This window comes from Paenibacillus ginsengarvi (assembly GCF_003626695.1).
Taxonomy (GTDB): domain Bacteria; phylum Bacillota; class Bacilli; order Paenibacillales; family NBRC-103111; genus Paenibacillus_AB; species Paenibacillus_AB ginsengarvi.
Genome location: NZ_RBAH01000008.1, coordinates 230686 through 280042, shown reverse-complemented (window position 1 = coordinate 280042; position 49357 = coordinate 230686). Strand labels below are relative to the sequence as shown.

Below are 49357 nucleotides of genomic sequence, written 5' to 3'. Positions count from 1 at the left end.
GGTGTCGGATGAGGAGTTGGCGACAGCTCTTCGTCTTATCAACCTTCGCCCTCGTAAATGTCTCGGCTGGAAATCGGCTCACGAAGCATTCATGGACGAATTGTCGCACTTAGCTTGACAATCCGTCAAATGATTACCAGCTGGCGCAAGACTGCGTTCAGGAAATTTTTCATGACGGCTTATAATAAAGTCGATCCCGATAAGGATCAGTCTGCACTGCGCAAGATGGCAAGTACGGAGGCATTATTTATTATCACAGTAACTATGGATATGAGGAGGGGCCGGGTGACCTGTTGCCTGAGCAATTTCTGTTAACGATTAAGGTAAATCGGATTGGAGACATTCAAGGAAATTGGTCCCTTGAGCTGCCAGTATCCCGTAAACTTTCGGATCAGGCGACCCGAACCTTTGAACCGGGGATCTCTCATGAGGTAAACGGGATTTCCATCAACGTAGCACGAGTTGTAATGACACCGCTCAGTGCGACGATCGACTACGAAATGACCGTGCCCGAGAATTACTCGTTTTCTGACCCGTCTGCTATCAGTAGTATTCAAGTGAAGGATGACAAGGGCTATATTATGGGAATGGGCTTTGTTGGCGGCGAAGGGGAAGCGGTTGAAGGCGATCGGAGGAAATACCGGTTTACGAGCGAACATTTACGCACGCCAAAGGAAACCCCGGAGGAACTCGTTATAATCCCACAGCGCAAAATAATTGAAAGACAGGATGAATCCGTTACCTATTTCCGTGGAGAAGCGCTTGAACCATACGTGTTTCATGTTCCTTTACTAAGCCGTGCAAAAAAACAAGAGTAACTTAACGGTTAAGATAGCTCAATAAACATATGTAGGCGGCCTGCATCTTGCGCTCAGCTGCCTTTGCTCAACTATTCTAGCTAATAGCTTGTCAATATTTAATTCTTAATGGTTAAAATCAAAGGTGCTATACTGAAAAAAAGGCATAACAAATAACCATCCCATAGGGTTTTGGGAAGGTTTTCCTCAGAAGGTGGGCATTTCTTATTTAGCTCAGTCGAAATGCTTCTTTTTTGGTAAGAATCGCATAAAGAGAATACGCTTGGATCGACACCGGCGAATGCAATCAGTTTTTTTGCATGATTAAATCGATCGATTTCTCCGACTTCAGCTAAAATTGTTGCAGCAATTTTGGTGTCAATGCCAGGTATCGATTGGATCAAATCATACTCCTGTAATTCTTCAGCCAGAGCATCAATCGACTGGTCAAGGTTGGCTAGATGCACCTTGTACTGAAGAAGTAGGTTAATAAGCAGCTCCAGTGAGAAAAGATGGCTCGGAAAAGCTGTCTCCTTGAAAGGATTGCGTTCCGCGGCAGCCATTAGTTTCTGTGCGCGTTCAAGCGCCCAAGTGGATGAGCGCCCGGCGAGACACTGGATCGTCGCCGTGACAATATTACGGAATTGCGGAATTTTGTATAACGGGTATGTTCGAGATATGGTTTATTACAGTATTATCAAGGAATTTGAAGGCTTTATTAGTGACTTGAGAAACTATAGTGTAGAATGAAAATACTTAGTATGTAAAACAAGAAATTAGTCATGTTGAATAAAGAGAAAAACTTTTTTAATTCACACGATAGATAAACCTGAAAACAAATCCGCGATAAGGCGGATTTTTTGTTTGGGCCAATAAGGCGGGAATGTTATCAGCGGGAATGTTATCAAGTTCTTGACATTTATGCAACCAACCAAAGTTCTTGACATCCGACAATTTGAACACTGGTTTCGGGGACAAGAACATTGTCCCATTAATTGCCGCATAAATCGCGGCTTTTGCTATTTATGGGATAAAGTTCTTGTCAATTCTCCGTGACAAGAACTTTATCCCATTCCCGAAATTGACAAGAACATTATCCCATTCCCGACAACACAACTGGTCCAGGCGTTCCAGAAGTTGTAGTTAAGCGATTAAGCCCAATAAAACAAGGGGCTGCCTGAGTATTCGGGCTCAGTACTGGATTCCCACTTGCAGCTCGGGCGGCATGTTTGTGCGAACCCTCGCATTCCAAAATCGTATTTCGAAAAAGCGTAGAGGCAGATGCCTGTGAGCGGACCAGGCGCGCTTCACAAAAGTCTTATCGCGCCTTCGTATTTGTATGCGATTCATTCAGATCCTGCACGGAGTATGAATCCATTCGCAAGTGCGGCGATCTGATCATAATACGTCCGGCATTCGAGCAGATCATGTGCCAGATGACACAAAACCATAAATTTCATGAGGATGCCACTGCGCGATCGGCGATCCTAGGAGATTACGTGTTACCCAATTACGCCGACATCCAGATGCACAAGCGCGATTGGTCACGTCGTTGCTGTTCGATTCAAAAGGTATACTCCGATTACCGCGAGCTACTGCGGAATCGAGGGCGGTGCCGATATTGAAGACGGTCTGCGCCTGAACGGCGAGAAGCACAGCCGGCTCTATCAGAACCGGATCGAATTTTAAAAGAAATGGCTATCCATTTTATTGGTTTGTCATACATCAATTGCCCCCCCGTGTTAGACTTGGTTTGGCTAGGCTCACAACGATTGGAGAGGAAGGAGTACAACAACCCCAACTTAGTCAGGCAACGGACATCTTGACAGATGCGCATACCCCCATTCTTAAGGAGGAAGATGTATGCTGATGAAAATGAAGTTGACTCTGCAATTAAAGATGGCTTTTATGTTTGTCCTATTATTTGGAAGTTTTGGATTCGTTACCTCTCCCGCACAAGCTGCCGACACCTTCACCAATCCGATAAAAACCGGAGCCGCCGACCCCTTTGTCACTTGGCACGATGGCTGGTACTACATGTTATACACCCAGGTGGACCGCATCGACATTTGGAAATCTCAGGATTTGACGCAAATTGCTAGTGGGACCTCGACTCGCGCCTTCACACCACCGGCTAGCGGCTGGGGCAGCAAGAACATTTGGGCTCCCGAGTTGCATCGAATCAACGGCAAATGGTACTTATACTACACCGCGGATGACGGGACAGATGCCAATCATCGAATGTTCGTGCTTGAGAACAGCGCCTCCGATCCGACCTCTGGTACCTGGGTCAGCAAGGGGCAAGTGAATACCCCTAACAGTTTTGCCATCGATGGGACCGTTTTCGAAAACAAGGGTACCCTCTATTTCGTATGGGCAAATCGCGTCGGTGTAATGTCGTTGTGGATCTCTGCTATGTCCGATCCGTGGACGCTAACCGGTACCCCCGTCAAAATCTCCAGTCCAACCTATAGCTGGGAGCCCAACGTCAACGAAGGACCTGCCGTGCTGCAGCGTAACGGCCGCATTTTCATGACATATTCCGGAAACGGCTGCGGCAGCGACGATTATTTGCTGGGATTGCTTACGGCTGATGAAAACGCCAATTTGCTGCTGGCCGATTCCTGGGTCAAGTCTACGTCCCCGGTCTTCAGCAAGGCGAATGGCGTGTATGGTCCCGGCCATAACAGCTTTACCCGTTCGCCGGACGGAACCGAGGATTGGATCGTCTACCACGGAAACTCCGTGTCTGGAGCCGGGTGCACCGGAGCCCGAAGTGCCCGAATACAAAAAGTGACGTGGCGAGAGGACGGCACTCCTTTCTTTGGCAAGCCGGTCGGTGCATCGGTTTCCCTCGTTAAGCCCTCGACCGGAAACCCCTCGGATACCGATGATGTTTTATTCAAAATAATCAATCTTCACAGCGGCAAAGCGGTCAGCGTACCGGGCATCAATCCGAACCCCGGAGGGCAGGTCGGGCAATGGACGTACGAAGGCAATCCGGACCAGCAATGGACGCTCGAGCCGAGCGGTGACGGGTACTATAAAATCCGCGCATATCACAGCAACATGGTGCTGGAGGTGGAGGGCGCCAGTCTGGTCGGCGACGCCGACGTGATTCAGAACTTCGATACCAACGCGACCCATCAGCAGTGGAAGCTGCTGTCGCAAGGTAATGGCTACTACAGTGTTCAAAACCGCAACAGCGGCCAAATGCTGGACCTGTCCGGCGGCAATCTCTCCAATGGCGCCCGGTTCGCTCAATGGCCGGACAACGGCCTTTCCCCGCAGCGCTTCCGCTTTGAACCGATCGGGGATATTACAATGATTGGGGTCGAAAGCGGAAAGGCCGTAAACGTTGTCGGCGGCAGCACGGCTAATGGCGCCAACATCGCCCTGATGGATGACAACGGCTGCAGCTGCCAGAAGTGGCGATTTGAATCGCTCGGCAACGGCTACTTCAAGGTTATCAACCGCAACAGCGGCCAAGTGATCGATATTGCAGGCATGTCTAATACGAACGGGGCCAATATCCAGCAATGGCCTTATCTGAACAATGCTGGGCAACACTGGCGTCTGCTATTTATGCCGGACGGCACCGTCTCCCTTCGTCCACAGTTGAACGGCTTGCGCGTCATGGAGGCCAGCGGCACGGCCAACAATGCCAACATTCGGCTTTACGATGCTCTCAACACACCTAACCAGCTCTGGTGGCTGATGCCGCACTAAGGCACTCGTGTTGCTTTTCGTCAAAGGTCATGACTTCTTGGAGGCGTGACCACCTAACTTAACAGAAAGTTTATTATCTCTACCTATTACGGATTCGCAGGACAGCCGGAATTCAAGAGCCTGGACCTTGCACCCCTTAGAATGGACATTGGATAAACCCCTGGTTAATCCGATGGAACTGACCCCCGTTTATGAGACAGGGATCAAAACACCTTATTTAACTAAGCAGCCAGTTGCCGATATTCAATCGGTGACTGGTTGTTTAGTTTCGCTTGAATACGAATTGAGTTATAGTAATTATTATTTGACGGATTGTAATATGGAGTGCGACAGCTAAAAACAAAGAAGCCCATGAATGGATTCGTGTAAAATGGAAGTCACCACAACACCATTTCTACAGGAGAACCCATCATGAGCTACTCCCATCTTAGCATAGTCGAACGTGGACAACTAGAGACTTTGTATCGGCTTGGCTGGTCGACGAGAGCCATTGGCCAGCATCTTGGTCTTCATCACTCCTCCATCGCCCGCGAACTCAGAAGAGGGCAAACGGACTCGTGCTATGAAGCCGAGCAGATTCTAGCGGTTTGCGTGTTTTGCCAGCAGCGGATGGGGAACGAACGATCCCGGGAGCACGGATCGAACGTTGTAAATGACACAAAAGCACTCTCAATCCGATGCATAGGATTCCGATAGCGGGCGAGCGGACAACCATTGGCGGTCGACGACGATCCTGTCAATTTGAAGGTGCTGTCCGGCATGCTGGCGGGAGATCATTGTCGCGTATAGACGGCTTTATCCGGGCGTGAGGCTGTGGCGCTGCTCGATGCGGAACCGTGGGATCTGTTGATCGTCGATGTCATGATGCCACATATGTCAGGCTATGAGCTGACGAGAATCGTACGGGAGCGTTTCTCCGTGTCGGAGCTGCCCGTTTTACTGCTGACGGCGCGCAGCGTGCCGGCCGACGTCTATGCCGGCTTTTATGCTGGTGCAGACGATTACGTCGCCAAGCCGGTCGATGCGCTCGAGCTGAAAGCGCGCATTCAACTGCTAACGTCATTGAAGCGGTCCGTCGAGCACCGTCTGCGTCTGGAGGTCGCCTATTTAAAGGCACAAATTCACACTGTGATGAAGTTGGTGCTCATTCGGTTGCTAAGCGAGAATTATACTTTCTCTCAGAGGTTACGTCTGGAAGGCAAGGTCCATTCTTATCGATTGACGGTATTCAAAAGGCGTCATATCTTCGAACTGTCTGAACATTTTAGAAAAATAGCTTTGGCTGCAAAAGCCGGTTGTTTGAGCTATTTCCCCTAGAGAGCCTTCTGTTCCGGCTAACAGCTCCTTCGCTATCCGCAGCCTATATTTGATGAGGTATTCTGTGATTGTACACCCCGTCGCTCGCTTGAATAGGCGGGAAAAGTAGCTGGGACTTAAATGCACATAACTGGCTATGTCCTCGATTTTTATGGCCTCTTGGTGACGATCTTTAATATAACGAATCGCCTGATGAACGGTTTCCGGATATTGAAGAGACGCCCCGCCATCCGGTGATTCGTTTCCCTCCATATGTGTGATAGTAGCATCCGTCAAAATCCGGGTTATATGAGACGATGCCATCACTTCGAAGCCAGGTGTACATTCTTCGAACAGCGCGAATAATTCTTCGAACAGTTGCCTCGTTAGTCGTGCGTTTCGAGCGATAAGAACCGGATTTTTGTCGCATTCGAGCAGCCGATGATAGTCGGCTGTTTGCATGCCGCCGAAGCGGACCCAATAAATTTTACACGGATCGTCGGGATCAGCGTAGAACTCGTGCTCCTCCGTCAGGTCCAGAAACAGCATCTGATTGGGACCAACCTCATATGTTTTCCCCCTCCAAACCCCATATCCTTTGCCGCGAATCACATATCGGATCGAATACGGAAAAAACGTCCGACGTATCCGGTAATCCGGTCGACACTCGAACCATCCAAGATCTTGAACGTAAAACAAAAAAGTTTTCGCCATCTCGCTCGGAGTATGCACGATCGTTTTAGTCGAATAGGAGGCATTACTCATAGGAATCACCTTTTCAAATATGGCAGGATCGTTATAAAAATGAGCGTGATCGTTGCATACAGTCCCCATGATCTTATAGTACCATAAAAAATAAGGTTAACAAGAGAGTGATGGTCTACACCAAAGTGACAGTGATGGAGTGGGATTGTGACAAAAAATGCTAATGGGGTAAAACCTAATATTGTTTTCATATTATCCGACGATCAGGGGGCCTGGGCGCTTGGTTGCGCTGGTAACAAGGAAGTGCTTACACCGAATCTGGATGCTCTGGCAAACAGAGGTATGCGTTTTGATCATTTTTTCTGCGCATCTCCTGTATGCTCGCCCGCCCGCGCGTCCATTCTTACCGGCCGCATTCCTTCGCAGCATGGCGTTCACGATTGGATCCGGTCCGGCAACGTGAACAAGGAGCCTTTACCTGAAGATATTCGGCACAGGGGAGTGTTTGCGGACGAAAACATCTCAATCGATTATTTGAAAGGGCTTCCGTCGTATACGGAGCTGCTCGCGAACCATGGGTATGTATGTGCGTTAAGCGGCAAGTGGCACCTCGGCAACAGCACCACTCCGCAGAAAGGATTCAGTCATTGGTATTCCATTGCGAGAGGAGGATGCTCGTATATGGAACCGGATGTTGTGGAAGAAGGCGAAGTGAAAATTGAAAACCGATACATTACGGATTTGATTACGGAGAACGCGATCCGTTTTCTTGACGAATTCGAAAACGGTGAGCAGCCGTTTTACCTAAGCGTCCATTATACGGCGCCGCATTCGCCATGGGAGAGCTCCGAGCACCCTGAGACCTATTTGTCGATGTATAACGACTGCCCTTTCGAGTCTGTTCCCGAACTCCCGTATCATCCGAATCAAAATAACACTGCACCGCGAGGGACCGGCGAACGCCGTAAAGAATTGTTGCGTGGCTACTACGCTTCGATCACAGCGATGGATACGGGGATCGGACAAATTATGGCCAAACTGGATCGGATGGGCATACGCGACAACACGCTTATTATTTTTATGAGCGATAATGGGATGAATATGGGACACCACGGGATATGGGGGAAAGGGAACGGGACGCTGCCTCTGAATATGTTCGATACCTCGGTAAAGGTGCCGGCTATTTTCTCGCATCCTGGATGCATACCTGAAGGGCAAACGAACGAGGAATTGGTCAGCCAATACGATGTATTCCCAACGCTGCTTGAGTATGTAGGAATCAGTAATCCATATGAAAGTAGTCTGCCTGGTCGCTCCTTTCTTCCTCTCCTGCAGGGGCAGGAACAAACTTGCCGTAACAATGTCGTCATTTTCGACGAGTATGGACCGGTTCGCATGATCCGCAGCAAGGATTGGAAATATATACACCGGTATCCGTATGGGCCACACGAGCTGTACGATCTGAAGAACGACCCGGAGGAGACAAAGAACCGGATCGATGACCCTGCAAACAAAGATATTCTTGCTAGCCTACGCATTCAGCTTGGAGATTGGTTTCGTCACTATGTGATTCCGGACAAGAACGGAGCACTCGAGCCAGTCACTGGTTTTGGTCAGCTTACGTCTGTGGGTCCAGGTCAGCCTGTGGGAGGAAGCTTTAAGGAGTTGACAAAAGAAGCATACTAGATTCATCGGAATAATAGTTTGCCGGAAGTAGAGGGGGACATGTATGAGTACGAATCCAAACCTAAATACGGAGCTTATACCCGAGTCCTATTGGAGCAGCACCCTGGATTGCAATGAATGCGTGCATAAGCTAAGCACGAATACAACAGAATTATATTTTGAAAAAAAGCACGCTTTAAAAAACTTACGTAGGCGAATTGCACGAGTCCCGTATCGTACCAAAGTCTATGAGCAATTTAACGAACATGGCAGCTACATTTCGAATTTGGGAGAAGATGGCCGCTTTGCGGATCTGGATGATTCCATCCAGAACACCTATGTTGCCGTTATGCGGTTAACGGCGATTTCGGAGCCGTTCCATTTGGCTAAGGAAAAACCGCTAGATGACGAACAATTGAAAAGCAAGATTTTTAAAGCCATCACCCATTATTGCAAATGGGAAGCAGACAGGACGGATTTGGGATGGACCCGATTTCACGATTCGGTTTTTGCCATTCCCGTTGCAGTTACCAACCTTTTCTTTTTCTTCCTTCCTGATATGGAAGCGGTTGAGAACGGAACGGCTGAAGACCCTTTGACCGCCAGTGTGCACAAACAGCTACGCCGCTGCTCACTTCAGGCGTGGACATTGCCGCAACGGGGGGATCACACCGATCGTCATCCGATTAGTCCCGAGCGGTTCCGTAAACATGCCTGGTGGATGGGAGGCAATGCGTTAACCTATCGTCCTGCATTTTATGCGGCGGTGATGCTTCAATCGGTTGAGATGGTGGATACTCTGGCTTATGTGAGCAGCCATATTCTTACGCCAACCTCGCATACCAACAAAGACGAGTCTTTTTGGAATGAAGGGATTTGCGCTGACGGCTTCGGATGGGGTCATGGTCCGCAAGCATACAACCGGCATTATCCGAGAGAAGGCGTACTGTCCGGTCTAACGATAATCAAAGCACTAAAAGGGACACCGTGGGAGCGAGAGAGCACATGCGAAAGTGTCGATTGGCTGATCAACTTTATCCGGGGGATTAGCTGGAGTCATTTTAAGGACGTTGACGCCCCCATGCAGTCTAGGCATATATTTACGCGAAAGACGAAGGACGACCTTGGCTATCTTTACGATATCGTGCAGCTGCTGGTAGAAACTTTCGGTTCCTTATTAACCGAGAAGCAGTCGCAAGAAATGAACGAGCTACTGGATCGCAAACAAATTCTAAAGATGGATGGATATCCTTCGGGATATTACAATGGCGTACGCTACTTCTGGAACAATGACGATCTGATCAAGAAAACGGATGAGCTGTACATCTACGTAAACATGGCTTCCAATCGCTGCAGTGGCGTAGAATTCGCCCATACGATGGCGGATAAGCTTAACTTTTTTACAGCGGACGGCTCTTATGTTATAGCCCGATACGGCGATGAATGGGTAAATAGCAAAGGGGCTTGGGAAATGACCCAACTACCCGGCATAACGGCGCGCCATATCAAGACGACAGAGCTTGTGCCCGAGACGAACTGGTCAGGTTACAACAGTATTCACCCCTTTGCAGGAGGCGTTGCCCGAGATCAGAATGGGGCTGCGGCATTCGTATTTGAGAAAGACGATCGAAGCGAAGCGGACGGAGCTGGTATCGAGCATAATCGGTCCAATAAAGGAATTTTTGGTGTAAAGGCTTACAAAAGTTACTTTATTATGGATGATTCGGTTGTTTGCCTTGGGGCGGGGATAACAGATAAGCAGCCCGAGCAACGCGGCGAGATCCGGACCGCGATCAACCAGACGAGTTGGGTAACGGATATTTTATACCGTAAGGCTGGGAGGCTTTCCATAGAGACTTTTAAGATGAACCAAAACTATTTACGCGAAGCTGTAAAAGAGCGCGAGTCCGGCTCTGATATCCCTTGGGTAAAGCAAAATGGGGTTTTGTACGCGATAGTTCCTGAACATACGTCGGGGGAAGTAACCGTACTTGCGGAGGAAAGACAAACGCATTGGGAATTGCTGAACTTTACAAATCACGGGGTAGAAAACGAGGCGTGCCGCATATTCCACATATGGATTAACCATGGACAAGCGCCAGTAGATGGCAAGTACGCCTATTTCATGTACGCGGGCGATCAGGAACCGCAAACGTATCTGGAGTCGAATCCCGTTAGAATCCTTTCCAACACGACCGGACTTCAGGCTGTGGCAAATCATAACAATAGCATCATTCAGGCCATTTTCTATGAAAATGAAACCGTATGCAAGGCTGATACGTTGCGAATGAAAGTTTCCAACCCTGCTGTTGTTATGTTGGAACAACAAGGAGAAGAATTGTTTGTAACTGTAAGCGATCCTTACCAGGATGTTCATTTAAAAGAGCTTGTCATTTATTTGACCATTCCGGTCAGTGGAGAGGGCATCGTCATGGAGAATGAATGGCATGCCGTACCGATACAACTGCCAGAAAGTCCTGAAATAGGCAAACCCATAACAGTCGTTTTGAAAGTACGGGAGCTTCTATAATCCAAAAATTCCGCATGGAGGGGACCTATGAACATAATTGAAAAGATGCTGCCTGCACCACGAAATGGCGGCTTTAAAATGGAGGGCTACTGGGTTTGGTGCGGATCTGTTATAAAGGGCGACGACAACAGATATCACATGTTTGCATCCAGATGGCCCAAATCTCTGCCCATGCATCCGGGATGGCTCGTCGCCTCCGAGATTGTTCGAGCTGTATCCGATATCCCCGAGGGACCCTACCAATTCGAAGAAGTCGTTTTGCCTTCCAGGGGAGCGGAATATTGGGATGGACGAAGCACGCATAACCCCCAAATTGTAAAACACGAGGATACGTACATTTTATACTACATGGGCTCCACACATCCGTTCCCGGATGTACAGCCATCCGAACCATATGATCTGAATGATCCCAGATGTATTGTGGCGCGTTCCAATAAACGGATAGGCATTGCTACTTCAAAAAGCATCTATGGTCCTTGGAGTAGGATGGATAGCCCCATCCTGCAGCCTAGACCTAGCAAGTTTGACAACTTTTTCACTTCCAATCCGGCACCGTGCATCCATGAAGACGGCACGGTACTGCTAATTTACAAGACCAGAACTTACAAAACAAAGCCATACCCGGCATTTTTGCATAGTCATTCGATGTCTTTTGGAGTGGCGCATGCCCATCATTATATGGGCCCCTATAAGGCTTTATCGGATGAGACCATTTTTCCTTCCGAAAAATTTAATTTGGAGGATCCGTTTATTTATCAGGTGCCCGGCGGATATGAAATGATTGCGAAGGATATGAAAGGCAATATTTGTGGCGAATATCATGGGGGGATCTTCGCAAGATCGGAAGATGGCGTGCATTGGGAAGCTCTTGAAGGGCAAAAAGCATATTCGCGTACAATCCGGTGGGATGATGGAACGGAACAGATGATGGGCAGCTTGGAAAGGCCGTTTGTTTTATTCGAAAACAATAAGCCGACACATCTGTTTTTTGCAACAGCAGACGGTCCAGGCGAATTTGTAAAAGCCACCCATGTGGTTAGAAGAAAAGACGGTCAAGACATTCGACTGTTGTTTGATAACGTTTACGACCCGTATCAGCTCGAGAATCGGTACGAGCAGCACCCGGACATTCTCAAGGAGCTCGAGGCGGAGATGATCAAGAGGTTCAAACGGATCGGAGATCCTCGGTATACAGAGTGAGATAGGGAAAAAGATTGCAGTTTAGGAGAATATGAAGTTAGCGAACGGACTTTCGGCGATAGATTGTCTGCGCTATTTGAGAAGCAGAGGTGTTTGTTAATGAAAGAACTGTTATTGAATTACAAAACTTCAGCCGAAGACTCTACAAATGGTTGGCAGAACGAATCGCTTCCGATTGGAAACGGCTATTTCGGCGCGAATATTTTCGGCATCGTGCAGCGAGAGAGAATCCAAATCACCGAGAATTCGCTCCAAAATCCGGGTAATCTCGGAGGGCTGAACAATTTCCTCGAGATTTATTTGGAGTTCGATCACCAAGATACGTCCGGTTATGAAAGAGGGCTTTCACTGAACAATGCCATTGCCTATTGTTGTTATGACTGTGATGGCGTTCACTATGAGAGAGAGTATTTTGCCTCATATCCCGATAAAATAATAGCCGTTAGGTTGACCGCATCAAAAGTTGGTGCACTGTCGTTTGTTCTTTGCCCTGATATTCCATACCTCAAGAATTATGCAATGGAGCCCGGTGACGACGGAGGAAAAACGGGTGAGGTCACATCTGTTGGCGACACGATTCAAATAAAGGGCAAAATGCTTTACTACCCTATACGATTTGAGGGACAAATCAAGGTGATTACGGAAACCGGCAATATCGAGGCTGAAAATGGAACGATTCGTGTGACCGGCGCGGATTCCGCCATCCTGATTTTCACCGCGGGGACGAATTATAACCTTGACAGCGGAATATTTCTCGAAACCGATCCGAAAAAAAAGCTATCCGACATCGACCCGCATCTTAAGGTTTCAAAAACTATTTCGGACGTTTCCGGCATGGATTATGCATTGCTGAAAGAACGCCATATTACGGATTATTCCAACCTGTTCGGTCGTGTATCTTTAGAAATTGACGGTGAACATCCGGGTCTGCCTACGGATGAATTGTTGCAAAAGTATCGTGATGGCGCGGCGATACCTTATCTGGAAGTGTTGTTTTTTCAATACGGAAGGTATCTCCTGATCGCTTCTTCGCGCGATGGCGGATTGCCCAGTAATCTACAGGGGATCTGGAATTGCCATGATCAGTCTCCGTGGGGCAGTGGCTATTGGCACAATATTAACGTACAGATGAATTATTGGCCAGTATTTAACACAAACCTGCAAGAGCTGTTCAAGCCCTACCAAGATTTTAATGAAGCGTTTCGTCCTTGTGCCGAACTAATGGCTTCGAAGTATATCGAAACGTACAACCCTGAGAATAGGTCGGAGGAGCAAGGAGGATGCGGCTGGACCATCGGGACCTCAAGCTATCCCTATAAGATTTCGGCGCCGGGCGGCCATTCAGGACCTGGAACCGGAGGACTCACGACTAAACTGTTCTGGGATTATTACGATTTCACGCGAGACGAAACTATATTGCGAAATGTCACGTATCCTGCACTTCACAGTATGAGTCGTTTCTTGACAAGGACCGTGAAAAATTATGAAGGGAAGTATCTGGCATCCTTCTCCGCTTCCCCCGAGCAGATTATCAACGGAAAATGGCGCTCGAATCCGCAATACTATCATACGGTTGGATGTGCGTTCGACCAACAGATGTTGTATGAGAATGGGGCGGATTTACTAAAAGCCGCGAAGCTTCTTGGTGAAAAAGATCATACGGTCGATGTGCAGTCGGAACAGATCGACAATTACACCCCTGTTGAGATTGGCTGGTCAGGGCAGATAAAGGAATATTCAGAGGAGAATCTCTATGGCGAGATCGGTGAGTACAAGCACCGTCACATCTCGCATCTGGTCGCGCTGTTCCCGGGGACGCAAATCAACTCTGATACACCGGCATGGCTTGATGCAGCAAAGTTCGCCTTGAACGAACGAGGAGATGATTCGACAGGTTGGGGAGTCGCGCACAGACTCAACGCATGGGCACGAACCGGAGAGGGTGACCGCGCATATACACTCCTGCGCATTCTACTCGAAAAGAAAACCATGATGAATATGTGGAGTTTTTTGTGGAGTAGGAAGCCTGTGTTTCAGATCGACGCTAATTTTGGCGGTGCCGCCGGCGTTGCAGAAATGCTGCTGCAAAGTCACGAGACTTACATTGCAATACTCCCCGCCATTCCCAGAGAATGGGGAAGCGGAAGTTATAGCGGGCTTGTAGCGAGAGGGAATTTTGAAGTGTCTGCTGAATGGAAAGACGGTTGTTTAGTCAGAATCGAGATTCTATCACGCAGCGGCGGTCCGTGCAAATTGAAATGTAAAAACATTAGCACTGCGGTGTTAATGGATGAAAGTGACGGTATACTGCACTTTGCTACGGAAACGTTTGACAAAATCTCATTCGAAACCGAAGTTGGCATGAACTATATCCTGACGGGAATCAAACCTTATGAAACGGCTGAAGCTCCGGACAGGCTCCAGGCGGATAAAAAAACACTTTTGCTCAGCTGGTGCGGCAGTCCAGAGTTACTTTACAACGTTTATCGCGCGGTAGACAACCAGCCTGGTTACGATATTATTGCCACAGGACTATCGGGCACATCTTATATCGATAAGGATTTTGATTTTTCGCCATATGATCATGTCACCTATAAAGTACCAGCAAGTTTTAAAGACGGCACGGGTGAAAGCGTAGGAGTGCTTGTTTCTTTGAATCATGCCTCGGAGCTTTATCTCGACCGTTATCGGTATCGTATAACTCAGATTAATCTATGACAGATGAGATGCGAGACCTGGGATGAATAAAGCTGTTTGGGGTAATGAAACAGGATGCATGAACGGCGATCCAGGTGTCATTGTTACCGTAGATGCGCTTACCGGAAAGGAATTCGCGGGTATGACGCGTTGCCGCTGCCTATGACATCTGCAAACAAACGGCACTTGGGGTTCCCGTAAACGACTCGCAAATCGGCAGAGTCTCCGGATTGGGCAACCATGGCGGACACAGGGGTGAGACGTATTCAGAAAGAAGCTGGATAATGTTCTTGTCAACAACCGACACGACAACTGGGGACGAGACATGGGTTTTATCCGGCTTACAGACATATGTATAAAATACGAATTTTGTGCATATGTCTATAAAGAAAAGCGAAAACCAATAATTGTCCGACTGTATTTCCGCTTACTGTCAGGACAGCCGCTCCTTTCTTGACGCTCCGTCAGCGAGTTGCCGTTTAACGTCATCGCAACCGGTATATCTGCATTGCCGCTGTCGTAGATGGGCAATTAGTTACAATAATACAATAGAGGTCCTGCATGAAGTAAACTCCTCCACTATGTATCGGTTATTTTATTACCTTTTGCAGACTATAAATCGTCGATAAGATTTCGCTATTTTGACATCAAAGTCTGATTGCTGTTCGACAAAACTCGCTTATAATGAAGCCATTACTAAATGGTAGGAAAGGAGATCTTGGTTTATATGAGCAAAATCCACCATGCACAGCGGCAAGCTAGCAACAAAAATTATACGGCTGCCATCGTCACCATCTCATTGGTCGCAAATATCGTTATTTTACTCTTGTTCTTTTCACCGATTGGCTACAACGGAGAGATCGATTTCGACCTTACCATCTTCCCAAGAATCAATGGGGTTTTGAACAGCTTCACCTTCATCTTCCTGCTAGCCGCATTGATCGCGATCATACGGAAGAACGTAAAGCTTCACAAAGGGTTCATTCTCACTGCCTTCTCTTCTACACTGTTTTTCCTTGTCTCTTACTTAACGTTCCATTACATGTCTTCGGAGACGGCGAGTTTCGGTGGTGAAGGCATTATCCGGCCGATTTATTTCTTCATTCTGATCTCTCACAGCATTCTGGCGGCCATCATTGTGCCGCTAGCCTTGTTTACTCTCGTGTGGGGATGGACCAACCAGTTGCATAAACATCGTAGAATCGCCCGTTGGACGATGCCGATCTGGCTTTATGTCAGCTTAACCGGGGTTGTCGTGTTCCTAATGATGGAACCGTATTATTAAGGGGGATCGAGAACTGAAATAGAAGGCAACTCCGCACCGGGGTGCTATTTACCATTCTTCTTTGGTATTGATTTGTAATCATTTTAATGGAATGCAAAACTTGAGATATGTCTAAATTTATCAGAAATGAAAAGGAGCTTATTTAGTGATCCGTTAGCCCAACTCTTTGAGTTATTCTAAATCGAGGCACACTCCGCTATCCTCCCATTAAGTGAACAAAGGCAGCCGATCATCCGGCCGGCTGCCGATGTGTTACCTTTTATTCAGTTAGTTACTTCAATAGGCCGCCGATCACCGGCAGCCTGCTGAATCACCTCTTTGTGCTCTCGACTCCGTCAATGATAACTTCTGTAAAAACAGCTGGATACCTAAATACTCCTCTACGTTTACCAAGATATTTCAGCAAAAAAACAAGGGTCGGATCTTAAATACTTTCGCTATTCAGCTTCCACCAGCTCATGGTCATACCAGAGAGCAGCTTGCTGGGTAGTGAGATTGCTGATATTATTCATTTCTTTCCCGACCATGTACAGCTGTTTATCGCTGGAGAGGTATAGCTGATTCGTGGGACCGTATCTGCTGTCTACAGTTATAGGGTCGGCTATTACTTTGTGAGTTTCAGCTCAGGATTCACTACGTAGAGACAAGGTTGGCCGGCTACCGTTCATATATTGCTATGACTCTCTTACGAGTTCTTCTAACTTTGATGAAAAAATATCCCAGTTTGTATCGATAATTCCACTCTTAAATGACCACCCTTTAGAACGCAGCTTCTCGCCTAAAGAGATATAGTCGGCACGTTGCCTATCGTCTAGAGTAATATCTAGAGCTAAAGTTCCGTCACCAACCACGAACTTTTTCATGTAATCGTGCAATTTCCAAAAAACCGTTTGCTTATCGTTATCTCTTTCCATTCCCAAGCGCATTATGATTGAATCCATAGTATCATCTATCTTCTGGACAACCAGAGTTTCATTTTTCCAATTATGATCTTGTTGATCGTGTATCGTTGCTTCAAGCTGAGCTAGATCTCGGTAAATGTATCCATTCAATAACTCATCTCTTATTTCTTGTTTTCTGTTATCACGTTTTTGATTTAAAAATAAGTAACAATTCCCTAATAACGATACTACAAGAATTACTTTGATCCAGTCTAATTTCCTCATACTCCCTCCAATCAGCGACAAGTAATACAAAAATGTCGTGCATAAAAATTATAAAAAAGTTTATCGCTGCACAATAGCTTAACGAGGCAGCCGACCTGCAAGGGTACCCCCGCGGCTTTTCTCATGCGCGCACCATTTCAAACGTCAGGTAGCAGAACCCCCCGTTTCGTTCGGCTAATCGACTGTACGGAACCCTCGAAGATGGTCTCTCGCCCCTGTGTCGGCGAATTCCAGTAGGAACAATCATTCGTCAAGCAAATAGCGACCCCTTCGTCTACGAAACTTTACTTTCATTGTAAAGTTTGTTTCCTCGTCCACCCCGGGATGCAACCACCCGTCCCCGTTCTCGGAGTATCCTTCACCACGCCCTATACTCATCTCAATCTCCCCTCTCTTGAATTCCATTTTGAACCAAGGGGGAGATTTTGACAAATGCCGAAATGAGTCATTTTTCCTATAACATTCCTATGAACTTGCTAGGGCGGTTATGATCTCCGTTGTTGTTACTCCAATAAACATCAAGAAGAGCTGTCCTTGCGGCAGCTCCACGCTATCGTACCTGTTAGCGCAACTAAGACTGCCTGTATGGTAGCCTCACATAACTTATCGCTTCTCGCTTATGATGAACTTCACTTATTCAGCCAGTTCATCCAGTAACAACAGCATCTGTTCAAGCAATACAACGCCTTGCTCCTCTTCAAATCGAGTTTCCGTCAACAGCCTGATTGCGGCCGCAGCTTCTTCCGCGTCGTTCGGATCGCCACCTTTTGGGAACGGGAACCGTTTTACAAACTCAGCAAAGTTATCAGCAACTTTGTCGTAATGGACAGCCGCTTGTCCTGCAAGCGACCCTAGCTGTTTATCCGCGCCCGATTCACCTTGCAGCTCTGCGGATACCCTTTTCATAAATTCCGCTGCAAACAAACGTTGATCATAATGCATAACCCCATGGAGCGAATTGCCGAAAACTTCGACGTTGCGATGTCCAAATGCCTCGATCCATGCATCATAGCCAGCCAACCCGTTGCGGTAATTCGAATCTTCTCGCTTGTACCCTTGTTCGCGTGCGTGCCGGACGGCCAGTTTAAGCGCGCCGCGCAGCATGGTCCGCTTGTCGACCGCCATCGTTTCGGTCACGGCAATCACGTACAGCTCAGGTGCTTGGCCGCGACCCAGCATTTCATAAGGCAGTTCGCCGTCTTTAGTGACGTGACGGCAGCGAAGCGTGCGGGTTTCGTCGTTATACCCATAAATGACACCGAAGTCAGGTACAAACAGATCCCATGCCATTACAGGAATGCCGCGATCCAGACTCCACTGGATCAACTCGAGCGCACGTTCCAGCTCCTCCGGCGACGGTGGCATTGATGTCGGGCCTCCCTCATATCGGGTACTGACGCCCAGATTCTCAAACTGCTCTTTATGATGAAGCGGCCATTCGAATGCGGAATATCCGGCGACGTTAACCCGCTCGCGGTCGATAATAATCCGGAACGCGTTCGCAGTATAGCCAGCGACTTCGACAAGCGAAAGATGTTTGAGAGCCGTATGTTGCAAAATAGAATACATCGAGCCGGTGTCAGTGATATTCGTATGCGAAAAATTACGCGTGTAATCGGGGCGGTTCCCCATTTGCTAACACTCCCTTGTTATGTGGTTATGGACTCCCGAGTCATGTTACTTTGCGGGATACCATAGGATCGGAGGGGCGAGAAGCTTGGCTTTGGGCTTTCCGGCGTCTCTCCGGTGCTGTACGTACATGCCGATGTGAATACGGAGCCGTTCACGCTGCACCTTGCTGCGGGCGCGTGATATGCTGTTATAGACGTTCGCGACTGACGTATCGAGTAGGAGGGCGATTTCCTGTGGTGTAACATGCCTGAAAAAGTGCGCTTCGAAAATTTGCCTTTCTCGTGCGCTCAAGCAAGCCAGCATTTGCCGGATTCCTTCTACCATCTCTTTGCGCATAAGAGCGGCAGCCGGATCCTGGGATTGCCGGGCGATTTCTTCAGAGTGGCGGCTCAGGTGAAAAAGTACCCTGTCAATATCACTCCAATCCGATGACCCGCCTATCGAAGCTCCTGCTCCAATCTCGAGCCCGGAAAATGGTCGCTCCTTCGCAAACGGTCCCCCGCGTCGCAGCTTCATGTACGCTTGATTGCGCACGATCTGCAGCAGCCAAGGCGTAAACCTGCTGTTTTCCACCAATTTACCGACATGAAGAAACGCGCGAACAAGTGCTTCCTGTACGACGTCCTCTGCCATGTGGTGGTCATGCATCAGCGAGTGCGCCCAACCGTACATGTTCGAGCGGCTTCGCCGAACGAGCTCCCCGAATGCCTGGCGGTCACCTTCACGGGCGATGGCCGTAAGACTTTCCTCCGACATTAACTCCAGCTCGCTTGCGCAATCGCAAGTTCCATATGATGAGACGTCGTTCTTGCGTTCGATTCGCACATCGTTTGCCTGCACTTGCCCAAACTCCCCTTTCGCCTCTATCTAATTAATGCCGGTCGTCAGGTTAATCTATCGTGTGAATTAAAAAAGTTTTTCTCTTTTTTTCAACATTCATGTTCAACATGGATCAATCGTACAATACGTCTGATTTCTTGTTTTACGTACTAAGTATTTTCATTCTGCAAAAGCTCAATTTATCATTCCGTATTAAGTATAATTCCCTCTCCCCACAGGAGAATTATATCATCTGCGTAAAACTCCCGTTACTTCAATCAACCTCAAAAAGGAGCTGTCCGTTTGGCAGCTCCCACTATCGTCTCCGTTAGTCCCAACAACTAAATAATCCCGAATTAAGTCAAGAAGCAGATGCAACCCAATCAAAGTTAGCGCAACGACGGCAGCCGAACATCTTCCTATTTCTTTATGATAATAAGCAGCAAAAATGCGATTTAGCGGTAGTTCGATAATGTATTAATAACCTCGACTGACGTTCCCGTTTGTACATACAGCGCAACATAATCTCATTTATTACGTTTATATTTTATGAAATATTTTTCATCTATGTAAGGAGTGGGAAATGTTGAAAAAAGCATCTACTGCAAAGCTGTTTCTGGCTGCTTCGCTTGCTTTCGGCACGATCTTATCCGTTCTGCCGGTTCCTGCACAGGCGGAAGATGTGGCCGAAACTAAAATCGACAGCGCAACACAAGCTATCAGCCGAGCCAAAGCACTAAATCTCATCCCCGAAGGCACCAGGGCAACCGCCAAGCTTAGCGGTGAAAAGTGGGACGTAACGTTCGAAACGGATGAGAAGGACGAAGGCGGCAGCCCGCTGCATGTGGGGCAGATTATCTTTCATGCGAAAAACGGGAAAGTGGCAAAATATCACGAAAGATTAAGATCTGATTTCAGGGGGAAACCAGGCGAAAATCCATTTGACGAAAGTAAGATGAAGTTTTCAACCGCAGAAGTACAAGACATCGCACTTGAATTAATCAATCAGAGAAACTGGAAGCTTGACGTAAGCTGGATGTTCAATCCCTATCCCATTGCTTACGAAAACGATAGGAGATTCGAAATCGCGCGGCTGCACGGCGTCCATTTCGATGGTTCTCATGACGGGATCCGTGACGGATCCAATAGGGTAGGCGTTACCGTTGACCGCTGGACAGGGGAAGTTGATTCTTATTACATCGATTGGGAGGAAGGAACTTATATCCCAGAAAAAGTGAGTGAAGCGGATTTAATCGGGATAGATGCAGCGGGGAAACTATTGTTCGATGCCATCGAACCATTCCTTAAGTGGCAGGCTATTAAGGACCCCGAGCAGCCGAAGCTCGTGTATGCACTTCACGAAAAATATGTTATAACGTATGACGGTAAGTTCCCAGTTGAATATCAATGGGAGAACCCTCCATTCACTGAAGAAATTAAACCGTCCTACTCCAGAGAGCTAGTAAAAAAACGTCTGCTTTCCATGTACGATCTCAATTTGGAATATATAGACGGAAAACTCGCTTACAAGCTAAGGCTGAAACCGGAAATTACTTCCTTCAGGAGTGGACTGCACCCTGTAATCGATGCGCATACTGGCGAATGGTTGGATTTTCTGAATCAACCTCTCACTAAGACATTCTCTCCAGCAGGCGAATGGTTAATTTACACAGCGCCGGACAGCGAAATAGAGTATGCTGCCGCGATTCTCTGGGATAACGAACTGCTGCAGCTTGAGAATGAGCCTTTCATCAAGAACAGCTATACACTTGTTCCGTTCCGCGAATTGATGACAAAACTGGGGGCCAAGATTAACTGGGATCCTGTCGCTAGGAAAGTAACTGCCAGCAAAGATGGCACGACCATTGAGCTGACGATCGATTCTAATACCACCTCTATCAACGGTAAAGAGCAAACACTGGAGGCTCCCGCCATCATTAAGGACGGACGAACCTATATTCCGGTGCGGCTCGTACTTGAGACGTTTAACGTACATGTAGGCTGGAGTAATGAATCCCGACTTGTGCTCGTTTCAAGCGATGGCAATCCGCTTGTTCTGTCGCCTGAAGAGAAGAAGAAGTACCGCTTTCAGGCGCAACTCAACTGGGAAAATAAGATGCATAAGTAGAAGAAATGGAGCAGTTCAAGGCATCTGCTCCTTTTTTCATTGGGGTATCAAGCATCAAATAGGTATATACACTAACTCCCAATAGTCACTGGAAACAGCGTAATTAAAGCGGTACACTTGCAGATTTTTGCAGCTTCTCGCAGTAATGAATAAAATCAAGCCTTTTATCAAACTCGGACAGCCATGCATCGGTCACAAAGTTTATTTCATCCTTACTCATATCTAATATCCCAAAGCTCCCCGGCTTAACTAGACCTAATTCATCCGCTCGATGGTAAATGATTAGATTGAGTCCCATATACGTTGTTTCGCCAAAAACCATCGGACCGATCATATGATGATAATGTCCGCCTATCATATATTTGGGCTTTAGGGTCTCGATCAGAGTCAATAGCATTTTGGATCCCCCCTTCTGACCCTGCTGATTGGTAAGCGCACCATACGGAGCATCATGTGTAACCAAAATATCAATTTCACCAGGCGGGTAGTTTAATAGGTTCAAATAGGCATCTTCATTAATCGACCGTGGATCCTCTTTGTCGGGAGTCTGCACACCGCCTAAGCATGCGATTTTTTTCCCCTCTTTCTCCAATACCGTTCCGTCTTTTACATAGTGAAACAGATCAAACGGGTCAATGCTGATCGTATTTTGTTCACTTTCCGAGCATAAACGATTCAGCCAATTGAAATCCTCATGATTCCCTCTGATAAAATATATGGGTTCTACGAAATATTTTCGAATATCGTGCAGTCGGTTGGCTAGAGGTTCCTTTGCTTTTACATGCCGGCTGAAATCGAATTGTGAAGGGTCCAGGTCATATCCCCTTTTCTCTTTCAGTTCATCACTAGGTTCGGGATACGCTCCGAAATCACCTACTTGAATGATCAAATCTAATTTTTCTTTATAGCGAATTTGCCACTCAGCCATCACGGCTAAACTATGAAATACCCTGCCATGCAAGTCTCCTACAAAGCCTATTTTCACCCTATCACCCTTATGTTTATTATTTTTCGCTCCCTCGAGATAAGGAATCATGACTTTAAGCAGAGAGCTATCCAATTCTCCGTTATAATTTTTGAGAAAATCAGATCACTCCCGCCTCATTCATATATGCTGCAAGTTCGACAAGATGCCTGATATCGATCCCGTGCTAATATTTAATTATAACAATACCAGCAATTTTGTGGAAAAAAAAGCAAATAACAGTTGCGTGTTAGGATCATGATGGTTGCGATGGCATCAGTGAATATGAAGTTTGATGGAGGAAATCGGTTCTGGATTTCGAATTTCCTAACACCCCCATTTTAAACAATCAAATTACGGTTATCTAAAGTGGCGGATCGAAAAAGTGTTGCTCAGCACCGAGCACATGTTATACTCAAAAGAAGGGAACGTACGTTCTTTACACCTAAAATTCGAGGAAGGATCGTGTATACCCAACATGGCGGAGCTATTGAAAGAGATTTACAACGAGGCGTTTTTCGAGCAATTGACAGGCAAACTGAAGACGGAGTATCCGCATTTTCCCGAGCGGGCGTTTCTGGAGCTCGTTTATGCGGATGACTGGGAGGCGCTGGCGCTTAAGCAGCGAATGAGGCGGATTACCGAATCGCTGCGCTCAGCGCTTCCGGCTGATTATCGGGAGGCGCTGAGCATTTTGAAACGCACCGCCGTCGATAGCCGCGGACTCCCTTACATGCTGTACCCGGATTTTGTGGAACGGTATGGCCTGGAGGATCCCGAAGCTTCGATCGAAGCGCTGGCCTTGTTCACCCGTTATTCCAGCTCGGAATTCGCCGTCCGGCCGTTTATCGTCCGCTACCCCTCTCTTATGCTGGAGCAGCTCAAGGTGTGGGCCGCAAACCCGGACGAGCACGTCCGCCGACTGGCGAGCGAAGGCAGCCGTCCGCGCCTGCCTTGGGCGATGGCGCTTGGCGAGTTCAAGCGAGACCCTCGGCCCATACTGGAATTGCTGGAGCTGCTGAAGGAAGACGAGTCGGAGTATGTGCGGAGAAGCGTAGCCAATAACTTAAACGATATCGCCAAGGATCACCCTGATCTCGTACTGGACACGGCCCGTAAATGGTACGGACAGCATCCGCATACCGACTGGATCGTCCGGCACGGCTGCAGAGGGCTGCTCAAACGATGCGATCCGGAGGCGCTTCGCTTCTTCGGATTTGTACCGGCAGAGGCGATCGAGGTTCGCGGCCTGACGGTCGCTCCGGAAGCGGTCCGGATCGGCGCCTCCGCGCTCATGGGCTTTACGCTCGTTAACCATGGCGAAGAGTCTGCGCGGCTTCGCATCGAATACGGGATCGATTTCGTCAAGGCAAACGGCCGCAGCTCCCGCAAGCTGTTCAAGCTGTCGGAGAAAACGTACGCTCCCGGAGCGTGCGCCGTTTCTTTTTCTCATAGCTTCATGCAATTGACGACTCGTAAACATTATCCTGGCGAACACGGTCTGGCCGTTATCGTTAACGGAAGCGAAAAAGCTCTTGTGCCGTTTTGCCTGCACGAAGAGCTTTAATGCTACTTTGCACTTCTAGTAGCCGAGCACGGTAATATAAAAGCCAGCGTCGACCAGCGTATCGCTCGTATTGGCAATCCGCACCCGGATACTGTTCGTGGCGGACGATACTACCGAATAGACGAGTGCGGCGCCGCCCCTCGCTGTTACTTGCGGCACAACGCAGTCCGCCGAGCTGAGCGATTCGAGGAGGACGATGTCAACCAAACCAGTACCGGCTCTCGTCGCGGAGGCGATCCCCTTCCCCGCCTTCAAGATTGCACCGGCGGCATCCAGATAGACGTTGAAAGAAATCGCCGCACTGCTAGGCTACAAGGATGTCTTTTACTTCTCGCGGCTGTTCAAAAAATTCGTAGGCATCGCGCCGAATATTTTCCGGAATATGAAATAACCGAGACAATTTACATAGAAGGCAGCTCTTTACGAGATAAATAGGATTTAGATATATACAGAAACGATACGATGAGTATACATGTTATCGCCATGGTCGGCAGTAAATGCGGCAAGGCATTTCCGGATGTTATGATTTGGGCCGCATGATTCGTTAAATGCGCGGGATTGAAAATTTGGAAACCAAAGCCAAAAGCGGTTACAGCTTTCATAACTAGCAGTACAACTATCGATATCACGGCAACTGCCGAGGATTTAGACAATAAAGCCCCCAGCGTTAGCAGCAGCGTAAGCATAAATAGGCACCATACATAATAAATAACAAGCGCTGCTGCTACTCTTGCTAAAGGCACCGGACTATACAAATAAGAAGTGTAACATAAAGCCATAAACATCCCGGAAACAATGGCCACACCGATAATTGCCGATTGCCCGATCCACTTGCTTAGTACATATTCGCCTAGTGACGTATTGCGTGTCAAAATAAACGTCAGCATCCCGTTAAGTTTATCGGATACAATGATACCCATCATCCCGATTGCAAGGATTATTAAACCCAATTGGTCGAATTGACTCGTCAACGTAGAAGCCAAAACCTCTTCTGGGGTAAACTCGGGTAAAGAAATATTCATACCTTCGGGGAAACCGCCTGCCATCTGTAATATTTGAGGAAGATAGTAGGAGGACAGAGGCTGTAAGATCCCCAAAAACATGAATGCCACAGGAAGCCACAGCAACTTGTAACTTCTTCTTGCTTCAAGCCACTCTTTCTTTAATAGAACAGGCAAATTGGTCATGTTACTTCACCATCCTAAGGAAGATGTCTTCTAGACTCTCCTGCACTAGTTCGAATTTTTGAACGGGCAGTCGCATCTGGTTTATTTGGTCTAACAGCCAGTCTCTTCCCTGATCAATGTTTGTAACACGGATTTTTGCGGCAGTACCCGATTGATCAATGGATTCAACGATAGGATTATTGGCCAGCAGCGGCACCCATTCTTTGACTCGAGGCGCCTGAATAATGAAAACAGGCTGTTGATGATGAACCGTCACTTGAGCAATAGAATCGTTAACAAGCAACTTGCCTTGATTTAATATAAGAATGTTGTCGCAAAGTTCTTCCGCATCGTGGAGAATATGCGTGGAAAATAATATGGTCGTTTCTAGTTTGATTACTTTAAGCAGTTCCATCATGTTTCGTCGACCTAGCGGGTCCATGGCGGAGACGGGTTCATCCATAATAAGCAGCTTAGGCCTATGAATAAGAGCCTGGGCTATACCTAGTCTTTGCTTCATCCCTCCCGAATACGTTCCGATCTGCTTATCCTTCTCTCTACTTAATCCAACCAGGTCCAACAACTCGTCCATTCTTTGTTCTAAATGTTTCTTATCGATTCCCGAGAGTTCGCCCATATATTCGAGCAGTTCCTTTCCCGTCATCCACGAATAAAAAGTCGGATGCTGGGGCAAGTAACCGATATGCTGACGCATTCGATCATGTCGCTCTCCCTGAAACAAAATTTGCCCCCCTGTAGGTTTGGTAATGTCTAAAAGCATTTTTATGATTGTAGTTTTGCCGGCTCCATTAGGACCAAGCAGAGCGACACATTCTCCGTCTTCAATTCGAAAGCTGACGTCACTAATGACTTCGCGGTCTCCGTAACTTTTTTTCAGATGATTCACCTGGATGATGGCCATGTTCAGCGCCCTCTTTTCCCTATATTAAAATACAAAATGGGACCAAAAAAACTGACTAAAACAATGATCGAAGCCCATATCCATTTGTGATCTGCAGTAAGGTCTCGCTTCAATAAATCCCATAGAGCGACTGCCACTAAAAGTAAATACAATACGAGAAGCGGAATAAGAAGAGGCAGCCAATCGCCAAGTGCTCCTATGTCCGTGTTAATACCATAATGCATCGGGATTCTCCTCCTTATTCTTCTGATTTTTCTTTTGATTTCTGGGGAATAAACATGCCTGCAAAAATACGGGCAGTGCGCTCGGGTGTCGGTTCGTTATTGATCGCTTTTTCCATATATTTATTAATAGAGTCGATGAGTTCCTGAAATTCATCATTTGTCAGATGCATAGGCGCAAACCAATAACCGAACCCATTTTCCTTGTATTGATTGGGCGGATTTTGCGTGATATAAGAAGTCGCAAGTTGAAGCAAATTAGCATGGTATGCTGAAAAATGCCGCAAATGATCCTCTTGCGAGGTTACTTCGGTTTCCTCTTCGGAAATTTGGATATGATCCTTCTTTACCGAAAATACCCGTTCTTCCGTTCCTTTCACTTTGTGTGTATCGACTACTTCGATCATATCCGCATCGATCAAAAGATTAATGTGACGATACAGCGTTGCTTGAGGAACATCGCCAAGCTCTTCCAAGAGCTGTGCGGTTGTCAACGGTTTGCCCAGCAATAATTGTTGTATAATCCGCATTCGTATCGGATGAAGCAGCAGATCCGCTTTTTTAGACATTTTTAAAACCTCCAATCATTATCATTTTATATAATGATAATAAAGTAAAGCTGTTTAAATTTCAACTGTTTTACACAGTTTATACGGCAAAGAAATAGGATCTTGCCCCAAGCGAGGGACAAGATCCACTATTTCCTTACATGCTTCTACTTGTTCACCTGTACGGTTATAGTGGCGCTGGCAGTCACACCCCCGTAATTCGTTAGCTCGGCCCGGTATTCATAAATGCCGGGCGGTTTGTTGCGTATGGCTGTGGAAGCCGACTGCGCGACTGGCGTTCGATCCGTCAACGGCTGCGAATCAATCAGCACGCCGTTCTCATACAGCCGGTATGTCTTTCCATTCGTCCCCCACCACATATTCATCTCGATCTGATACGAGCCGTCGCCGTCCCAATTGTTGTGGGACAGGACCGGCTGTCCGGGAGCCGCCTGCGTGACGGTGACGGTCAGAACGTCGCTTCGCGTGGTACCGTACGCATTCGATAGCTCGGCATAGTACTTGTACACGCCGTTTGCCCGATACGTGACGGACGTTACGGTCGATTGGGCGTCCGGCGTATGGCCCGTCAACGTTCGCGTATCGATCGGCCGACCGTTTTCATACAGTTTATACGTAGTGCCGTTCGGTCCCCACCACATATCCATCCGAATATTGTAATGCCCGTCCGATAATCCCGTATCCTGCCCGTTGTCGTCGGACAAAACCGGCTTGCCGGGGGCGGCGGCGCTACCCGGATTCGACAAACGGATGATCATGGCGGCTACGTCCTCCCGCCACAAACGATACAGCGCGGCGTTTTTCGTAAAATTCGCCTGATCCGTCGCTACCGAATCTGCTGCGAGCAGCTTGCGCGCCGCCGTCAGCAGCTCCGCAGCATCCCCTCGCTGCTGCGCCTGGTCGATGCGTTCTCCCAGCACTTCGAGCAAATTGTAGTCCTCCATGCCGTCGCGGAAGTTTTGCAGCCGCTGGGAGGCGAGCGGACCGTTCGGACCCGGGTAATACAGCGATCCGTCCCCGTCAGCGTTGGTATACGTTCGCGGGTCCCAATTGCTCAGTATGCCGTCGCTCATCGGCTTCCTTCCGATCCAGCGGTTGATGTTGTAATACAGGAAGCCGTCCAGATTGAACTTGTGGGATAACGGGCCCAGAAGAACCCGGGTATCGCTCGGCAAGTAGCCGTTGAACCAGTTCGGATTCGGCGATTTCACGCTGGCATGCAAATACCAGTACACTTGATCGCCCCGTTGTTGAGCGGTAGCCCGGGCGTTATGGTTAATCGCTTGCACGCCCGGTACCCATATATCGATCAAGCCGGCCAGACCGCTTTGCGCACCGAGCGTGCTGTCCAGATAAGTCGACATGACCGGTACGTTCGGGAATCTGGCCTTGATTTGCCGAAGAATTTCTTTAACAAGTGCATTGTATTCGGTTCGAGTCTCGTCGAAGCCGTAAATATAAGCTTTGTCGGCCAAGCCGGCCTGCTCGTATTCCGCCATTGCATCGCCGATCGTCCCGAGCAAGTAGTCGATTCGCTGCTGCCAAGATTCCGGCTTGCTCAGATCGAAGCCGACCCGCGGATCGATATAAAGCACGTTGAATTGGTGCAGGCCCCATTTGCTTTCGATTTTTTTGAGCTCGGCCACGGTAGGCGGCGTATTGCGGTAAATCAAATCCGGCTCGATTTTGAACGTTTCCAGAAAATCGAAATAGCTGTCTTTCAGCCGCTCCTTCGCTTCCGGGTCCGTAACCCCATAAGTCAAGTAAATGCTTTCCGGGTTCGTCGTCATGGATGTGGCCAGCTGCGGACGATCGGCAATCCTGATCGGCCAAACTTTGACCGTTACATCCAGCGATTCGACCGGTAAACCCGCTGCCTGAAAAGTTACCGTTACCTTGTAATCGCCCGGTTCAATCTGCGGGCTCGCATACAACTCGATCCAATAAGGCTGCATCGTGCCGGAGGGCACCTTGATGCGGGACAGATCCGTGCGAATCGGGTCCGGCGTCCAGCCGTAGTAGTTGCCCGGGCTGTTCACGGTGGCCGGGATCGAATACTGGCCGGTCGCCGTGACCTTGACCGAGCCGAGCGGCGCTACGGATGCGCGGAGCAGCGACTCGGGCACGGCTTTACCGTTTGGTCCTACCACGGCGGCAACATGTGCAGCGACATCGGTCAACGTTTCGCCGTACGGTAAAACTACGGCCTGCATGTTCTCGTATTCGCCCTGGGCAAGCGACACGCTCGCCGGCCCAGTCGCGCATTGGCACGGCAAGTCCAATGGATACACCAACTCCATCGAGTCCGCGGTGGCCAGGCCGAAGCGGTCCCCGGGCCGGGCGTACCGGACATCGACGAAGTTCGCGAACCGTCTGATCGTCCAGCTCAGCTTGCCGGCTTCCGCAATGAGGCTGTTCGCGGCGGTCAGATCGGGAATCGGCTGCCGACCGCGATCGCGCAGCAACTGGAGCTGATTCGCCAGCTCCGCCGCCTGTCCGCGCAGGTAGGCATCCGCGGCGGCGCCTCCGGGAAGAAGCTTTATCTTGGCCGCATCGAGCAGAGTTTGTCCGCGTTCCAGCTCGGCGTTCGCCTGCTGAAGCTTCTCTGCGAGCACATCCAGAAACAGAGTTACCTGCTGAGGGAGCAAATCAAATCCGGCCGATTCGGGCCGCTTATCCACAGCTTGCAGCTTCAAAGCATGCTTGCCGGCCGTAAGCATTTTTGACGAAACCAGCTCGGTCCGTCCCCCGTCAGGTCCGTAAAAATCCATCGTGCCCAGCGCTGCGCCGTCCAGCAGCACCTCCGCCCGACCGCCGGCCGCAGAAGTCGCGCCGACTAGCTGAACGTTGAAAAATCCGGTTCCGGCAACGGTAAGCTCATATTCGGCGAATTGCCCAGGCTGAACGTTTTTCAGCAGCAGCGCCTCGCCGGCCGTACCGGTTTCAATACCAGGCGAACGCGACAGCTCCGTTAAGCCCGTAAACGGTACCGTCGTCGGCTCGATGACAAGGGAAGCGTCGTCAAAATACGCTACGCCTTTATTGGACGCACTTTGGTACATCAATACAGTAGCGGTCACCGCCCCGGCAGGAGCGGCAAGGGAAGCCTCCATACGAGTCCATACGCCGCCCACCGATTGCCCGGTCGTTTTGACCGCGATGCGGGTGTTATTGCGGTCCCAAAATTCCAAATATAGCTGGGAGCTTCCGCTTTCGTTATACGAGTAGACGGAAGCCTTGTAGCCAATTCCCGGCGTGATGGCGATAGGCGAGCTTCTTAGCCCATTGCCGACCAGATTGTTGGTCAGTTTGACACTGGAAGTCCCGCTGTACACGATATTCGTCACCGATTGATAGGTCGATGTGTTAAACATCACCCAATTGGCCGGTTTGCCGCCGGAAACCTGCTCAAATCCCGGGTTGACCACCAGATTCACGGAGCTGGCAAAAGGAGCCGAAGCGGCGAAAGCCGGTGAAGAAACGTCGGCTAGCACAAACGAGGAAATGGAAAGCGCATTCAATAGCAAACCGAGCAAAGCAGCCCCTATCCAAGCACGAACATGCCGTTTTAACATCATGAAGGAATCACCTACCCCGTAAATTAGAATTAGTGATGGAAACCATCTATTTACGTCAAATATCCTGGGAGTTTCTGGCGGTCACATAATAGCAGGTCTTGCGGATAGCGGATTCTCTTGCCGCGAAGTCTCCAGTTGTCTGGTACGAATTCATCTCCTTCCTCATGGAATCACCGGATCGACAGTAACAACGCCACAGCTTCCAACACGTTTAATACCTGTATGTATTGATGCGATGCAAGCCACCTCTCGTCCGCAAGCGATCCGGGTACTGTCTGCATTCCCTTTTCGTTCGGCGCAACACCTCCGTTTGAACGCCTCACCCCCCGCCGATCTTGATTCGCCAGCCTGTCCGTTCGCTCTCGCTGAACCTAGCAGCTATCATCTGGCAATATTTAGCATATCATATGCATTATCCAATGTATATTATTTTTTTGCTATACAAAATGAAATGAAACGACGAGGCGGTTGACTCCCATGTTTCGACCGATCTGAGCATACAGGGACTCGATCGGCCTGTCTTGTGTCCCACCATCGCCGCTTCAATACCCGTCAAGCTTAATACCGATCCGCCATAATATCATTACAAGCTGTTAAAACTTCAGCAATGGCTTGTTCATTGATTAAGTAATGAGCAGGTTCATCCCCCACTTGAACTAAGTAGAAGTTATCGTTGTAGGAGTAAAAAGTTACAGTTTTCCCTCCCTGTTTCGTTGTGTACCTGATCGTAATGACTAGATCGCCAGGTTTGTCTACGGGCTCTATAAAGGCATCGAAGCTTAATCCGATGATCATCTGATACAACCTTCTTAGCGGATCGACCCCGATAACCTTGCCGTTAACTGTTCCGTTTTGTTCCTCCGCCCCTTGCCCGCTCGCCAGAGGAACGTGGTTAATTTTCACATCAAATTTGGAGGACGCAGTGTCTATTACAATTTCATCGCAATCGACTATATGGGTTAAAGCCAAAAAGCGATCGATAAACTTGGTGGGTTCAAACGTCATTAAGGATTGGATGCTTGCTTTGCTAATCGAAAATATATAGGTCTTGTCGGCAAATTTGGCATACACTTCATCACCGCTAGTTTCGCCCAACAGAAGATCATATTTATTCTGATCATCCTGGATTTTAAGCTCTACAGCGGGCGGTGTAAGCCCGTAACGTCCCAAATCTAACGGCTTTTCCTCAACTACAGATCCTATTTGGATCGTTGCACCAGTTACATTGAAAGCCCCGTCGCGCAATCCAAAGACGCTTCTTGCAAAATCCTCCAAATATACATCCCGGTTTGGCACGGGATACTTCATCACTAAATCAGAAGCGGGTACGAGATGCGCGCCAGGCAAAGAAGCAACCACAGATTGTTTATTGGTTTTAGCTTGAACATCTAAAATAAGCTTTCCCGATTTAAAGACTTCAACCGATTTTAAGCTTCTTACATTGATCTCAGGAATTTTTCTATCGAACAACTCGTTTGTGGATAATAATAACTGTTTTGCATCACCGCTATTCATGAGATAAATTCCTTTTTCATTGTTGAAAGCAGCATAATAATTCGTCTGGTCCGGAGTCGGCTTCCCTATTTTTACAGTACGATTCTCGCCATTAGCGAGCGTTACGACCACCTCAGCTTTCGCAGCGTCTAACCCGAATGGCCCCATATCCGTTGCCTGCTCACCGAGCCATCTTAACTTGGTCCCAATAGCGCTTTCGGCCATTTGGTTTACTGCGTTCTGGTTCACCGGAAACTCCGGCTTTGTTTCCAGCACCCAATCGCTTGTAACGTTGCCCGAAGCTGTTACATTGGCAGGGAGCAATTCTACCGTGCCGGTTGTGTTCACGATCTTGATTTTTTTCACATCGCTTCTAGCTGCAGCCACCGAAATTGTAGGAGTTGATTCTATTGTTTCCGCTGATTCGATTGCCCCGGTTCCCGCATGTTTATACTCCTTTTGAATCGTATATTGAATCAGCAGTAAAACGGCCAGAACAAAACCGACGGTTATGAAAGTAACGAGCTTTTTTTTCATTAGCTGTTTCTCCTTCTGGTCCATACGACAATACCGATGAGCAAGATGACCAAAGGAATGAGAATCACGGTTACTACGGTGATGAGCACCGCTTGCCCGCCGCTTACTTGTAACGGGACAGAGCTATTAGGCGCTTTCGGAGGGATATAGCTGCCGCTTGCTTTGTTTTGAGTCCAGTTTACTGCATTCACGATGAATTGATAATTCGTTCCGCCGGATACGGAATTCACTTCAGGCGATATTAACCCATCTGTACCCATAACGACTAATTTGGTTTCGTAAACCGTTTTCGTATCCGTATAATCCGAAATTATAACGGCCAATTGAAACGGCCCCGACTCATCGCCAGCCGCTTTTTCAATACGCTGAGCCGAACTATTTTTGGTGTAAGATTTCGCTGAGCTCGTTAAGAGCGGACTCACTTTTAGTGAATTTCGCTTCACACTATTGGGTTTAATATCCGTTGCAACCGGCAGCAGCACGTTGTACTGTTTGTCCGTTAAACTTTTCGTAATTTCATTAGCTTCCATGTTAGGCAGCAATACGGTAGGCTGATTGGGCAACGCTTTACCGATGTCCGCTTCGATGACCACTTTATCATTTAGCGATACTCCATAAGCGTCCAACACCGACCTTACATTCGGAAATCCGGAAGTCATATAATTCAGTGCAAAAAATGCCCTCCCGCCGCTTTGCAAGTAGGCTTTTACTTTATTCGCCATCTCCGGCGTCCAGTCTTTGGCGGGTGTTGTTGCAAAGAGTAAGCTTGCATCTTGGGGTATATCTTTAGTCAGAACATTCAAGTCTCTCATCTCATAACCGGCAAGTTGAATCGCATTCACGAGTTTTTCCGGAAGCGCCAGCTCTCCATTACCGGTCATGCTATAAATGATATAGGTTTTATCGCTTGTAACATATTCGATCGCATTCGTAATTTGAGGCTCCACATCGATCGACTGCACGTAATCTTTGTACGTTTGCGGATCAAATCCAAGCGTAATCAGCTGCGCGGCATCTATGAATTTGAATTTGTTTGTTTTCCCATTCACTACAACAACGCTGTTGCTTGAAACGGATAACGCCGGATCGGTTTTGAATTGCTCGACAAGCTGCGGGTATAGATTCGGATCGCGGACCTCTACCTGAATCCGGCTGCTATATTGGGCATAATCCATGATCATATTTTTAAATTCTGGATATTCGCTTCCGGGTTTTGCCCACACATATATGGTTATGGGATCTTGTACTTTTTTAATAATCGCGATCGAATATTTCGATATGGAATACGATTTGTTCGTGCTGACATCGTAACTTACATGCAAACTGGTGAAAATGAAGTTGACCACGATCAACACCACAATGACGCCTATGGCCGTTAAGGTTGAGAAGGCTCCATACTTTACTTTTGGATTTTTGAAAGTTTCGGTTACCTTATTCATCCTTTTCACCTCCACCTTCTCTTCTCGATTCCATTTATCGTTATATAGAGGAACGCAGTGAAAAAGGTGAGATTATACACAATGTCAGCCACATTTAAAATGCCGCGCTGAAAATGAGTAAACCGGTTAAAAACCGAAAACCATTGTAAAACATAAGCAATCGTCCCCTCAAATAAGATGGGCTTTGTTACATATAGAGCCACTTCCACCACCAGAAGGAACAAGGTGATACAAACGGCGGCCGCTGTATGTTTCGTACTGTCGTACACGATGTAGCCAAATAGACCGATTATGGCTGTCAGGAAACATACGGAGCTCATTGGATCTGCTGGCAATGCTTTGGCCAAACTGTCCATAATAAAAAACAAAAATACCGCGGCAAATGTAATAATCGCAGCTATGATCTGGTTTTCCGTTAAAGACGATACGAACAGACCAACACTGATCAAGCTTAAGCCAAACAAGAAAAACCCCAAATAGCTGACAGCGACAAGAGGCAGGTTAACATCTGAGAACAGCAATAATAGGATGGGAAAAATAAACGTCAGTACCGTTCCTATGGCTAATACGATCGAAGCGGCCATATATTTGCCTAACGTGATATCCGTGATCGATATGGGCGATGTGTATAACAATTGATCTGTTTTTAATTTGGCCTCTTCCGCAAATAATCGCATCGTTAAGATTGGAATGAGAAATAAATAATAAACCGCGATACCGGTTAGTACGCCCGAAAAATCTGCCGACTGTGCGCTTATGTTTCCAATCACAAAATAGACGGCGGAAAGAAATATTAAAAATGCCAGGAAGATATACCCTGACATGGAAGTGAAGTAGGTTCTCAATTCTTTTTTAATGATGCTTGTCATAGTGACTCCCTTCCCCTGTTACTTGCAAGAAAATCTCTTCCAAGGAACGATTAAGAGGTTGTTGGATGAGTACCGGTATTTGGTGGCTGGACATAGCGCTAAACACCGCTTCTCTAATATCCGTGTGGCCGTCGCACTCAAAAATAACATCAATCGTACCGCTTTCTTTGCTGCCCACTATACGTACATGCTTGATTATTGGAAAACTTGCAGCCGCGCGGATGATTTCCGCTTCCGTACCTTTAAGACGAGACTGTATTTTCGAGCCTTGCAGCAGGTCGGCGGACAAGTTGTCAGGAGTATCGCTGGCAACAAGTTTACCTTTATGGATAATGATCACCCTGTCGCAAACAGCGCTAACCTCCGAAAGGATGTGCGAGCTTAAGAGGACGGTATGTTTATGGCCTAATGTTTTAATAACGTCTCGCATTTCCATCATTTGCTTGGGATCTAAACCAACTGTAGGCTCATCCAAAATAATGACTTCCGGAAAGCCTACCATAGCCTGCGCCAGGCCGACTCTTTGCTTGTATCCTTTGGACAAATTTTTAATTAATCGGTTGGATACCTCCTGAATCCGTACGGTTTCTTTGATGTTAGCGAGCATCGCCTTTTTTTCGTTTGACTTCACCTTTTTGATGTCAGCCACGAAGCTTAAATATTCATCCACTTTCATATCCACATATAGCGGCGGTTGTTCCGGCAAATATCCGATCTTCGCTTTCGCTTTTTCCGGCTCGTCCAGAATCGAATGTCCCGAGACGAGTACCTCGCCTTCTGTCGAAGCCATGTATCCGGTCATCATATTCATCGTAGTGGATTTGCCTGCTCCGTTCGGTCCTAGAAAGCCTACGATTTCTCCCTCGGCGATCGTAAAATGGATGTGATCCACCGCCACGTGTTTTCCATAATGTTTCGTTAAGTTTTTCACTTCGATCATAACGTCCCCCCGTTTCGTGCGAACAGGGGCGCCGCACCCGCAAGCGTCATTCCAAGCTGTCGCAACCGATTCAAAGTGCGAGCCGCCCACTGCAACTGATCAAGCGGATTCAAACCTCACCCTTTAATACCGCCAATCATGACACCTTTGACAAAGTATTTTTGGATAAACGGATATATAAGCAGGATCGGTAAGGTTGTAATAAACACCATGGCCATCTGCACTTGATAGGCTGGCGGCAGCGTACCCGTATCCAGGCTATTATCGGTTATGGTCGTGTTTAAAATATTTTTCAGAACCAGCTGCAGCGGCCATTTCTCTCTTGTGTTTATAAAGATCGATCCGTTGAACCAGGCGTTCCAGTTTTCTACGGCATAGAACAAGCCGATTGTGCTTATTGCTGCGAGCGATAGCGGGAATATGATTTTGAAAATGATTTTGAATTCCGATAAGCCGTCGATTCTGGAAGCTTCGATCAGTTCTTGCGGAATCGTTTCGAAGAAGCTGATCATCACGATGACGTTAAACGTATGAATAAGCCCCGGCAAAATTAATACCCAGATCGAATCGATGAGGTTTAAGTTGATAAACAAAATATACGTTTGCACAATGCCCGGCGGAAAAAGCATCGTAAGCAATATGAAAAATTTGATGAATTTTCGATAAGGCAAATTTCTTCTGGATAACGGATAAGCGGTAACGACTGTAAAAAGCAGCTGCAAAAAAGTGCCAACAATCGTTACAAACAACGTTACATTAAGACCGCTCAAGAGCTGACTGTAGTTGGCCAAGTATTTATAAGCCGCTATATTGAAACCTATAGGGAAAATCGTGACGGAGCCTGTGTTGGCCGCAGCCGTAGAGCTGAAGGAGATGGCGATAATGTTAACAAATGGATACAGGATGGTGATACAGAATACGATCAGAAACAGCCCATTCACATAACCGAATATTTTCTCGCCCGTTGAACGTCTGGTCATTTGGATTCACCTACCATATGCCATGATCTTTGTCTACGTATTTCACTATTCTGTTAACGATAATGATCAGGATTAGACCGACAAACGATTTGAAAATGGTGATCGCGGTTGCAACGCCGTAATTGAAGTTATTTTGTATCCCAATCCGTAAAGCCAGCGTATCGAGAATATCGGCAACAGGATATACGGGAGGCGTATAGAACAAGTAAATTTGCTCAAAGCCGGCGTTCAGAATACCGCCCAAATTTAAAATCAGCAAAATAATAATCGTTGGAATCATCGAAGGAAGCGTGATCAGCATAGCCTGCTTAAATCTGGAGCATCCATCCACAATGGCCGCTTCATACATTTCGGTATCGATTCCGGAGATGGTGGCCAAATAAATAATGGTACCCCAGCCTACGCTTTTCCACACTTCCGTAATAACCATGATGCTTCTAAAAAATCTCGGATCGGCCAAAAAAACGATTTTATCCTGGTGAAAAATCTCGACGATCACATAGTTGATGATCCCTTTGGATGAAAGAATCCCTGTCAGGATGCCGGCGATGATGACCCACGATATAAAGTGAGGCAAGTAAGAGATCGTTTGGACTACTTTTTTAAACCGGCTGCTTATGACTTCGTTTAACAATAAGGCCAAAATAATCGGGCAGGCAAAGCCGAAAATAAGCTTATACACGCTGATGATGACCGTATTTCTTAAAGCGTTCAAAAAGTTATTGTCCTGAAACATATAATAGAAGTTATCCAAGCCTACCCACGGACTTCCAAATAAACCTTTGCCTATTTTGAAATCTTGGAAAGCCATGACATAACCGACAATAGGCACATATTTAAAGACGATATAAAATGCGATCCCTGGCACCAAGAGCAAATATAAAGGGAAAAATTTCTTGATATTATGTACAAACATCCCGGCATCACCTCTTTTTTAAAACAATTTTTCCAGGAATCAACAAGTGCAAGGACAAGAGAATCCCCTAATCCTTGCACTTGTTCCTGAAAACCAGCAAGATTATTTTGAATTTTTTGCATATCTATCGTTGATTTCCTGCGTCATAACATCGCCTTTTAACAATTTGAATTGTTTCTCCCATTCCGCCCAGCCTGCATCCAAGTCCAATTTGCCTGAAATGATTTGGGTAAACAGTTCCGTAGCTTTCGCTGTAATTTGCGGTAATTGTGCATCTGTTGTAGGCGTTGAGAAATAGACGAGTCTTGGCTGCGTGGACAAGCCTGTATTGGCCATGTTAGCGGCCGTTTCTGCCGGCCACAGGTCTTTCCAGAACTCTCTTTGGGTCATGTAGCCGATATTGTAAACATCCCAAGCGCCGTCCTGTCTTAGTCCTTTTAAATCTTTCGATAATTTATAATCGTTGCCGGATTTGGTGTGATCCTGGCCTTCTACGCCGACGGTCACTAGCTTGTCGCCCGATGTAAAGTCAAACAGTCTGGCAATCCCGTCCAAAACATCGCCTTTTACTTTTGAATTCACGGCCCATATACTCGAGAAACCGACAGGCAGTCCGTCTTTATTTTTGGTTATAATGTTCCCGTAACCGGATACGCTTTTGGCAATTCCAGGCGCCGGCGGAACCTCTAACACAACGATTTTGGCATTAGGCGTTTTTTCCTGGATCACAGCCAGGTCGGCTGCCGCGCCGGACGAAACGCCTTGATATACACCGGCTCTGTTGCTTCTTATCAGCTGGGATTTACCGTTGTTGGCTTGATACGTGACGAATTCGGGATCGACGATTTTGGCTGCAACCAATTCTCTTGCAAAACCTATCGCTTTTTTGTACTCGGGCGTAATTTGTGACCATACCAGCTTGTTGTCGGCCGTTTTCATCCAATCCGCATTAGGAACGCCGAACGGCGCGAGTGCCGGCTCCAGGCCGTTTACTTTATCGAATACAACGCCGTACGTATCGCCGTCTTTCCCGTTCTTATCGGGGTCCTTTGTGGCAAATTGCCTTAACACTTCCTTGTATTCATCGAAGGTTTTCGGCGTTTTTAAACCTAAATTATCGAGCCAGTCTTGTCTAATAAATACAGCACCATAACCAACATCTCTAGGCGTAGGCAGGATGTATAAATTGCCGTCCGAATTTACAAATTTGCTCTGCATCTCTTTGTCATAAAATTTTTGCACATTCGGCATTTTGGGCAGCAGGTCATTCATTTTCTTTAACATCCCGTTTGCGCCAAAATTGTTAATCAGACCGATGGTCGTCGTATCCGTGCTGGAATGAATGACATCGGGCGCCGTACCGCTGTTGAATTGCAACGTGATTTTTTGAACATAACCGTCATCGGGCATTTCCTGCACTTTAATGACCGTGTTTGTTTTTTTCTGCAATTCGGCCAGAACCGGATTGTTGGCTCTGTCCGTATCGGTATTCACTCCTTTAAAGCCGATATTGATGGTTGGCGCAGCTGAATCGGATTTGGAATCTCCAGAGCTTGAACATGATGTCAGCATTGCAACGCTTAATCCAAACGCGGCAACTTTGCCCACTACATTGACATTCATTTTCATTTTGTTCACCCCGGTACTGAATTTGTTGTGACTCGACCCGTTGTATGCGCTTACAAATCGTTTTCTTTTACCTTCTTAGTGGTGATTGTATTGAAGCCGAACCCGCCCTCCTTATGTTGGTTATAGCCTCTCGGTATTAGCCGAGGTAGCTGATACAAAATGATCTTCCCCCTGACGCCTCTGTTTGGCGGGAAAGGGCATACCCAGCTGTCCGATAGGAAGTTCCTAAGGACCAGCGGAAGCTGATTTGCAAAACAACGCACATCCATTAAGGACAAACGGAAATCCACGATTCGCCAAGAAATGACTTAATCTTTAAAATAATTCGATATGGCAATGGACGGGATCGCTTCCATCCGATGCATCTGCAGCGCCTCGAATGGAATGCAGCTTCATATCCTTTCTCGTCGTCTCATTCCGGAACCTTCTTATTTACTTAATCATTAAGAGTATCATGTACTCATTATAAGAATGTTTGGAATTTTTTACAAGGCGCAATATCCGCATGTAAACGTCGTAATTCTACATTTTTTGTCAAGTTTTCTGTTGTTTTTAAGGTGTCGCCATCATATTGCCCCGACTTTTGCAGTTCGTACAACATAATCCGGATGGACGGAGTGCCCGATCTGTTCGACTGTTACACAAAACGGGGCGGCCATATAGGCCACCCCGCTATTTTTTAAGACGGAATCATTTCGGAAAGCCGGATTTTGCGTACCTTTAGCCGTGCGAGACGCGACTTGTCTTCCAGTTCCCCTGCGCAATAAGCCAGCAGCACGGAATCGCTGGTAAAATGGATCGCCGTGTAGCAAAATCCGCCGTTCTCCTCCTGTTCCACCGCAAACAGGTTCGTCCACGTCATGCCTTCGTCATGGCTGAGCGCCCCGACGAGCGGCGTACGTCCGCCGGAAATTTTCGGATACTCGCGGGTCAGGTAATCCGGAATCGGGTTCCAGACGGCTAGCAGCCAGTCGGTAGCGGGAATCCGCTTCATCGAGAGCGGCGAGTTGGGCGACGAAAACGGCGTAGGCTCGGCCGGGCTCCACGTCTCGCCGCCGTCCGCCGACATCATCCCATACTGGCAGCCGACGTCGGTTCTCGCCCATGCCCATAAGCGCCCGCCGCTCAGCTCGATCACGCCCGGCTCCTGCAGGCCGCTTTTCGTGCGCGAATACGGCAGCACACAGAAGTTTCGCGCCTCCCGCCAAGTAGCTCCGTCGTCATCGGACAAATAAAAGTGGGCGACGCCTCGTCCGTCAAAGGAACGAAAATCCGTTTTGCTTTCGCCGCGCACTTTATGATAGGCTGCCGGAATCACGAGACGGCCGCTCGCAAGACGGATGACCCGGTCGTTATTGGTCACATAATAGCCGGGACCGGGAACGCAGCATATCGCCTCTCCCCATGTTTTCCCTTCGTCGGTCGACCGCCTCAGATGCAGACGCGTATCGTGCAGGCCGAAGCGGATCAAATAAAACAGCCCGATATCGCCGTTTTGCATGCGCTGCAGCGATACGCTCATAATGTTCATGGCGTCATGTTCGTCCGGCCGAGCGACGATCTCGTCACTGGACCACGTTTCGCCCTCGTCGTTCGACGTTCTCTTCACCAGGCAGGCAAGCGCGGCGTCACCACTCGATTCCCCGATAAACCGGCTGTATACGAACAGCAGTCTGCCGTCAGCCAGATCAAGAAAGGCTCCTTCGCTATTGCGCGGATTACCCGGCCCGGGACGCAAATCCAATACGACATTTCCCTGAATAAGCTGCATATGCGCGCTCTCCTTTCTATTACCCTTGCGAAAAATTGCTCACAGCAGCCCCAGATGCGTCATGCACGCCTTTACCTTTACCTGGCTTTCCGGCCCGATCGGCCGCATATAGTCAGGATGGAACGTTCCGGCAAAACCGAGCAAATTCATCGCATGCGTAAATCCGGGGAACACGCCGACTTCCACGAACGTATCCCGCAGCAGCAAAATGTCGTCAAGGCTTTTCGCCGCGGCCACACTGTCGCCTGCCGCCAGTTCCTTGTACAAACGCGAAGTGATGGCGGCCGTACAGCTGAACATGCCGTCCAATTGTTCCGCGATGCCGTAGCCGTAAGCCGCATCAAAGGTGTCGAGTCCGCTGTACAAAACCTTGAACTCGGGATTAACCGACGATTTCATTCTGGAAAGTACGCGCGCAGTCGTCAGATCGCCCGTCTTGATGCCGGCGATATTCGGCACGGTCATGAGCCGCGCCGCCGTCTCCACCGTGATTTTGCTTTGCGTAACGACGGTCAGATCGTACAGATAGACCGGATACGGAGATGCCTTGGCCAGCGAAGCGAAGAAATGGTAAATGTCCGGCTGCGACACGGCGTAATAAAACGGCGTCGTAGCCACAATTCCGTCAATGGCGATGCCGCCGAGAAGGGCGATGCGCTCCTTCACGCGTTCAATCGAATTGTCCATGACGCCTACGAATACCGGGCAGGCTCCACTCACCGCTTCTACGACTACTTTAGCGATCTTGCCCGTCTCACTGCCACGAATATACGGCTGTTGACCCATTGAGCCCATCACGAGCAGGCCGGCGGCTCCTGCCTTCAGTTGATCCTCGGCATGGCGCTGCAAGCTTTCCGCGATAACATAGCCCGAATCATCAAGCGGCGTTCCGAGTGCCGGATAAAAGCCTTGTTTTCTCATATGGTTTCTCTCCCTATATGTTGCATCGTTTTCTTATTTGTTCTGCTCGGCGGCTACCCGTTTATCCGCCCGCTCCGCTGCTTCGCGCAGCGACGATACGAGATCCCTGCCGCCCAAGTAATCCTTGAGCACAGTTGCCATCTCCGCATTGCCGATCGTCAAATACGGGGTAACGGCGAGGGGCGCGTACGTCTTCGGAAGCAGGGCTGCGACATTTTTGCCTTTGAAGTTCGGCAATTCGGCGCCGTACGTTTGCATGATCTTCGACGGGTCTTTCATAACAGGCAAGATCGCCGTCGTTCTTCCCATCCACTCCTGGTATTCTTCCGAAGCGATGAAGCTCAGCACCTGGAAGGCTGCATCACGCGACTTGGCCGCTTTGGTGATGTAGAAATATTCCGGAGCCGACTGGAAGCCTACGCCTTTCTTATCCGGGAACTCCGGAACGGACGCAGCATCCCAATTCGGAATGAGCTCCGCTGTCGGCTTTACCTGGCCGCTAGTGCCCATAAACATGGCGATCGTTTTATCTTTCTGGAAGCCGTTGACGACACCGGATGCCGGCGTCTCGTTGCCCGGAATTTTGTAGAAGCGGGCCATATTTTCGAATGCCCGGAGGAAGCTGTCTTCCAAAAATTTCGACTTATGCGTTTTCGGATCGAAATAAGGAGCGGACAGCTGATTCGTGCCCATTGCGCTTTCGATCTGGATAGAAAATCCTTGATACAGCTGGCCTCCATCGCTTCGGGTTAGCCGTTTCGCCAGATCATACGTTTCGTCCCAAGTTCGCCCCTCCTTCGGATAAGGCACGCCGAACTTGTCGAACAAGTCTTTGTTGTACACAAAGATGAAGCTGCCGACTGTCCAGGGCAGGCCGTAGATGCCTCCGTTCGCCAGCGCGCGCTGCGCGTCGATGAGAGACGGCTCCAGACGGGTCAAGTCATAATTGTACTTCTTGATCAAGTCGCTTATATCGCTTTCCAGCTTCAGGTTTGTTAAATAGGTGGTCGTCGTGCCGAGCGAGGAGATCATAATATCGATCGGCGTGCCGGAGCCGAGCGCCGAAGCGTAATAGTTCGTTCCCTCAGCCGCCAGGCGCGGGACATACTTCAAATTGTAGTTCGGGAACTTCTTCTTAATCTGCTCGCCAAACCTTGTCATGAACAAATCGACGTTTTCACCCGCGCCCGGATAGGCGATATACAGATCGGTCGGCGTATCGGTTATTTTCTTAATGTCTGCTGCAGGCGTTGTCGCTTCGGTCGGCTTGGGCGTTGACGTATCTTTTGAAGCTGAATCCGGACCACTGCTTGCGGAATCTCCGCAAGCGGTTACAAAAGTGCAGAGAGCAACTATGGACAACCATTTTGTTGAGCGCATGCAGCTCACTCCCCTATTTTTTTAGCTACCCCTGTTCCTGCCCGTACCACTCTTACCGTTTCTGTGGAATCTGACTGCTGCAGGTGTGCATAGTTTAACATGAACCGACAGTTGCAGTTCACCCCCTTTGTTTATATTATGTACTATGGCCTGACCAGATTAAGACTAATTGGCTTCAGCGTTCGCATATACCGGCGAAAGCGCGATCCCTGCAAACATCGCGAGTTTGGGCGGAATCGCGTGCCCGTCCCCGAGCGAACCGGGACGTTTATGGAGCAACGGTTGCAATATGAATCTTATGGTCTTACCATATCATATGTTAATCCTTACAATACAGGCCAATTGGCTTTCCGTCAATAGTTTTGTTAAAAATCATTCAGGCAAAAAAAATACTAGCGCCTGCGCGCTAGAGCATGTTTGCAAATGCACGATAAAATCCGTTCGTTCCCATACCGATTACGGATTTACTTTTGCACGGAAAACTCAACATACAACATTTTTTTGATCGAAGTTCCGACACCTTCGACCGATTTGCCGAAACGGTAATCACCGGGCGGCATACCCGCGAGGCGGATCGATTGCTCCCATTCTCCGCCTTCCGCAAGCTGGTAGCCGATCGAGGCGACCGCGATGTTGTTCCCGGACGGCGCGGGCACCCACCCGTTCGCTGCTTTGAGCTCCAGACGATACTCCAGTCCGAAAAACAGAGTGGCCGGTCCTTGATTATGTAACGTAACAACCGGATCGCTATCCGGTGCGTACACGTTTCGGTCCAGCGTCAAAACCGCTTCGACACGCTGAACGGGCACTTCCAGAGCGGACAATACCGTATCCTCCACTTCGGTTCCGTTCATAATCTCTGCGGTTAAGAAATAGTAGGTCCCTTCCTTGTCCGGCAGCTTGCGGGTAAAGTCCGAGTAGCCAAGCTCCGGATCGAAGCGGGCCGTTTCCTCGGCCACTGTGCGGACGAACTCCCCTTGCCGGTCGCGTTCCGTCAGCTTGTAACGGATCGTGCGTGAATGGAGCTGCTTCCCTTTGCCCGGCTCCGCAGGACGGAGCAATATCCCGACTTCGTCCTCGGGCTTCTTCGCGCCTGCAGACACGGTCCAGCCGATGCCCTGTCCGGTCAACCACTTCCCGCTCGGCCGCTGAAATTCATGGTAATCCCGCTCCGGCTCAGCGCTTGCCGGCGGAGGGGCACTTTTCATGTTCCCCATGGAGACCGGAGCATGCGATGAGCTTGTTTCCGGCTTTTCTCCGCCTTCTCCGCTTTGCGTGTCCGAGAAAACATCCCCGCAGCCGGCAAGCAGCAACGGCAGCAGCACACCGATTGCCGCTGTTCTCCGGAGATGGTCGAGCATCCGGATCGCCCCCTTTTCGTTGTCCAGCATTACTGACGCAACAAACTTGCGATTTGTTCCAAAAAAGGGGAAAAAGAAAGATCGGCCTCCGTGCTGCAAGGGAAGCCGATCTCCTGTCCGATCTGCTCGCGCTATTGGGGCAGCGGAGAGTCGGTAGCCGTTGTTCTGGCTGCATATGCCGCCAACACCGACCGCTTCAATTCGCCGTAACGCGGATCCTTTTTCTCCATCCGCCGCTCCAGCTTGTCTTTGCGATCGAGATTGAATTTGCCCTGATGGAACGCTACGGTCCAGTAGCTGTCATGCCGCGTCGCTTCCGCTACATAGAGCAAATAGGATGCACCCGGGACCAGCTTCGAATAATAGTTGCCCCTGTAAACCGTTTGCTTCGGAAACATCGCCCGCCCTTCGATCCAATATTGTTCCAGCACCGTCATCGTTCCGCCGGGCTGCAGCAATCCGTTCTTATCCTGCAATACCTCGTCGATCGTTACTTTCGTTTTCGTAAAGTGCTCATACGGAGGGTTGTAAGGCACCGCATCTGCGGTTGCAGTCACTTTGACAATGACCGGGGAAAACGCAGCAAGCTCTGCCGCCGTCCGGAACCGCTCATAATCGATTTCCGACATATACGTATACCGGAACAAATGATGCAGGCTGGAAGTCACAACAATCACCAACACGATCACGTTGACAATCAAAATGCCCACAATGCCCCAGAACATTCGATCTTTCTGATAACGCACCCATCTGGCCCACATGTACATCCCTCCTCCTCTAAAGCATGATCTCCTATCCATTCTACCATTAAATGGTGAATAGAGGATAAAAAGGAGGAGGCGTATGGTACTGACGGAACTTATCGGCGAATTAAGGAAAATCAAGTTCCGCGTCCACTACACGGAAAAGCTTCGCGACTTTGGCGGGATACCGTTTCTCAAGCGCCTCCCAGGTGTCCGTCCTCAGCCCCAAAAAATCGTGCGTATCCGATAGGTAGGAGCCTTCGAATAAGCGGAATTCATAGTTCGGTTTGACCATTTCGTTAAACGATCGGATCGTGATGTAGCGGTCTTTGCCGGAGAACGTAAGCTTTACCGTGTGGGGTGTCCCGTTATACGTAACGAGCAGCCCCTCCTCGATCGTTTCGACTTCGACCTGTTCGTCCGGCAGCCGTTTGCCGAACAAACGGACAATGTCCTCGTCATACTCTCTCCAGTCTACAGTCGCTGCAAAAACAAAAGCGAATACGATCGGGATTTGTTCCTCAATCGTATACTCCTCCGCCATGCTTCGAATGTCGTTCAGCTCGCCCCGCTTCAAGCGCTCCGTATGCTTCTCGATAAAACGGTTTAATCCTTCGCGGTCTCCTTCGAACAAAAAGGCCAAATCTGCCTCATCCGGCATTCTCATGTACGATTCCTCCTCCGACTTGTTACCGATTTCTATATACTCTTTCTATTAATCTATAACGAATATCGGATAATCTCGCATCCTGCCTAGGCCCTAATTTGTGGAAGATGACGCAGTTGAACGCCTGACAGACCGACAAGAACCCCGAATTCCACCATCAGGCGGAACACGAGGTTCTTCTATCGATTTGCAGCACTAGAAGGAAGGCTGCTTCAATATTAACTGCCGGAACTAGCCGTGAAGGAATTCGCAACAGGTGTCGACTTATTTTTCTTCTCTTTACGTTTCAATTTGAAGTTCGCGAGTACCATATACAAGGACGGCACGACGAACAACGTCAACACCGTGGAGAAAACCAGCCCGAAAATAATCGTCATGGCGAGCGGCCGGAACAAAATGTCCCCGAGCGTCGCGATTGGAACCATACCAACGATTGCCGTGAGCGATGTCAATATGATCGGACGGAACCGAGCGGACGCGGCCTGCAGGACGGCCTCCTTCAGCTCCATGCCATGGCGGCGCGCTTCCTCGATAAACTCGATAAGAACGATCCCGTTCCGCACGACAACGCCCGCCAAGGAGATGATACCCATAATGCTCATGAACCCGATCGGCATTCCCGTCAAGAAAATACCGAGGATTCCTCCGGCCGCGGCCAAGTATACGGTCGTCATGATGAGCACAGGCAGCGAGAGCGAATAAAACTGCATGGTCATAAGAAGCAGGATCAGGAACGCCACGATCACCGAAAGCTTGCCGAGACTTGCGAAAATATCCGCTTGCTCGGACGTTTCCCCTCCGATATTCCATTCGTATCCGTCCGGGAACGTCATATCCGCGAGCTTCTTCTGCACCTCGGCCATCACTTCGGTCGCGGTTCGGCCGGACACGTCGGCGGTAACCGTAACGGTACGCTCCAGATTATACCGGTTGATCTGCGGTATCGAAAATCCGGGCACCATTGTCGTCAGCTGCGACAAAGGAATTTGACGACCTTGGGCATTCGTTACCTGCAATTGCTGATACAATACATTCGGCTCGGCTTCGTTCTTAGACATATACAAGTTGATGTCCACAAGCTCTCGACCGGTATCGAATTGGCTGACGGTTAATCCTTGACCGACCAGCAGCAGTGTTCGTGTCAAATCGTTATAACTGACCATGTACCGATCCATAGCTTCTTGATTCGGCTGAAAGGTCAGGTTGTATCGCTCGATCCCCATGTCATCCATCACGTTAACCGTGCCTTTGACGCCGGCGACCGCAACCTTCACTTCGTCGGCCATTGATTGAAGCTCACTCAAGTTCTGACCGGTCAAACGGATCGATACCGGTGAGCCGACCGGAATACCGAGCTGCGGAACATGAATACTTAGATTCGCACCCGGGTAAGCCGCATTCAGATGCGATTGCCAAGCCTCCACCGTCTTTTCGCGGTCGAATTTGCCTTTGACCCCTATAATCTGGAGCTGGGCGGTCGTCGGACTGGCCGGCGGAGCCCCGGAGGCGATGTCGCTGAACAACGTCGGGGCGCCTCCGCCGGATGCGTACGCCATTCGCTGAGTTTCCGGCTGCGACATGACCCAATCGGCAATTTCGCGGACGACCCGGTCGGTCTCGACAACAGAGGTTCCCGCCGGCATCCGGATGTTGATCGTCGCTTCCGGCCGCTCCGAATCCGGGAACAGCTCGATTGGCGTAAACAAGGCCAGCGAGTATGCCGCCGTGCCGATGAGCAGACCGGCCAGACCCGTAAAGAGCGGCCGTTCCAGTACCTTTACCATCCACCGTCCTGCATAAATGTTCGTTACCGCATGGAACTGCTTTCCCAGAAAACCGGCAGGTTTACTCTTATACTGTCCCGCTTTCTGACGCTTAGCGTCGTACCAGCCTCGGAAGATCGGTATGATCGTAAGCGACATGACCATGGACGCCAGCATCGTCAGCGAAACGACGGTCGGAATCGGCTTGATGAAGGCACCGATGTCGCCCTGCAAAAACAACAGCGGCGCGAACGCGGCAATCGTCGCGAGGGTCGCGGTAAGAATCGAGATGGATACTTCTTTGGTCCCTTTGACGGCGGCAACGGCCGGACTTTCGCCCAGCGCAAACATTCGTCGCTCGATGTTGTCATTGACTACGACGGCGTCGTCGACCAGCAGTCCGAGTACAATAATGAGGCCGACAATGGAAATTTGATTCAAGGTGATGCCGAGAGTCGGCAAAAAGATGAACCCGAGTCCGATGGAAAACGGGATCGCAAGCGCCACGGTCGCCGAAGTCAGCAGATTCAGTCCGAGTGTACAGATGAGGATAACCGCCGCTATAGCGATCAGCAGTTCCTTGGACAGCTCGGCAAACAGCTCGTCGACCCGATCGTTTTGAGCGAACAGCGATTCCAGCTTCAGATGTCCGGGCAAGCTGGGAGCAAGCTTTTTCATCTCCTCCTCCACGCGCCGGTTCATAGTAGGAACGTCGCTGCCCGTCTCACTGCTCAAGCTGATCGTGATGGCCGGTTTTCCGTTGTAGTACGCATAGTAGTCCGTTTTTTTATACGTGAATGCCGCGCTCCCGATATCCCGTAAATAAACCGGCGTCCCGGTTTGCGTTTGCGTGACGACGACCCGGTTCAAGATCCCGGCTTCTTGCCCCTCAGGCACCGTCAGCATGTATTCGCGGCTTCCGAATTCGAGACTGCCTGTAGGGACACGATCGTTATAGCTTTGCAGCGTGCTCAGCACTTGTTCCCAAGGAATGCCTAGCTGCCCAAGCTTCTGCGCATCCACCTCGACTCGGACTTCCCGCTCCGGTATCCCCCGGATGTCAACGCCCGCGACACCGGGCACGGTGCGGAGCTGATCCTTCCACGTTACCATCAGATCGTTCAAACCATACAGATCGCCGGCATGATCGGCTGTAATCGCGTACTGCCCGATGAACGACTTGGCGAGATCGTCGTTGACGACCGGCGCCTTCGCGTCTTTGGGCAAGTCTGCCTGGGCGTCCTGCACCTTTTTGCGCAGCTCGTCCCATTTCTTGGCTGCATCCGCGTCGTCGTCCGTCTGCACCAGGAT

Annotated in this window: 35 protein-coding genes and 4 pseudogenes (1 of these 39 cut by a window edge); 13 read left to right on the top strand and 26 right to left on the bottom strand. The window is 48.8% G+C overall.

All coding sequences use genetic code 11. From position 1 onward, the window contains the following. Positions 1-118, top strand: a pseudogene (locus D7M11_RS37340) (IS30 family transposase); the annotation flags it as partial. Positions 119-293: 175 nt separating this feature from the next. After that, positions 294-818 carry a DUF5643 domain-containing protein gene (locus D7M11_RS13790; protein ID WP_120747799.1) on the top strand — a complete coding sequence of 175 codons (525 nt, stop codon included), beginning with the start codon at positions 294-296 and terminating at the stop codon, positions 816-818. Positions 819-916: 98 nt separating this feature from the next. On the opposite strand, the pseudogene D7M11_RS13785 reads toward D7M11_RS13790, so the two are convergent. Further along, positions 917-1399 (bottom strand): annotated as a pseudogene (locus D7M11_RS13785) (transposase); the annotation flags it as partial. 1261 nt (positions 1400-2660) lie between these two features. Between D7M11_RS13785 and D7M11_RS13780 the strand changes: the two are divergent. The 3 genes and pseudogenes from D7M11_RS13780 to D7M11_RS37335 form a co-directional block, all read left to right on the top strand. Beyond that, positions 2661-4526, top strand: coding sequence for a family 43 glycosylhydrolase (locus D7M11_RS13780; RefSeq protein ID WP_120747798.1), 1866 nt, complete (start codon positions 2661-2663; stop codon positions 4524-4526). 411 nt (positions 4527-4937) lie between these two features. Further along, a pseudogene (locus tag D7M11_RS13775) lies at positions 4938-5096 on the top strand (helix-turn-helix domain-containing protein); the annotation flags it as partial. 144 nt (positions 5097-5240) lie between these two features. After that, a pseudogene (locus D7M11_RS37335) lies at positions 5241-5648 on the top strand (response regulator); the annotation flags it as partial. Between the two features lie 63 nt (positions 5649-5711). Here the strand turns inward: D7M11_RS37335 and D7M11_RS38050 are convergent. Then, complete coding sequence (locus D7M11_RS38050; protein ID WP_420818231.1) at positions 5712-6536, bottom strand: AraC family transcriptional regulator; 825 nt, start codon at positions 6534-6536, stop codon at positions 5712-5714. A gap of 198 nt (positions 6537-6734) precedes the next feature. Here D7M11_RS38050 and D7M11_RS13760 point away from each other — a divergent pair, with 198 nt between their 5' ends. From D7M11_RS13760 to D7M11_RS13740, 5 genes are all read left to right on the top strand, one after another. Beyond that, positions 6735-8213, top strand: a complete 1479-nt coding sequence (locus tag D7M11_RS13760; RefSeq protein ID WP_120747796.1) for a sulfatase family protein — start codon at positions 6735-6737, stop codon at positions 8211-8213. Between the two features lie 43 nt (positions 8214-8256). Continuing rightward, positions 8257-10722 (top strand): polysaccharide lyase family 8 super-sandwich domain-containing protein, encoded by a 2466-nt coding sequence (locus tag D7M11_RS13755; protein WP_120747795.1) that lies wholly within the window; start codon positions 8257-8259, stop codon positions 10720-10722. A gap of 27 nt (positions 10723-10749) precedes the next feature. After that, a complete protein-coding gene (locus D7M11_RS13750; protein WP_205127054.1) occupies positions 10750-11922 on the top strand; it encodes a glycoside hydrolase family protein in 1173 nt (390 codons plus the stop codon). Positions 11923-12021: 99 nt separating this feature from the next. Further along, a complete protein-coding gene (locus D7M11_RS13745; RefSeq protein WP_120747794.1) occupies positions 12022-14640 on the top strand; it encodes a glycosyl hydrolase family 95 catalytic domain-containing protein in 2619 nt (872 codons plus the stop codon). A 706-nt stretch (positions 14641-15346) separates the two neighbouring features. After that, positions 15347-15904, top strand: coding sequence for a DUF420 domain-containing protein (locus D7M11_RS13740; RefSeq protein ID WP_120747793.1), 558 nt, complete (start codon positions 15347-15349; stop codon positions 15902-15904). Positions 15905-16578: 674 nt separating this feature from the next. Here the strand turns inward: D7M11_RS13740 and D7M11_RS13735 are convergent. From D7M11_RS13735 to D7M11_RS13725, 3 genes are all read right to left on the bottom strand, one after another. Next, a complete protein-coding gene (locus D7M11_RS13735) occupies positions 16579-17070 on the bottom strand; it encodes a hypothetical protein (protein WP_120747792.1) in 492 nt (163 codons plus the stop codon). A 633-nt stretch (positions 17071-17703) separates the two neighbouring features. Further along, positions 17704-18702 carry a hypothetical protein gene (locus D7M11_RS13730; RefSeq protein ID WP_120747791.1) on the bottom strand — a complete coding sequence of 333 codons (999 nt, stop codon included), beginning with the start codon at positions 18700-18702 and terminating at the stop codon, positions 17704-17706. Positions 18703-18747: 45 nt separating this feature from the next. Further along, a complete protein-coding gene (locus D7M11_RS13725; RefSeq protein WP_120747790.1) occupies positions 18748-19542 on the bottom strand; it encodes an RNA polymerase sigma factor in 795 nt (264 codons plus the stop codon). A 562-nt stretch (positions 19543-20104) separates the two neighbouring features. Here D7M11_RS13725 and D7M11_RS13720 point away from each other — a divergent pair. Further along, the gene (locus D7M11_RS13720) at positions 20105-21649 is read left to right on the top strand and encodes a copper amine oxidase N-terminal domain-containing protein (protein WP_120747789.1); all 1545 of its coding nucleotides are present in this window, start codon (positions 20105-20107) and stop codon (positions 21647-21649) included. A 103-nt stretch (positions 21650-21752) separates the two neighbouring features. Here the strand turns inward: D7M11_RS13720 and D7M11_RS13715 are convergent, their stop codons facing one another. Next, positions 21753-22685: a metallophosphoesterase family protein gene (locus tag D7M11_RS13715; RefSeq protein ID WP_120747788.1), complete on the bottom strand. Its 933-nt coding sequence runs from the start codon at positions 22683-22685 to the stop codon at positions 21753-21755. Positions 22686-23091: 406 nt separating this feature from the next. Between D7M11_RS13715 and D7M11_RS13710 the strand changes: the two genes are divergently transcribed. Continuing rightward, positions 23092-24180, top strand: coding sequence for a DNA alkylation repair protein (locus D7M11_RS13710; RefSeq protein WP_120747787.1), 1089 nt, complete (start codon positions 23092-23094; stop codon positions 24178-24180). Between the two features lie 15 nt (positions 24181-24195). Here the strand turns inward: D7M11_RS13710 and D7M11_RS13705 are convergent, their stop codons facing one another. Further along, positions 24196-24435 carry a hypothetical protein gene (locus D7M11_RS13705; RefSeq protein WP_120747786.1) on the bottom strand — a complete coding sequence of 80 codons (240 nt, stop codon included), beginning with the start codon at positions 24433-24435 and terminating at the stop codon, positions 24196-24198. Positions 24436-24463: 28 nt separating this feature from the next. On the opposite strand from D7M11_RS13705, the gene D7M11_RS13700 reads away from it, so the two are divergent. Next, positions 24464-24571 carry an AraC family transcriptional regulator gene (locus D7M11_RS13700; RefSeq protein ID WP_120747785.1) on the top strand — a complete coding sequence of 36 codons (108 nt, stop codon included), beginning with the start codon at positions 24464-24466 and terminating at the stop codon, positions 24569-24571. A gap of 10 nt (positions 24572-24581) precedes the next feature. Here the strand turns inward: D7M11_RS13700 and D7M11_RS13695 are convergent, their stop codons facing one another. From D7M11_RS13695 to D7M11_RS13605, 19 genes are all read right to left on the bottom strand, one after another. After that, a complete protein-coding gene (locus D7M11_RS13695; protein WP_120747784.1) occupies positions 24582-25367 on the bottom strand; it encodes an ABC transporter permease subunit in 786 nt (261 codons plus the stop codon). A 1-nt stretch (position 25368) separates the two neighbouring features. After that, positions 25369-26268: an ABC transporter ATP-binding protein gene (locus D7M11_RS13690; RefSeq protein WP_120747783.1), complete on the bottom strand. Its 900-nt coding sequence runs from the start codon at positions 26266-26268 to the stop codon at positions 25369-25371. A gap of 2 nt (positions 26269-26270) precedes the next feature. Beyond that, positions 26271-26492 (bottom strand): PLD nuclease N-terminal domain-containing protein, encoded by a 222-nt coding sequence (locus D7M11_RS13685; RefSeq protein WP_120747782.1) that lies wholly within the window; start codon positions 26490-26492, stop codon positions 26271-26273. A gap of 14 nt (positions 26493-26506) precedes the next feature. Further along, the gene (locus D7M11_RS13680) at positions 26507-27058 is read right to left on the bottom strand and encodes a helix-turn-helix domain-containing protein (RefSeq protein WP_120747781.1); all 552 of its coding nucleotides are present in this window, start codon (positions 27056-27058) and stop codon (positions 26507-26509) included. Positions 27059-27204: 146 nt separating this feature from the next. Next, the gene (locus tag D7M11_RS13675) at positions 27205-30636 is read right to left on the bottom strand and encodes a glycoside hydrolase domain-containing protein (protein WP_120747780.1); all 3432 of its coding nucleotides are present in this window, start codon (positions 30634-30636) and stop codon (positions 27205-27207) included. A gap of 558 nt (positions 30637-31194) precedes the next feature. Beyond that, the gene (locus tag D7M11_RS13670; protein WP_158606589.1) at positions 31195-32667 is read right to left on the bottom strand and encodes a DUF4340 domain-containing protein; all 1473 of its coding nucleotides are present in this window, start codon (positions 32665-32667) and stop codon (positions 31195-31197) included. Beyond that, entirely contained in the window at positions 32667-34106 is a 1440-nt protein-coding gene (locus D7M11_RS13665; RefSeq protein WP_120747778.1) for a Gldg family protein, read from the bottom strand. Before D7M11_RS13665 ends, D7M11_RS13670 begins: the two co-directional genes overlap by 1 nt. 5 nt (positions 34107-34111) lie before the next feature. Continuing rightward, the gene (locus D7M11_RS13660; protein ID WP_120747777.1) at positions 34112-34975 is read right to left on the bottom strand and encodes an ABC-2 transporter permease; all 864 of its coding nucleotides are present in this window, start codon (positions 34973-34975) and stop codon (positions 34112-34114) included. Continuing rightward, positions 34959-35915 (bottom strand): ABC transporter ATP-binding protein, encoded by a 957-nt coding sequence (locus D7M11_RS13655; protein WP_120747776.1) that lies wholly within the window; start codon positions 35913-35915, stop codon positions 34959-34961. Before D7M11_RS13655 ends, D7M11_RS13660 begins: the two co-directional genes overlap by 17 nt. 116 nt (positions 35916-36031) lie before the next feature. After that, entirely contained in the window at positions 36032-36895 is an 864-nt protein-coding gene (locus D7M11_RS13650) for a carbohydrate ABC transporter permease (protein WP_120747775.1), read from the bottom strand. 10 nt (positions 36896-36905) lie between these two features. Beyond that, complete coding sequence (locus D7M11_RS13645; protein ID WP_120747774.1) at positions 36906-37811, bottom strand: ABC transporter permease; 906 nt, start codon at positions 37809-37811, stop codon at positions 36906-36908. A gap of 102 nt (positions 37812-37913) precedes the next feature. Further along, positions 37914-39440, bottom strand: coding sequence for an extracellular solute-binding protein (locus D7M11_RS13640; protein WP_120747773.1), 1527 nt, complete (start codon positions 39438-39440; stop codon positions 37914-37916). Positions 39441-40119: 679 nt separating this feature from the next. Next, positions 40120-41211 (bottom strand): sialidase family protein, encoded by a 1092-nt coding sequence (locus tag D7M11_RS13635; RefSeq protein WP_120747772.1) that lies wholly within the window; start codon positions 41209-41211, stop codon positions 40120-40122. A gap of 39 nt (positions 41212-41250) precedes the next feature. Next, positions 41251-42132: a dihydrodipicolinate synthase family protein gene (locus tag D7M11_RS13630; RefSeq protein ID WP_120747771.1), complete on the bottom strand. Its 882-nt coding sequence runs from the start codon at positions 42130-42132 to the stop codon at positions 41251-41253. Between the two features lie 33 nt (positions 42133-42165). After that, positions 42166-43512: an ABC transporter substrate-binding protein gene (locus D7M11_RS13625; RefSeq protein WP_120747770.1), complete on the bottom strand. Its 1347-nt coding sequence runs from the start codon at positions 43510-43512 to the stop codon at positions 42166-42168. A 464-nt stretch (positions 43513-43976) separates the two neighbouring features. Further along, positions 43977-44903, bottom strand: coding sequence for an immunoglobulin-like domain-containing protein (locus tag D7M11_RS13620; RefSeq protein ID WP_193556187.1), 927 nt, complete (start codon positions 44901-44903; stop codon positions 43977-43979). 101 nt (positions 44904-45004) lie between these two features. Further along, on the bottom strand, positions 45005-45634 hold the full coding sequence (locus D7M11_RS13615) for a hypothetical protein (protein WP_120747768.1): 630 nt from the start codon (positions 45632-45634) through the stop codon (positions 45005-45007). A gap of 109 nt (positions 45635-45743) precedes the next feature. After that, complete coding sequence (locus D7M11_RS13610; protein ID WP_120747767.1) at positions 45744-46283, bottom strand: hypothetical protein; 540 nt, start codon at positions 46281-46283, stop codon at positions 45744-45746. A gap of 218 nt (positions 46284-46501) precedes the next feature. Beyond that, positions 46502-49357: the 3' portion of an efflux RND transporter permease subunit gene (locus D7M11_RS13605; RefSeq protein WP_120747766.1), read on the bottom strand. Its footprint extends 264 nt past the window's final position; 2856 of the gene's 3120 nt are visible here — the last part of the coding sequence; the start codon falls outside the window, past its right edge; it ends in the stop codon at positions 46502-46504.

Bases quoted from the DNA above. Each gene is read 5' to 3' on its own strand.
- D7M11_RS13735 (WP_120747792.1), bottom strand. From the start codon at position 17,070: ATGAGGAAATTAGACTGGATCAAAGTAATTCTTGTAGTATCGTTATTA.
- D7M11_RS13625 (WP_120747770.1), bottom strand. From the start codon at position 43,512: ATGCGCTCAACAAAATGGTTGTCCATAGTTGCTCTCTGCACTTTTGTA.
- D7M11_RS13750 (WP_205127054.1), top strand. From the start codon at position 10,750: ATGAACATAATTGAAAAGATGCTGCCTGCACCACGAAATGGCGGCTTT.
- D7M11_RS13695 (WP_120747784.1), bottom strand. From the start codon at position 25,367: ATGACCAATTTGCCTGTTCTATTAAAGAAAGAGTGGCTTGAAGCAAGA.
- D7M11_RS13755 (WP_120747795.1), top strand. From the start codon at position 8,257: ATGAGTACGAATCCAAACCTAAATACGGAGCTTATACCCGAGTCCTAT.
- D7M11_RS13630 (WP_120747771.1), bottom strand. From the start codon at position 42,132: ATGAGAAAACAAGGCTTTTATCCGGCACTCGGAACGCCGCTTGATGAT.
- D7M11_RS13635 (WP_120747772.1), bottom strand. From the start codon at position 41,211: ATGCAGCTTATTCAGGGAAATGTCGTATTGGATTTGCGTCCCGGGCCG.
- D7M11_RS13780 (WP_120747798.1), top strand. From the start codon at position 2,661: ATGCTGATGAAAATGAAGTTGACTCTGCAATTAAAGATGGCTTTTATG.
- D7M11_RS13660 (WP_120747777.1), bottom strand. From the start codon at position 34,975: ATGACAAGCATCATTAAAAAAGAATTGAGAACCTACTTCACTTCCATG.
- D7M11_RS13650 (WP_120747775.1), bottom strand. From the start codon at position 36,895: ATGACCAGACGTTCAACGGGCGAGAAAATATTCGGTTATGTGAATGGG.
- D7M11_RS13680 (WP_120747781.1), bottom strand. From the start codon at position 27,058: ATGTCTAAAAAAGCGGATCTGCTGCTTCATCCGATACGAATGCGGATT.
- D7M11_RS13730 (WP_120747791.1), bottom strand. From the start codon at position 18,702: ATGGGGAACCGCCCCGATTACACGCGTAATTTTTCGCATACGAATATC.
- D7M11_RS13615 (WP_120747768.1), bottom strand. From the start codon at position 45,634: ATGTGGGCCAGATGGGTGCGTTATCAGAAAGATCGAATGTTCTGGGGC.
- D7M11_RS13645 (WP_120747774.1), bottom strand. From the start codon at position 37,811: ATGTTTGTACATAATATCAAGAAATTTTTCCCTTTATATTTGCTCTTG.
- D7M11_RS13670 (WP_158606589.1), bottom strand. From the start codon at position 32,667: ATGAAAAAAAAGCTCGTTACTTTCATAACCGTCGGTTTTGTTCTGGCC.
- D7M11_RS38050 (WP_420818231.1), bottom strand. From the start codon at position 6,536: ATGGCGAAAACTTTTTTGTTTTACGTTCAAGATCTTGGATGGTTCGAG.
- D7M11_RS13655 (WP_120747776.1), bottom strand. From the start codon at position 35,915: ATGATCGAAGTGAAAAACTTAACGAAACATTATGGAAAACACGTGGCG.
- D7M11_RS13715 (WP_120747788.1), bottom strand. From the start codon at position 22,685: ATGATTCCTTATCTCGAGGGAGCGAAAAATAATAAACATAAGGGTGAT.
- D7M11_RS13665 (WP_120747778.1), bottom strand. From the start codon at position 34,106: ATGAATAAGGTAACCGAAACTTTCAAAAATCCAAAAGTAAAGTATGGA.
- D7M11_RS13720 (WP_120747789.1), top strand. From the start codon at position 20,105: ATGTTGAAAAAAGCATCTACTGCAAAGCTGTTTCTGGCTGCTTCGCTT.
- D7M11_RS13745 (WP_120747794.1), top strand. From the start codon at position 12,022: ATGAAAGAACTGTTATTGAATTACAAAACTTCAGCCGAAGACTCTACA.
- D7M11_RS13640 (WP_120747773.1), bottom strand. From the start codon at position 39,440: ATGAAAATGAATGTCAATGTAGTGGGCAAAGTTGCCGCGTTTGGATTA.
- D7M11_RS13690 (WP_120747783.1), bottom strand. From the start codon at position 26,268: ATGGCCATCATCCAGGTGAATCATCTGAAAAAAAGTTACGGAGACCGC.
- D7M11_RS13675 (WP_120747780.1), bottom strand. From the start codon at position 30,636: ATGATGTTAAAACGGCATGTTCGTGCTTGGATAGGGGCTGCTTTGCTC.
- D7M11_RS13610 (WP_120747767.1), bottom strand. From the start codon at position 46,283: ATGAGAATGCCGGATGAGGCAGATTTGGCCTTTTTGTTCGAAGGAGAC.
- D7M11_RS13685 (WP_120747782.1), bottom strand. From the start codon at position 26,492: ATGCATTATGGTATTAACACGGACATAGGAGCACTTGGCGATTGGCTG.
- D7M11_RS13620 (WP_193556187.1), bottom strand. From the start codon at position 44,903: ATGCTGGACAACGAAAAGGGGGCGATCCGGATGCTCGACCATCTCCGG.
- D7M11_RS13710 (WP_120747787.1), top strand. From the start codon at position 23,092: ATGGCGGAGCTATTGAAAGAGATTTACAACGAGGCGTTTTTCGAGCAA.
- D7M11_RS13740 (WP_120747793.1), top strand. From the start codon at position 15,347: ATGAGCAAAATCCACCATGCACAGCGGCAAGCTAGCAACAAAAATTAT.